This is a genomic window from Streptomyces sp. NPDC005141, assembly GCF_053599975.1.
Genome location: NZ_JBSFYW010000028.1, coordinates 1 through 57,267 on the forward strand (window position 1 = coordinate 1; position 57,267 = coordinate 57,267).

The following is a 57,267-nucleotide window of genomic DNA, read 5'->3' on the forward strand; positions in this document are numbered from 1 at the left end:
CGTGTCGAGCCCGGGGGGCGTGGGGGGGGGGGGGGGCGGGGCGGCGGTGGCGGGGGGGGGGGGGGGGGGGGGGGGCCCCCGCCCCGCCCCCCCCCCCCCCCGCTCCTCTCTTTTCTTTCTACGATGCGGGCATGAAGGAAGAATCGGCGCAGGACCGCTGGGAACGGTGCACCCAGCGGCCCCTGCTCGTTCTCGCGGTGGCGTTCGCCCTCGCGTACGCCGTACCGATCGTGGACAGCGGCGCCGGCCGTTCGGTGACGGACGTCTGCACGGTCGCGGAGTGGGTGGTGTGGGGGGCCTTCGCCGCCGACTACCTCGTCCGGCTCGCCCTCGCCCGGCGGCGGCGGGACTTCTTCCGCACGCACTGGCTGGACCTGTGCGCCGTCATCCTGCCGATCCTTCAGCCGCTGCGGCTGCTGCGTCTGGTCTCCACGCTGATGCTGGTGGGGCGGCGCGCGCGGATGGCCTCGCAGATCCGGCTGACGACGTACGTCGGGGGCGCGGTCATCGGCCTGCTGATGTTCGGCTCGCTCGCCGTGCTGTCGGTGGAACGGGACTCACCGAACGGGAACATCAAGACGCTGGGTGACGCGGTGTGGTGGTCGTTCACGACGATGACCACCGTGGGGTACGGCGATCACGCCCCGACCACGGGGATGGGCCGCGTCCTGGCGGTCGGCCTGATGCTCTCCGGGATCGCCCTGCTCGGTGTGGTCACCGCGAACATCGCCGCCTGGTTCATCTCGCGGTTCGAGAAGGACGACGTGGAGGAGCGGCGGCAGACCGCGGCGATCGAGGCGCTCGCCGCGGAGGTGCGGGCGCTGCGGGCGGAGGTCGCAGCCCTGACGGGCGGCCCGGGAATACTGCCGCATCCGCTGTCGGCGGGGACGGAGGAACACTCCCCCACCTAGGCCCGTGGGCCCGGGCACTCAGGCCTGTGGGCCCGCGCGCCGCTCGGGGCGGCACGCGGGCCCACAGGTCGTGACAGCCGCTCGCTCGGCCGGCGTCAGAGCAGGCCGTTGCCCGCGCCGCCTGCCAGCCAGATGACCGCCAGAAGCGTGTCGATCGCTCCCAGCACCAGGGCTATCAAGGCCGGCACCGGCCCGGAGCCGGTCCAGCGTCGGCCCATCGCGAGCCAGCCGCAGACCATCGCGGCCGGCCCGAGGACGATGCCCAGCGTGAAGAAGCCGGCCACCGCGCACACGACGCCGACGATCCCCAGGGTCGCGCTGTCCGGCCCGGTCCGTGATCCTGTACGGCCACGTGAACGAGGGTGCCTGCGCGTACCGCTTCCGAAGCCCGCCATCATCAACTCCTGAACTCCCGTGACCTCGCGGTCGGTTCGGGTCGATGAGTCGGGTACCCCCGTTCCACGCCGCCAGACCTGCGGGCGCGCGGGTCCCCCTCCGGCAGCGTGCCGCGGAAGCGGTCACCCTCCAGACCCTGCGGAGGACGTGACCCACTGCGACCTGCGGCGCGTCCGAACGGGGGAATCTCCGGCCCGGTCACCCCGATGGGCGAAAACCTCCCAGGGAAAGCCCGGGCCGGCGCGTCCGTCAGATGTGTCCGGCGCCCGCTCCCGCGGCCTCCGCGTTCTCGCCCCGCTTGGTGAGCAGCGCGACGAAGACGGCCACGACGGCGACTCCCGCGGCCACGAGGCAGGCGAGGCTCATGCCGGAGATGAAGGTGTCGTGGGCGACGTCGGTGATCTGCGCGGCGATCGCGGCCGGGGTGTCCTTGGTGACCGGCGCGGCGCCGCCCCGGACCGCCTCGGAGGCCTGGTCCAGCTGGGCCGGGGTGAGCGGCGGCAGCTTGGCGTCGGCCCAGTTGCCCGCGAGGTCGCTGTCGACCTTGGAGGCCATGACGGCACCCAGCACGGCCGTGCCGAGGCTGCCGCCGATCTGCATGGCGGCCTGCTGGAGACCGCCAGCGACACCGGAGAGCTCCATCGGCGCGTTGCCCACGATGACCTCGGTGGCGCCGACCATGACCGGCGCGAGTCCGAGGCCGAGGCCCGCGAACCAGATCGACATGACGAGGCTGCTCGTGTCGGTGGCCAGGGTGGACATGCCGTACATGGAGACCGCGGTGAGCGCCATGCCGCCCGCCAGCGGGATGCGCGGGCCCACCTTGGTGATCAGGACGCCGGCCAGCGGCGAGCCCACGATCATCATTCCGGTGAGCGGCAGCAGGTGCAGACCGGCGTCGACCGGGCTCATCCCGTGCACGTTCTGCAGGTAGAAGGTGACGAAGAACAGTCCGCCGAGGAAGGCGATGGCCATCAGGACCATCAGGACCACACCGGCCGACAGCGGCACGGAGCGGAACAGCGCGAGCGGGATCAGCGGCTCCGCGACCCGCTTCTCCCAGAGGGCGAAGAGCACGAAGCCGAGGATCGAGGCGCCCAGGAAGGACCAGGTCAGAACATCGCCCCAGCCCCAGGCCGGGGCCTTGATGAGCGCCCAGACCAGGCAGAACATGGCGCCGGAGAGCAGCGCGATGCCGAGGAGGTCGAAGGAGCGCGGGGCGTTCGCCGAACGGTGGTCGGTGAGGATCAGCACCCCGAGGACCAGCGCGATGACGCCGACGGGCACGTTGATGAAGAACACCGACTGCCAGCTGACGTGCTGGACGAGCAGACCGCCGAGGATCGGGCCGCCCGCGGTGGAGGCGCCGATGACCATGCCCCAGATGCCGATCGCCATGTTCAGCTTCTCGGCCGGGAAGGTGGCGCGGAGCAGGCCGAGCGCGGCCGGCATCAGCAGCGCGCCGAACAGACCCTGGAACACGCGGAAGGTGACCACCAGGGCGATGCTGTCGGAGAGCCCGATGGCGCCCGAGGCGGCGGCGAAGCCGACGACGCCGATGAGGAAGGTCTGCCGGTGGCCGAACCGGTCGCCGAGCTTGCCCGCGGTGATCAGGGTGACCGCGAGGGCGAGGAAGTAGCCGTTGGTGATCCACTGGGCGTCGGCGAAGCTGGCGCCGAGGTCGTCCTTGATGGCGGGGTTGGCGATGGCCACGATGGTGCCGTCGAGGGCCACCATCATGACCCCGACGGCCACGGTGATGAGGGTGAACCACGGATGGCCGCGCAGGCCCGTGGACGGGGCCTGGTCCAACGGGGAGACCGGAGTCTTGTCCCCCGGGCCCGTCTTGTCGATGGTGGTCTGACTAGTCATTTTTCGAGGCTAGTGACAGCTACTGACAATTGACAAACTGATTCACAAGTCGGTAACTGTCACGTCACTCACAGATAGGCTGAACTGGGCGAACGGTTCACCGAGGAGAGATCGCGAAACGATGACGGACACGGCCGGCACGGCGGAGGCGGCGGCGCCACGCCCCGGGCTGCGCGAGCGCAAGAAGCAGCGCACCCGGGACGCACTGCTGGGGGCCGCCCTCGAACTGTTCACCACCCAGGGGTACGAGCGGACCACCGTCGACGAGATCGCCGACGCGGTCGACGTCTCCCAGCGCACCTTCTTCCGCTACTTCGCGGGCAAGGAGGACGCCGCCCTCTTCCTGCAGCGGCTCGCCGAGTCGCACTTCATCGCCGCGGTGCGCGAACGACCGCCCCACGAAGCCCCCTTGGAGGCCCTGCGCCGGGCGGTCCTGGAGAGCTGGGACACCATCGGCGAGGCGATCGAGGCCGTCGTGCCGATCGAACTGCACATGCGCACCTACCAGTTGATCGAGTCGACACCCGCGCTGCTCGCCGTCCATCTGCGCCGCTCGGAGGAGGTCGAGGAGGAGATCTCCCGGCTGATCGCGGAGCGTGAGGGCCTCGACGTGGACACGGACCCGCGCCCGCGCATCGCGGTCGCCGTGTTCGGCGGGGTGATGCGGGTGACGGGACGCCTGTGGGGCGCCGGCGAGGACACCAGCGTGGAGGCGATCCGCGAGCTGACCGCCACCTATCTCGACCATGTGGGGCCCGCGTTGGCGGAGAAGTGGGGCACCGGGCAGCGGTGACGCACGGTGACGCTCCGTCGCCGCCACCCTTCGACACGCTCGCGCGGACACCCGCGAGCGTCCGCGCGCGGAACCCCGTACGCACTCGCGCACGTTGTACGACTGACGTACGCACAAGATCTCCGCGGAATCCCCGCAAACACACAACACCCCCACGCGGGACGCCACATATCGCACACGCGTCGCAGAGATCCACGTACAGAGCGTCACTATTTATCTCAAACTGAACCCGGTTTGCCCCAATCGCCCCATGGGAAACGTGATCCCAGTCACTCGTTTAACGGGAGGCTCCTCACTTCTCCTAGGGTGTCCTCTCAGTGACTTCCTTCGACACAACCCCCCAACTCAACGTCTGGCGCGCACTGCTCGCGCTGGCCGTGGTGTTCGTGATGCTGGCCACCAGTGGCTGGACCGCGCTCCACAGTCACCGGGCAGCTTCTCCGCTCCAGGCGTCCCGCTCCGCGTGGGAGCACGGCAGCATCGCCGGACAGCGGCTTCCGGACCCGGACTCCGCTCCGGACCGGCTGGCCCGCTTCTTCACCACGCTCGACGCCCAGCAGCTCGCCCGGCTCGCCCACCGCTACCCGCTCGCGGTCGGCAACATGAACGGGGCGCCGGTGACCCTGCGTTACGAGGCGAACCGCCTCGCGCTGAAGCACGAGCGCAAGGTCGAGCACAAGCGCATGCACGACAACCGGCTGTCGTCGCTCGGCCAGCAGGACGCGGGCCGCCGGATGCACCGCTACGAGGCACTGCTGCACAAGGGCCGCAAGATCCTCGCCTTCGACCCCAACGGCTCGGGACGGGTCGCCGAGGTCTTCGGCAACCTCGACAAAGCGGACCGCGTCTCGGTCGTGGTGCCCGGCGTGGACACCGATCTGCTCACCTTCCAGCGCACGTACAAGAAGTACTCGGCGCCCGTCGGCATGGCGAGATCGCTGTACCGGGCGGAGCGCGCGGCCGACCCGCGCGCACGTACGGCCGTGATCGCGTGGGCCGACTACACGGCGCCCAACGGACTGGGCATCGACGCGGCCACCGCCATGCGCGCCGAGGAAGGCGCGGTGCGGCTGAACGCGCTGGTACGGGCGCTGCCGGGGAACACCGAGGTCGCGCTGTACTGCCACAGCTACGGCTCGGTCCTGTGCGGAGTGGCCGCCGACTCACTGCCCTCCCGGGTGTCCGACATAGCGGTGGCGGGCAGCCCCGGCATGCGGGCGGCGAAGGCGGCGAACCTGGGCACCACCGCCCGGGTCTGGGCCATGCGCGACGCGGACGACTGGATCCAGGACGTGCCGCACCTGGAGGTCGGCGGCCTCGGGCACGGCGCGGACCCGGTGTCGAAGGGGTTCGGGGCGCGCATCCTGTCCGCCCACGGGGCGAAGGGGCACGCCGGCTACTTCGAGCCCGGCACGGAGAGTCTCCGCAACTTCGCGGAGATCGGCATTGGCGCGTACCGCGCGGTCCGATGCGCGCACGATGATGACGCGTGCCGGACGGGTTTGTCCGCCGGCGCGTCGGTCTGACGCGCGTAGAGGACGAAAAACTGCGGTCCGCCCGGAGAGGCGACGGAGGCTTGCGTGCCGCATACGATGGCCCGCATGGGTGACGTACTGGCCGGATTTCATGCCGCCTGGGAGTTCGAGTCCGACTCCGTGCTCATCCGCTTCGAACGGGGGATCCGTACGCCGAAGCTGTTCCAGGCGCTCGGCGAACGCCGCATCCCCCTGGAGGCGATCGCGGCGGTGACGCTGACGCCCGGGAAGCGAGGCACGGTCGTTCTGCGTGCGGTGCCGAGGCCCGGCGCCGATCCGCTGATGGAGGCGGCCGCGGGACAGCTCAAGGAAGGGTGCGACCCCTACCGTCTGGTGCTGCCCGCCGAGCGCGAGACGCTCGCCGAGTACTACGCGGACGAGCTGCGCGGACAGCTCACCGCCGACGACGAGCCCGCCGAGCGCTATCTCGTGAGACCGCCCGAGGCGCCCCTGCACTTCAAGGCGTACGACGGGAAGGCCTCCTTCGACGGCAAGGCGGTGTCCTTCAGGTGGTTCTGGACGGGCGCGTCCTCCGCGAAGTGGAAGGCGGGCGACCAGACCTTCCCGGTCTCCGCGCTGTGCGGGGTCGAGTGGCGCTCACCGGAGGTGTTCGAGGGCCATCTGCGACTGCTGCGGAGGGACCCCGCCCCGGCGCAGCCCGCCCAGGCGGACCAGGATCCGGCGGCGGTCGTCTTCGGGCTCGGGTACGGGCCCGTCCACGAGTCGCTGCCGTTCGCGGCGGCCGTGCTCGCCGCCACGCGCTCCGCGAGTCCCGCGCCGTCGGCCGCGTCCTCGGCGCCGCGCCGGGATCCGGCCGACATCGCCGACCGGATCCGGCATCTCGGGGAGCTGCACGAGGCGGGGCTCGTCACGGACGAGGAGTTCTCCGTCAAGAAGGCGGAGCTGCTGGCGCAGCTGTAGCCGCAGGTGCAGGTGCGGCCGCGAGGCGGCGCGGCCCTGGTACCGCTCCCTGGCCGGCGGTCCCGCCGCCCCTCGTCAGGACCTCTCCGACGCGAGGGCGCGTCCCGCGTCCCCGTAGAAGCTGATCTTCCGGTCGAGCACGGCGAGGGTGTCCTGGAGCTCCGCGATCCGGGCCTTGACGTCCAGACGGGTCGCCTCCAGGAGTTCGTAGCGCTCCATGTAGGTGTGGTCGCCCGCGCGCACCATCTCCGCGTAGCGCACCATGTCGGCGACGGGCATCCCGGTGAGCCTGAGCTTGCCGACGAGGCCGAGCCAGTCCAGGTCGCGGTTGCTGTAGCGGCGCTGGCCGGTGTGCGAGCGGTCGATGTGCGGCATCAGCCCGATGCGCTCGTACCAGCGCAGGGTGTGTGCGCTGAGGCCGGTGAAGGCGACGACCTCGCTGATCGTGTAGTTGTCCTGGCCGTCCGGGCGCCGCTCCCTCTCGGGAGGGCCGGCGCAGGTGTCGGCCCCGGTCGCGGTGGCCTCGGTTGTGGTCTCCATCACCGTCATGGCTCCCACGCTAAAACCTTCGAGTGCACTCCAAGCAAGCGGAATCCGTCGAAAAGACGAGGACGTGGCCGGGATGCGGTGACTACCGTGCGGATCATGAGTCTCGTACGCCGTGCCACGCCCGAGGACGCCGGGGAAGTACTGCGCCTGCGCCAGGTGATGATCGATTCGGTCTTCGGCCCCGGCACCTCCACCGAGTGGCACGCCGAGTCGCTGCCCACCGTACGCGGGAAGCTCGCCGATCCCGAGGGGTCCTTCGCGGCCTTCGTCGTCGACCACCCGGACCGCCCGGAGGCTCTCGCGGCCCTTGTCGCCGGGACGATCGAGTACCGGATCGGGCGGGCGGACGATCCGCACGGCGCGGTCGGGCACGTCTTCAGCGTCGCCACCGATCCGGACGCCCGGCGCCGCGGATATGCCCGCGCCTGTATGGAGACCCTGCTCGACTGGTTCCGTGAGCGCGGTGTCGCACAGGTCGACCTCAACGCGTCCGCCGAGGCCGAGCCGCTCTACGCGGCACTGGGGTTCGTCCGCAAGCCGGACCCCTCGATGCGGCTGAGCCTCCGAGGCGCTTAGGCTCGTGAGCATGTCCTTGCAGAGCCTGGCGCTGATCTCGAACTGGCCCGTTCCCACCGCCGCCGCCGCGGTCGTCCGCGCGGACGGCTCGGTGGCCGGCTCGTACGGGCCGGGGCAGCACCGTTTCACGCTCGCCTCCGTCACCAAGCCGCTCACCGCCTACGCCGCGCTCGTCGCGTACGAGGAGGGGGCGATCGAGCTCGACGAACCGGCCGGGCCCACCGGTTCGACGGTCCGTCATCTGCTCGCGCACACCTCCGGTCTGGCCTTCGACGAGCACCGGGCGACCTTCACGCCCGGGGAACGGCGGCTGTACTCCAACGCCGGCTTCGAGGTGCTCGGGGACCACATCGCCAAGGCGGCGGACATGCCCTTCGCGGAGTATCTGCGCCAAGCGGTCCTCGAACCGCTCGGCATGACCTCGACGACGCTGGACGGCTCGCCCGCGAGGGACGGTGTCTCGACGGTCGACGACCTCGTCCGGTTCGCCGCCGAGCTCCAGGCCCCGCGGCTGCTCGACCCGCGTACGGTCGCGGAGGCGATGACCGTCCAGTACCCCGGGACCAAGGGTGTCCTGCCGGGGTACGGCCACCAGAACCCCAACGACTGGGGGCTCGGCTTCGAGATCCGCGACTCCAAGTCGCCCCACTGGACCGGCGGTTCGTCCTCGCCGCGGACCTTCGGCCACTTCGGGCAGTCCGGTACGTTCCTGTGGGTCGACCCGGTCGTGGGCGCCGCCTGCGTCGCGCTGACCGACCGGGCCTTCGGACCCTGGGCGGTCGAGGCGTGGACCCCGTTCACCGACGCGGTCCTGGCCGACCTCACCTCCTGACAACGGCCGGCCGCGCTTCCCGCGCGTTCAGCGGAACGCCGCCGCGTTGCGCCGCGCCCAGGCCCCGAAGGTGCCCGGCGCGCGGCCGAGGACGCGTTCCACGTCGGGGCTGACCCGCCGCTCCTCCTCGGTCGGTTCGCCCAGGACCGCGAGGGTGCCCTCGACCACGGGCGGCGGCATGAAGCGCGCCATCAGGGTGCGCGCCTCCTCACGGGTCTGCTCGCCGAAGCGCACCGGCTCGCCCAGGGCGGCACCGATCGCCGCGGCCCGTTCGCGCGGGGTGATCGGCGCGGGACCGGTCAGGGTGTAGGTGGCCCCGGCGTGCGTGTCCTGGCGCAGGGCGGCCGCCGCGACGGCCGCGACGTCCTCGGGGTCGACGAAGGGCAGGCCGACGTCACCGAACGGCGCGGCGGCCTCGCGCCGGACGCGGATCGACTCGGCCCAGGCGAAGGCGTTGGCGTCCATTCCGCCCGACCTCAGGATCGTCCAGTCCAGTCCGGACTCCCGCACGGCCGCCTCGAAGCGGACCGGGTGCCCGTAGGCCTGGGGGCGGGTCCCCGCGCCCTGCGAGGACAGCAGCACCACCCGGCGGATCCCGGCGGTCTTCGCCGCGTCCAGGACTCCCCGCGGGTCCTCGCCCGCGACCAGCAGGAACAGTGCCTCGGCGCCCTCGAACGCGGGCCCCAGTCCGGCCGGTTCGGCCAGGTCGGCGGCGACCGCCCGGACGCCTTCGGGCACATCGGCCCCGGTGAGCTTCCGGGCCACCGCCGTCACCGGCAGTCCGGCTCCGGTGAGCGTCCGCACCAGCGCGCGTCCGACGTTCCCGGTCGCACCCGTCACCACATACATGGGATCTCCTCGACTGAATTCCCGACCGACTGAGTTAGTCAGTCAACTGACTTACTTCGATGAGCCGGACGCTAGCAACAAGGGAAGCGGGTTGTCTATAGTCAGTCGGGTGACTGACTCAGAGAAGTCCCGGGGACCGCGGGCCAGAGCGGCCGGCAAGCGGCGGCAGCTGACGGCCGCCGCGGCCCGGGTGCTGCACGAGCAGGGCGTGGAACGCACGACGATCGCCGACATCGCCCACGCCGCCGAGGTCCCGGCGGGCAACGTGTACTACTACTTCAAGACCAAGGACGAGCTGGTCGAGGCCGCCCTCGCCGAACACTCCGGCCGGCTCCGGGAACTCACCGACGCACTCGACCGGCTCCCCGACCCGCGGACCCGCCTCAAGGGGCTCATCGAGGCATGGGTCTCCGGGCGGGACACCGCGGCGCGCTACGGCTGCCCCACCGGCACCCTCGCGGCGGAGCTCGGCAAGCGGGAGGAGGGCGGCCTCGACCTCACGGCGGGACGGGTCGTCCGCCAGCTGCTCGACTGGGTCGAACAGCAGTACAGGGAGGCCGGTGCCGCCGATCCCGGGGGGCGCGCGCTGGCGCTCGTCGGCGCCTACCAGGGCATGTCCCTGCTCTCCCACGCCCTGCGCGACCCGGAGATCATGACCCGCGAGGGAGAGCGGCTGATCCGCGAACTCGACGCACCGGCGTAGGGGGACCGAACGGCACCCCCGGCGTCAGCCGACCGCCATCTCCCAGACGAGCAGCTCGGCGGGAGCGCCCGCGACCGCCTCCAGGTCCTTGGCGTCCGTGATGCGGGCCGCGTCGCCCTCCCCCAGCTCCTCGCCGTCCAGGCGGACCTCGCCGCGCACGACATGGACGTAGACGAAGGGCGCGTCGGGGACGGCCGTGCGCTCGCCCGCCGTCAGCCGGCGCACATGGAGCATGGCGCCCGCCTCGGGGACGGCGTACGGGGTGGAGTCGGCGATGCCGTGCACGGTCTCGTACGCGGGGTCGCCGCCCGGTTCCAGCGGGGCCAGCCACATCTGGACGAAGACCAGCGGCAGCTCGCCGTCGTTGCGCTCGGCGTGACGGACGCCGCCCGCGGAGCTCAGCCGCTGGACGTCGCCGTGGCGCAGCACCGACTCGTGTCCGGCCGAGTCGCGATGGGTCAGCTCCCCTTCCACCACCCAGGTGACGATCTCGGTGTGGCTGTGCGGGTGCTCGTCGAAGCCGGCGCCGGGGGCGAGCCGCTCCTCGTTGCAGGCGATCACCGCGCCGAAGCGGAGATTGTCGGGGGCGTAGTGCGGGCCGAAGGAAAAGGCGTGGAGCGAGGAGATCCCGGCCGCCGGGTCCCCTCCGCGGTAGCGCTCGTCGGCGCGGCGGACGTCCATCACATCCACCACCGTAGCCCCGGCCCGGCGACCTTCCCGCCCATACTTGCGACCCGCCGCCGCACGGCTCCGTCCTGATAAGGCAGTCTTGTCCCGTGCCCGAACCCGAATCCAGCAACACCGAGCGCCCAGCGCACGACGTCCACACGCACTCCGCGACCCTCAAGCGGCTGGAGAAGTCGGCCGGCACTCTCGCCGCCCAGGCCATCACGCGGATGGACGAGACGCTGCCGTGGTACCGGGCCATGCCTCCGGAGAACCGGTCGTGGATCGGCCTGGTCGCCCAGGCCGGCATCGCCGCCTTCACCGAGTGGTTCCGGCACCCGGACGCGCCGCAGGCCATCTCCACCGATGTCTTCGGCACCGCGCCACGCGAGCTGACCAGGGCCATCACGCTGCGCCAGACGGTGGAGATGGTGCGGACCACAATCGAGGTCATGGAATCGGCCATCGACGAGGTGGCGGCTCCCGGCGACGAGTCGGTGCTGCGCGAGGCGCTCCTGGTCTACGCCCGCGAGATCGCCTTCGCCACCGCCCAGGTGTACGCGCAGGCGGCGGAGGCACGCGGTGCCTGGGACGCCCGGCTCGAATCGCTCGTCGTGAACGCGGTGCTCTCCGGCGAGGCCGACGAGGGCGCCGTCTCCCGGGCCGCCGCGCTCGGCTGGAACTCGCCCGAACATGTCTGCGTGGTGCTGGGCACGGCACCCGACGGTGACAGCGAACTGACGGTCGAGGCGATCCGGCGGGCCGCCCGGCACGCCAAGCTGCAAGTGCTGACGGGGGTGCTCGGGGACCGGCTGGTCGTCATCGCCGGCGGCAGCGACAACCCCCTCGCCGTCGCCAAGTCACTGATCGGTCCGTACGCCGCCGGATCCGTCGTCGCCGGGCCGATCGTGCCCGACCTGCTCGCCGCGACCCGGTCCGCGCAGGCCGCGGCGGCCGGGCTGAAGGCATGTTTCGCCTGGCAGGACGCCCCGCGCCCGGTCCTGGCGGACGATCTGCTGCCGGAGCGCTCTATCGCCGGAGACCCGTCCGCCCGCGAGCAGCTGGTGGAGGAGATCTACAGACCGCTGGAGGAAGCCGGCTCCGCGCTCCTGGAGACGCTCAGCGTCTATCTGGAGCAGGCGAGCAGCCTCGAAGGCGCCGCCCGGATGCTCTTCGTCCATCCCAACACCGTGCGCTACCGGCTCCGACGTGTGACTGACGTCACCGGCTGGTCGCCCTCGGATGTACGATCCGCGTTCACGCTGCGGATCGCGCTCATCCTGGGGCGTCTGGCCGATGGAGATCCCCAGACCTAGGCTTTTGTCGGGGACCTACAATTCCCCCTCGTGTTCTTCGTCCCTGTCCCCACGGGCGGCCGTGGCCGTCCACAAGAGAGAGTGTGAGAGTGCTCGTACTCGTCGCTCCCGGCCAGGGCGCTCAGACGCCCGGCTTCCTGACTCCTTGGCTCGACCTCCCCGGCGCCGCCGAACGCCTCGCCGCGTGGTCGGACGCCATCGGGCTCGACCTTGCCCACTACGGCACGCAGGCCGACGCGGACGCGATCCGGGACACGGCTGTCGCCCAGCCGCTCCTGGTCGCCGCCGGCCTGCTGTCCGCCGCGGCACTCGGTGACGTGAACCCCGGTGCCGTCGCCGGCCACAGCGTCGGTGAGATCACCGCCGCCGCGTTCGCGGGCGTGCTCGACGACACCGCCGCGCTGACCCTGGTACGCAAGCGCGGCCTGGCGATGGCCGAGGCCGCCGCCGTCACGCGGACCGGAATGTCGGCACTGCTCGGCGGGGACCCCGAGACGACGGTCCCGCACCTGGAGAAGCTCGGGCTGACCCCGGCCAACGTGAACGGCGCGGGCCAGATCGTGGCCGCCGGCACACTGGAGCAGCTGGCCGCCCTGGAGGCGGACAAGCCCGAGGGCGTCCGGCGTGTCGTGGCCCTGAAGGTGGCGGGCGCCTTCCACACCAGCCACATGGCCCCCGCGGTCGAGGCGTTGGCGAAGGCCGCCGCTGACCTGAGCCCGGCGGACCCGCGGATCACGTACGTCTCGAACCGGGACGGCCAGACCGTCGGCTCCGGTGCCGAGGTCGTCTCGCGCCTGGTCGGCCAGGTCGCCAACCCGGTCCGCTGGGACCTGTGCATGGAGACCTTCAAGGAGCTCGGCGCGACCGCGCTGATCGAGGTGTGCCCCGGCGGCACGCTGACCGGTCTGGCCAAGCGCGCGCTGCCCGGCGTCACGACGCTGGCCCTGAAGACACCCGACGACCTCGACGCGGCTCGCGAGCTCATCGCCGAGCACAGCGCGGCCTAAGGAGCCCGAGAGCATGTCGAAGATCAAGGCACCCAAGGGCGCTCCGTTCGCGCGCATCCTAGGCGTCGGCGGCTACCGCCCCGTCCGGGTGGTGCCCAACGAGGTGATCCTGGAGACGATCGACTCGTCCGACGAGTGGATCCGCTCGCGCTCCGGCATCGAGACGCGGCACTGGGCCTCCGACGAGGAGACCGTCGCCGCGATGTCGATCGAGGCGTCCGGCAAGGCGATCGCCGACGCCGGGATCAACGCCGACCAGATCGGCGCCGTGGTGGTCTCCACCGTGTCGCACTTCAGCCAGACCCCGGCCATCGCCACCGAGATCGCCGACAAGCTCGGCACCAACAAGGCCGCGGCCTTCGACATCTCGGCCGGCTGCGCGGGCTTCGGCTACGGCCTGACCCTCGCCAAGGGCATGATCGTCGAGGGTTCGGCCGAGTACGTCCTCGTCATCGGCGTGGAGCGGCTGTCCGACCTCACCGACCTGGAGGACCGCGCGACGGCCTTCCTGTTCGGCGACGGCGCGGGCGCGGTCGTCGTGGGTCCCTCCGAGGAGCCGCACATCGGCCCCACCGTCTGGGGCAGCGAGGGCGACAAGGCAGGCACGATCAAGCAGACCGTGCCGTGGGACCGCTTCAGGATCGGCGACGTCTCCCAGCTTCCGCTCGACTCCAAGGGCGAGATCAAGTTCCCTGCCATCACGCAGGAGGGCCAGGCGGTGTTCCGCTGGGCCGTGTTCGAGATGGCGAAGGTCGCCCAGCAGGCGCTGGACGCGGCCGGGATCAGCCCGGACGACCTGGATGTCTTCATTCCCCACCAGGCCAACGAGCGGATCATCGACTCGATGGTGAAGACGCTGAAACTGCCGGGACACGTCACGGTCGCGCGTGACGTGCGCACCACCGGCAACACCTCGGCCGCCTCGATCCCGCTCGCAATGGAGCGGCTCCTGGCGACCGGTGCGGCGAAGAGCGGCGACACCGCGCTCGTCATCGGCTTCGGGGCGGGTCTCGTGTACGCCGCGACGGTCGTTACCCTCCCCTAGGCACTCCGTACCGGATCACCCGGTCCGTACGGAAAACCGCCACCCCTCTGGAAACACACCGAAGGAGCGCCTGACATGGCCGCCACTCAGGAAGAGATCGTCGAAGGTCTCGCCGAGATCGTCAACGAGATCGCCGGGATCCCCACCGAGGACGTCCAGCTGGACAAGTCCTTCACCGACGACCTGGACGTCGACTCGCTGTCCATGGTCGAGGTCGTCGTCGCCGCCGAAGAGCGCTTCGACGTCAAGATCCCGGACGACGACGTCAAGAACCTCAAGACCGTCGGCGACGCGACCGACTACATCCTCAAGCACCAGGCCTGATCTTCCGGTCACCTGGGCCGACCGCCCGGGTTCGCCCGGGCCCCGTGCCCTGGTTCGCCTGGGCTGATGCCCCGCCACCCGGCGGTGGCGCCGCTGAATCCTCGTATCCGTTGGAGAAAGAATTCCCGTGAGCCCGACCAATCGCACCGTGGTCGTCACCGGTATCGGCGCAACCACACCGCTGGGTGGCGACGCAGCCTCTACCTGGGAGGGCCTGATCGCCGGACGTTCCGGCGTACGCCCCCTGGAGCAGGAGTGGGCCGCCGACCAGGCGGTCCGTATCGCGGCGCAGATCGCCGTGGAGCCGGGCGAGGTCATTCCCCGCCCGCAGGCCCGCCGCCTGGACCGCTCGGCGCAGTTCGCGCTGATCGCGGCCAAGGAGGCCTGGGCGAACGCCGGTTTCACCGACAAGGCGGGCGAGGACCCGAGTGTCGACCCCGACCGGCTGGGCGCTGTCATCGCCTCCGGCATCGGTGGCGTAACGACCCTGCTCGACCAGTACGACGTGCTGAAGGAGAAGGGCGTACGCCGTGTCTCCCCGCACACCGTCCCGATGCTGATGCCGAACGGTCCGTCCGCCAACGTGGGGCTCGCCGTGGGCGCCCGCGCCGGTGTGCACACCCCGGTCTCGGCCTGCGCCTCCGGCGCCGAGGCCATCGGCTACGCCATCGAGATGATCCGCACGGGCCGCGCCGACGTCGTCGTCGCCGGTGGCACCGAGGCGGCCATCCACCCCCTTCCCATCGCCGCGTTCGGCAACATGATGGCGATGTCCAAGAACAACGACGACCCGCAGGGTGCCTCGCGCCCCTACGACGTCGCCCGTGACGGCTTCGTCCTCGGCGAGGGCGCCGGCGTCCTCGTCCTGGAGTCCGCCGAGCACGCCGCCAAGCGCGGTGCCCGGGTGTACGCCGAGGCGGTCGGCCAGGGCATCTCGGCCGACGCGCACGACATCGTGCAGCCGGAGCCCGAGGGCCGCGGGATCTCGCACGCCCTGCAGAACCTGCTCGACAACACCGACCTGGACCCTGCCGAGATCGTGCACGTGAACGCGCACGCCACCTCGACGCCGGCCGGTGACGTGGCCGAGCTGAAGGCGCTGCGCAAGGTGTTCGGCGACGATGCCGACCACTTCGCGGTCTCCGCCACCAAGTCGATGACCGGTCACCTCCTCGGTGGCGCCGGTGGCGTCGAGTCGGTCGCGGTCGTGCTCGCCCTGTACCACCGGATCGCGCCGCCGACCATCAACGTCGAGAACCTCGACCCCGAGGCCGAGGCCGCAGCCGACATCGTCCGCGGCGAGGCGCGCAAGCTGCCCGTCGAGGGCCGGATCGCCGCGCTGAACGACTCGTTCGGCTTCGGCGGGCACAACGTGGTCCTGGCGTTCCGTACCGTCTGACGCCGGCTTCTCCGCGCTGAACGGCGTGTGGCCCGCACCCCCCTTGCCGGGGGTGCGGGCCACACGCCGTTCGCCGTCGGGGTCGGGTGCCCTCCGCGGACCGCTCCCCGCGGGGTGGTCGCGGGATGCTGGTCGCGGGGTGCTGGTCGTCCGGGTCAGACCACCTGGTGCAGCCAGCGGACCGGGGCGCCCTCGCCCGCGTAGCGGAAGGGCTCCAGTTCGTCGTCCCAGGGCTTGCCGAGAAGCTTGGCGAGGTCGGCCTCCAGGTCGCTCTCGCCACGCTGGGAGCGCAGGAGCGCGGCGCGCAGGCGGTCCTCGGGGATGAGGATGTCGCCGTGGATGCCGGTGACCGCGTGGAAGATGCCGAGCTCGGGGGTGCAGCTGTAGCGCTCGCCCTCGGCGGTGGGGCAGGGCTCGGCGGTGACCTCGAAGCGCAGCAGATGCCAGCCGCGCAGCGCGGAGGCGAGCTTGGAGGCGGTGCCGACCTCGCCCTTCCAGGAGAACTCGGATCTCCAGGTGCCCGGCGCGGCGGGCTGCCGGATCCAGTCGAGGTTGACGCGCGTGCCGAGCACCCCCGCGACCGCCCACTCGACGTGTGGGCACAACGCGCGGGGCGCGGAGTGCACGTAGAGAACTCCACGTGTCGTCACTGGGGCCTCCGGACAGAGCGAGACATCTTGTAACTTAGCGGAACGGCAGTGGCAGGGCGGCCACGGGGCGAGGCTACCGTGCGGCGGCGCAAGGAGTGTGACGTACCGTCGGTCCAAGCGCCGTGAACCTCCGAGGTTTCACCCGGCGGGACGCGTCCGGACTCCCTTGCCGGGGGTCCGGGGTTGACCCCCGGGCAGAGCCGGCCGCCCATGGAAACGCGGTGCGACCGGCCGTGTACGACGTGGTGCGACCGACCGCGCGGGACGGGTGCCGACCAACCCTGTACAACGAACGAGGGGACCAGGGGATGCGGAATCGCAGCCACCGTTCACGGGCCGTCCTCGCCTTCGCGGCGGCGACGGCTCTTCTGGGCATCGCCGCCTGCGACGCCACCGGTGGCAATTCCTCCGCGCCCAGAGGCACGGGAGCGCGGCCGTCCCCGAAGCCCACGCCGGCCTGGGACCGCAGCCCGGAGTCCATGGCCGCGGTCGGCGACTCCATCACCCGCGGGTTCGACGCGTGCAGCGTGCTGTCCGACTGCCCCGAAGTGTCGTGGGCGACCGGCAGCGATCCGCAGGTCAACAGTCTCGCCGTACGCCTGCTCGGCACGACCGGGGCGGCCGAGCGCAGTTGGAACTACGCGGTGACCGGCGCGCGGATGGCCGACCTGCCCGGTCAGATGGCGCAGGCGGCGACCCGGAAGCCGGAGCTGGTCACGGTGATGGCGGGCGCCAACGACGCCTGCCGCTCCTCCGCGTCGGCGATGACCTCCGTCGCCGACTTCCGTACCGAGTTCCAGGACGCTCTGGACACCCTGCGCGGCGCGCTGCCCAAGGCCCAGGTGTATGTGTCGAGCGTGCCGGATCTGAAGCGGCTGTGGTCCGAGGGGCGCGGCAATCCGCTGGGCAAGCAGGTCTGGAAGCTGGGCATCTGCCCCTCGATGCTCGGCGACGCGGACTCGCTGGACTCGGCGGCGACGCTGCGACGCGGAAGGGTGCAGGACCGGGTGGAGGCGTACAACCAGGTGCTCCGCGAGGTGTGCGTCAAGGACCGGCGCTGCCGCTTCGACGGGGGCGCGGTGTTCGACTACCGCTTCGGCACGGACCAGTTGAGCCACTGGGACTGGTTCCACCCGAGCAGGAACGGACAGGCGCGACTCGCGGAGATCGCCTACCGGACCGTCACGGCGCGCAATCCGGTGACCTAGGGTTTCCCCCATGAGTGAACTTTTCGGCACACTTTCCGACGGCACCCCGGTCCACCGCTGGACGCTGGAGCGGTCCGGGGTCCGGGTGCGCGTGCTCACGTACGGCGGGGTCGTGCAGTCGGCCGAGGTGCCGGACCGGGACGGGCGGGCCGTGGACGTGACGCTGGGCTTCCCCGATCTGGCGGGCTACACGGCGCATCCGGGGCCGTTTCTCGGGGCACTGGTGGGGCGGTACGCGAACCGGATCGGGGGCGCCCGCTTCTCGCTGGACGGATCGGTCCACCAGCTGGACCCGAACGACGGGCCCAACTCGCTGCACGGCGGCGACGGCGGCTTCGACAAGCGCGTGTGGGACGCCGAGCCGGTCGAACACGGCGTGCGGCTCTCCCGGGTCAGCCCGGACGGCGAGGAGCGCTTCCCCGGCCGTCTGGAGGTCTCGGCGACCTACACGCTCGACGAGCGGGGCGCGCTGCACATCGCCTACGAGGCGGTCACCGACGCGCCGACCGTCCTGAACCTGACGAACCACACGTACTGGAACCTGAGCGGCTCGGGCAGTGCATGGGGGCACGAACTCCGCCTCGACGCCTCGCGGTTGACACGAGTGGGCACGGACCTCATCCCGACCGGGGAGATCGACCCCGTGGAGGGCACGCGCTTCGACTTCCGGGAGGCCCGCAAGACCGGCGCGGGCTACGACCACAACTACGTGCTCGACAAGGGGGTCACCGCTGCTCCCGTGGAGGTCGCCGAGCTGCGTGATCCGGCGTCCGGGCGGGTGCTGACCGTGGCGACCACCGAACCCGGTCTCCAGCTCTACACCGCCGATCACCTGAGCGACCCCTTCGCCCCCAACGACGGCATCGCGCTGGAGACCCAGCACTTCCCCGACTCCCCGAACCGGCCGGAGTTCCCGAGCACGGAGCTGCGACCGGGCGACGTGTTCACGTCGGAGACGGTGTACGGGTTCTCCGTGCGGGACTAGGACCGCGGCCGGGAGCCCGGCACTCGGGCACGGCGTCCTGCCGTCGATACTCGACGGGGTCGGCGATCCGCCCTCGTTCCCCGCGACGCGGGGCGGAGGAGAGAGAACGGCGAGCCCCGGTCCGGAGGTCAGGTTCCGGACCGGGGCTGCTCACAGGGCGTGCGCCGGTCACGCCTCGATGATCGTGCGCAGTCGGCGGTCCCCGAGGGAACGGCCTGCCTGAATCTCGTACGAACCCTTCACAAACGCCCAGGCGTTCGCGGCGGTGTCCCAGATCTCGAAAGCGCGGCGCGGGAGTTCCACGACGGCCTCGACGCTCTCGCCGGGTCCGGCCTCGACCCCCGCGAAACCGGCGAGCACGCGAACGGGCCGCTCGGCGTCGGGTTCCGCCGGGGCGAGGTAGACCTGGACGACCTCACGCCCGGCGCGCTCACCGGAGTTGCGGACGCGGACGGTGACGGTGCCGCCCTCGACCGCGATCGACTCGTAGGCCCACTCGGTGTAGCCGAGGCCGTGGCCGAAGGCGTACGAGGGGGTCCTCCCCGCCTTCTCCCAGGCGCGGTAGCCGATGAAGACGTCCTCGGTGTACGGGAGTTCGCCGTCGGCGGGGAGCACCTGGGTGACCGGCGCGTCGGCGAGGGAGCCCCAGGTGGTGGGGAGGCGGCCACCCGGCTCGTGGGCACCGGTGAGGACGTCGGCGAGGGCGGCGCCGCCCTCCTGGCCCGGGAACCAGCTCAGAAGCACGGCGGCGACCTCGTCACACCAGGGGAGTTCCACCGGGGAGCCGGAGTTGACGACCACGACGGTGTTCGGGTTGGCCGCGGCGACGGCGTGCACCAGCTCGTCCTGCCGGCCCGGGAGCCGGAGGTCCGCCCGGTCGAAGCCCTCGGACTCGACCCGGTCGGTGGTGGCGACCACGACGACGGCGGTGTCGGCGGCGCGGGCCGCCTCGACGGCCTCGGCGATCAGCTCGTCCGCCTCGCGCACGGGCTCCTGGTGCGCGAGCGAGAAGCCGACGACCTTCATCGGGATGCCCTCGGGGAGCGCGACCACATGCGTGAGGGAGACCTCGACCTGTTCGCCCGCGGTGAGTTCGGCCTGGCCGCGGGGTACCGGGGCGCCGAAGAACGTCACGAAGGGGTCGTCCTTGTCGGTGCCCTGGACGTCGTCGAAGTACGTCGTGCCGTCGACGATGAGGGTGAAGGCGCCGAGGCCCTTGATCCCGAAGGTGTGCGGGCCGCTGTCGCGCGGGGTGAAGGTGCCGGTGAGCTCGACGGTGTGGAGGGTGTCGTGGGTGACCCCCTCGGGCAGGTCGTCGCCCATCCACTGGATCTGACCGCTCGGGGCCGAACCGCTGCCGATGATCTCGCCGGCCGTGTCACGGCAGACGGCGCGCAGCTCGAACCCCTTCTCGGCGACGGGGAGTTCCACCGTCGGGTCGGCGCCGACGGCGTAGCTGAGACTGCCTTCGGGGAGGGCGGCGGTGAGTCCGTCGAGGGGCGAGACGATCCGGGCGGGGAAGACGGTGGCGGAGCCGCCGCCGAGGACGCGGGCGTCGCGTGCGGCGGCGCCGATGAGTGCCACCCGGTGCCCCTCCGCCAGTGGCAGGGCGCCTTCGTTGCGGACGAGGACGAAGCCGCGGCGGGCGATCTCGCGGGCGAGCGCCTCCCCGTCGAGGGTCGCGGGCGGCTCGGTCACGACGGGCTCGGCGCCCTCCAGGATGCCCACGCGGGCGGCGAGGCGCAGCACATTGCGGACGGCCGCGTCGACCGTGGCCTCCGCCACCTCGCCCGCGCGGACGGCGGCGGCGAGCGGTGCGCCGTAGACGGTCGTCGGGCCGGGCATGGCGACGTCGAGGCCGCCCTCGATGGCGGCCTTGGTGGCGCGGCCGGCCATCCAGTCGGAGACGTTGAAGCCGTCGAAGCCCCATTCGCCGCGCAGGATCTCGTTCACGAGATAGCGGTGCTCGGACATCGTCGTGCCGTTGACCGAGTTGTAGGCGGTCATGATGCCCCAGGGGTGGGCGTTCTCGACGATGGTCTCGAAGGGAGCCAGGTACAGCTCGCGCAGGGCGCGTTCGGAGACGAGATTGTTCACCGTGAAGCGGTCGGTCTCGGCGTCGTTGGCCACGAAGTGCTTGACGGTGGTGCCGACGCCACCGGACTGCACGCCCCGGACGTAGCCGCTGCCGATCGCGCCGGTCAGGAGCGGATCCTCGCTGTAGGCCTCGAAGTGGCGGCCGCCGAGCGGCGAGCGGTGCAGGTTGACGGTCGGGGCGAGCAGGACGTGGACGCCCTTGCGGCGGGCCTCCTGGGCGAGGAGCGTGCCCGCGCGGTGGGCCAGTTCCGGGTCCCAGGTGGCGGCCAGCGCGGTGGGCGACGGGAGCGCGACGGACGGGTCGTCGGCGGTCCAGTGGACGCCCCGGACCCCGATCGGGCCGTCGGACATGACGAGGGACTTCAGCCCGATCCCGGGGAGCGCGGGCAGCGTCCACATGTCCTGGCCGGACAGCAGCCGGGCCTTCGCGTCCAGGCCGAGCCGGCCGAGGGCCGCCTCGACCACGGCCTCACGGGCCGCGTCCTGGCGGTCCTTCGCCGTATCCACCGCTGTCTCCGCCATCGCGGCACCTCCTCGTTGAAAGCCGTCGGCCCATCCTGCAACGGTTACCTGTAGAGCGGTAGGTTTCGTTATGCTGCCGTTATTATTGGTGTGATCGGATGCCGTACGGTGACGCCATGACGACCAGGACCAGGAGTGAGGAGCGACGCGCGGAGATCGTGCGCGCGGCGCTGGAGGTGATCGCCGAGCGCGGCTACCGGGGCGCGAGCCTCTCCGCGGTCGCCGAGCGCGTGGGTCTCACCCAGCAGGGCCTGCTCCATCACTTCCCGACCAAAGAGGCCCTGCTCGTCGCCGTGCTCAAGGAGCGGGACCAGTGGGACGCCGTGCCGGACACCACCTGGCGGGCCGATCTGCTCGTCTCGCTGGTCGAGTACAACGCCATGCGGCCCGGGATCATCCAGACCTTCTCGGCGCTGCTGGGCGAGAGCGTCACGGAGGGGCACCCGGCGCGCGAGTTCTTCACGAAGCGCTACACGGCGGTGCGCGCCAACATGGCCTCGGTGCTGCGCGCCGAGTACGGGGAGCGGCTGCCGAGCGGCCTCACCCCGGAGCGGGCCGCCCCCCTGCTCGTCGCCGTGATGGACGGGCTCCAGTACCAATGGCTGCTGGACCCGGAGGCGGTGGACATGCCGGCCGCGTTCCGGGACTTCCTCACGCTGCTGGGCGAGCGCTGACCGACCTCAGTCCTGCGGACGGGCGCCGACCGCCGCGACGACCTCGACCTCCACGAGGGCGTCCGGCTTGAACAGGCGCGAGACCGATGTGGGTGACGGCTCGCGCGATGTCCGCACCGGCCACGGCGGGGTCCTCGGCGGCGCGCCGGTAGTGCTCCAGCACCGCCTCCATGGCGGGGAGTCGGGCCGACTTCGCGCTGCGGGAATCGGCGGCGAGGACACCCGTCTGACCACCGGACGCAAGCCTCCGGACGAAGCCGCCCGCCGGGGACCGGGGCATCTCCCTTCCGTCCCGCGCGACGACCCACGCCCTTCGGCCACTTACGCCTCGCACCATGGTGAACGCCCCGCCCGTCACGGGATACTGCCGCCGTCCGGCAGCACCCCCACGCGACGGAAGGCACGAACTCCCTTGACTCGGTTACGCGTTCGGATCGGCATACTCGGGCTGACGCTGCTGGCGGGACTCGCCGCGACGCCCGCCCCGTCGGCGACGGCCGCCGAGACCTCCACGGCCGAGGAGCGGCGGCTCGACGGTGCGGCACCCCAGGAGATCCTGCGGCGCTCCGGATTCGGCACGGTGGCACCGGAGTTCGTCCGGGCACTGGGCCGGGCCGAGTCGTACGCGCAGGCCGAGCGGATCGTGCAGCGGCAGGGTGCGCGGCTGTGGCGGCGGGCGGTCGACCGGGCACAGGGCCGGGGCCCGGCGGGCGGGGACCTGAGCCGGGACGACGACCGGCCGTTGTACTGGGCGCGGCTCGGCATGACGCGCGAAGTACGCGGCTGGGAACCCGGGTTCGCGCTCACCGATGCCCGGCGCGCCCGTCTGCTGGACGACCTGGAGCGGAGCTCCCGCGGCCAGGACGCCGTGCGCTACCCGTCGCGCAAGGGGGTGAAGCGCATCCTGGTCACCGGGTTCGACCCGTTCACACTCGACCGGGACATCCGGATCTCCAACCCGTCCGGGGCGACCGCGCTCGCCCTCGACGGCACGACGATCCGGACGGCGGACGGTCCGGCGCGCGTGGAGACCGTCGTGTTCCCGGTCCGCTGGCGGGACTTCGCCGGGGACGCCTCCCGCGCAACCGGTTCCGGGGAGGGGACGGTGGAGCGGACCCTTCGGCCGTACCTCCCGCACGTGGACCTTTTCGCGACGGTCAGCCAGGGCCGTGTCGGCCGGTTCGACGTGGAGCGGACCAACGGGGCCTGGCGGGGTGGCTTTCCGGACAACGAGAACGTCTCCCGGACGGAGACCGTCCCGGTCACCGACCCGGCCTCGCAGCCCGAGTGGACGTCGACGACGCTCCCGTACGCGCAGATCGTCGCCGCGCACACGGGCCGCTTCCCGGTCTACGACCACACCTCGGTGACCGAGATCCCGGCGGGAGGGACCGAGGCCGTCGTGCGCCCCGAGGGACCGACTCCGGGTTCGCGGGCCCGCGCGGGCGGCGGCGGGGACTATCTGTCGAACGAGATCGCCTACCGGGCGACGCTGCTGCGCGACCGGCTCGGCCTCGGTGCGCGTCTGCCCGGCGGCCATGTCCACACGCCCGTCCTGCAGTTCGGCACGGGCAACACGGACCCGGCGACCGGGACGGTGACGGACCCCGAGTTCGTACGCAACCGTCTCGACATCATCGATCAGGTGCGGGCGATCCTGACAGTGGCCGCGGACGCGGCCGTCCCGGCCGTCAGTGGGACGGGGCGAACGCGAGGGTGATGCCGGGTCCGGCCGGGACGGTGGTGACGGCGAGGATCTCCGTCAAGGGGTGGCCCTCTCCCCCTTGGCGGCTGCCTCAGGGTCTCCGTCGGCTGCTGCCTCGGGGTCCTCGCCGGCACCCTCGCCGATCTCCTCGCCGAGCAGGTCGCGGGCCATCAGGGTGGCGCCCGCGACGGCTCCCGGCATCAGGAAGACCGCGACGAACGGAACGAAGAAGGCGAGGGCCAGCGGGGTGCCGAAGCCCCAGACCAGCGTCTTGCGGGCGCGGAGCAGGGCGAGGCGCGCCCGGAGGTCGACGCGGCGGCGTTGCAGGGCGACGGCGACGAGTTCCTCGGTGAGGAAGAAGCCGGTGACGATGAAGCCGAGCGCCGGGACGACGGTCTGGCCGATGAACGGGACGAAACCGAGCGCGAAGAGAAGGACTCCCCAGACAAGGGCCCGCACGAGGATGCGGAGGCTGTCCCGCCCGGAGATCCACAGCTCACGCCAGAGCGGCAGCCCCGACTCGGGGGCCGTGCCGTCCGGGGAGACGTCGCGGTCGACCCGCTCCGAGAGGCTCTCGTAGAAGGGCTGTCCTATGAGCAGGGTGACCGCGGTGAAGGTGAGGACCGCGAGGAGAAGGGCGAGCGCGAAGAGCACGGCGGTGAGGAAGCCGCGGAACAGGCCCGACCAGGGACTGGTCCAGTCGTCCGCGAACGGGGTCGCCCAGGTGACGAAGTCCTCCCCGTAGACGCCGAGGCCGACCAGCGCCGCCGCGTAGAGCACCAGCGTGATGAGCCCCGGCAACAGCCCGAACCCATAGCTCTTCCCGTGCCGGGCCACCCATCGCTGGCCTCGCAGCAAGTAACCGAAGCCCACCCCAAGATCGCGCATGGGGAAACTTTATCGGGGTCCCGCGGGAGACCGCACCGGACGGTGGTGACGGTCTGGGCACGGGACGGACGGTGACGGCCCCGGCACCGGGCAGTGGTGGCCGCCTCGGCGCCGCGGGTCGGCCCCGGCACCGGGGCGCGGTGACCGCCCCCCTGGGTGGTGACGGCCCGGGTAACGGCCCGCACAGCGGGGACGGGCCCGGCGCCGGGCCCCGGGGTGACCGTCCACGCGGTCGTGGCGGTCAGGCGACCACCACTCCCTGGTCCGCCGCGGGCGCCATCGCGGCGGTGACGCGGACCGCGGCGGCCCGGGCGACGCGGCCTGCGCGCCGGGCGGAGCCCAGCATCACGGGCTGGAGCTGTTCGAGGCCGGCGACGAGGAGCTCCTCGCTCGCGACGAGAAGCGGGCGCGCCGCCGTCGCGGCGGCGGCAGCGGCCTCCGCGAGGTCGGCGAGCGGGGGAAGTCCGGCCCGGACGACACCGGCCCCCGCGGTGGCCGCCCGCTCGGCCAGGGCCACCTGGAGAGGCAGCAGTGGAGCCAGCGCGGCCGTCAACGCGTCGGCGACGCGCTGGAGTTCGGGTGCGGAGTCACGCAGCACACCCGCCGCCGCCCGGAGCACCGGAGTGAGCGCGAGCAGCGCCCCCGCCGCCACGCCGGCCGCCGCGGGCAGCAGCGGCGAGGTGGCCTCGACGAGTTCGCCGAGCGCGACGACGGCCTCCTGGACCGCGGGTTCCACCGCGTCGAGGACGGGCAGCAGGCTGTCGCCGATCGCGGCGAGCAGTGCCTGGGCGGGTTCGCTCACCGGGTGCACGGCGAGCGGGGCCCCGCTGGTGCCGAGCCGGGTCAGCGTGTCGACGATCTTGTAGAAGGCCTCCTGCGCCTGCGGGGAGGCGCTCGCCTCGGCCAGTTCGGCCGTCGTCTCGCGCAGGACGCGCAGCGCCTCGGTCCCGGAGCCGTCCCGGGGGTCGAGGGTGTTGACGGCGATTCTGGTGATGTTCCCCGCCGTGTCGAGGAGTTGGCCGGTGATCTCGGTCGTGGTGCGCACCATGCGCAGCACGTCCCCCCTGCTGGGGAGCGACGGAATCGGGGACATGGGCTCTCCTCGCCACACGTGTCGCCGCCGGGACCTGTCCGGCGGATCGGGCCGGGTGCCGCACTCAGCATGCCCGCTCCGGCCCCCCGGTGATGCGCCGTCCGGGGCATCCATGACGGCCGTCGGGACGGACGTGAGAGCTGTTGTGACGGGAAAGCGCTCTTGTTGCGCGAGAGTCGAACAGGTACACCTCGCCGTACCGACCCGACCGGTCCGCGCAGGCCTCGGACCGTCCTCGGGAAGCCGCCGGCACACCCTCAGGAAGCCCCTGCCCCGGAGGTACGACGCATGCGCTTGCCGAAGCCTCGCCGACCCCTGCCGAGACCCGCCCTGCTCGCCGCCGTCGCCGCGGTCGCGGCCGGCTCGCTGGTGCTCGCCCCGACCAGCGCCACCGCGGACCGCAGGCCACCGGTCCGTGACGGCGCCGCCGCGGCCGACGGCGCGGCGCGGGCGCCCGCGAGCGCCGCCCGCGCCGCGCTCACCGCACCCGTCACCGACCTCTCGGCGAGCACCCGCGGTTACCCCCGCCAACAGGTCCTCACCCCCGACCCGGTGAACCTCGCCGACAAGTCCATCAAGCTCGGCCTCACCCCGTACCACGCCATCGCGCCGAAACTGAACGCCCTGCAGCGGCTGGGCGACCGGGTGAGCGTCGAGGTCGCGGGGCGGTCCGCGGGCGGCCACCGCCTCTTCCTCGTCACGGTCACCGCCCCGGAGTCCGCCGCCCGGACCCGCGCCCAGGAGCGGATGCGCGAGCTCATCGAGAACGCGCCCGGCGCCGCCGCCAAGGACCCCGGGGTCAAGAGCGGTTACAAGACGCCGGTCTTCCTCAACAGCAACATCCACGGCAACGAGTGGGAGGGAACGGACGCCGCCCTCTCGCTCATCGAGCACCTCGCCACGGACACGGACGCGAGGACCGAGGACCTCCTCGCCCACAGCCGGCTCTACTTCAACATCACCGCGAACCCGGACGGCCGGATCGCGGGCACCCGCGCCAACGCGAACGGTTTCGACCTGAACCGGGACTTCATCACCGCCTCGCAGCCCGAGGCGCGCGCGATGCGGCAGATCGCGATCGACAAGCAGCCGGCCGTCATGCTCGATCTGCACGGCTACGTCAACGGCACGCTCATCGAGCCGACGACCCCGCCGCACGGCGAGAACTACGAGTACGACCTCTTTCTCAAGAACACCTACGCCAACGCCCTCGGCATGGAGGCCGCCGTCAACGGTCTCGGGTACACCCCCGCCGCCGACGGTGTGGAGCCCGCCCAGATCCCGTTCCGCGACCAGCAGGAGGGCTGGGACGACTGGCCGCCGATCTTCACCCCGCAGTACGCGGCCTTCCACGGCGCGGTCGCCGCGCACACCGTCGAGATCCCGATGACGGTGAACGGCACGGCGTACGACACCCTGCCGGTGGCCGAGCTGAGGCGCCGCTCGGCGATCAACGTCGATGTCGCGGTCGCCGCCCTGCGCGCCACGCTCGACTTCGCCCGGTCGCACCGGACTTCGCTCATCGCCGACCAGATCGAGGTCTTCCGGCGGGGCGCGACAGGTGCCGCGCAGGTACCGGTCTCCCCCGAAACGGTCCCCGGCGTCCCGGGCATCGGCCCCGAGGACGTCTACACGACCGACTTCCCCGCCGCGTACGTCATTCCGGCGGGCGCGGCCCAGCGTTCGAGCGCCGCCGCCGCGCGCCTGGTGGCCCACCTGATCGCCGACGACGTGCGCGTCACCCGCGCCACACGCGGTTTCCGGCTCGCGGGACGCTCGTACCCGAAGGGCTCCTTCGTCGTCGATCTGCGTCAGCCCAAGCGCGGCCTGGCCAATGTCATGCTCGCGGACGGGCGCGACATCAGCGACAAGGTGTCGACGATGTACGACATCTCGGGCTGGAGCCTCGGCCGTCTGTGGGGCGCGACGGTCGAACGGGTGGAGAGCGGGGGGCTGGCGGCTCTCCCGCTGCGCGCGGTCGACGCCGCGCCGCACGCCGGACGGGTCGCCCCGCAAGGCGACCTGCGGCTCCGGCTCGGCACACCGCAGGAGGTCGCCGCTCTCAACTCCCTTCTGAAGCAGGGTGTTCCGGTACGGCAGGACGGCGACGGCGGGGTGGTCGTGCCGGCGTCGGCCCGTGCGAAGGCGGTCGAGGCCGCCCGGGCGCACGACGTCTCCTTCGACGCGGCGAAGGCGGCGCACGATGTCTCCCTCGACACCGCGAGAGCGGCGCGGGGCGTCCCGCTGCGGCGTGTCCGCGTCGCCGCGGCCGTCACGCCCGGCGAGCTCTTCGCGCTCCGCGAGATGAACTTCGACGTGGTCCCGGTGTCGACGGCGATCCTCGACGCGGGCTTCGACTGGTCGGCGGCGGACGTGCTGTTCGTGTCCTCGGGGCTGGACCGCGCGGCCCTCACGCCGGCCGCGCGGTCCGCTCTCGACACCTTCCTGGGCACGCACGGACTCGTCGGACGCGGTGCCACGGGTGCTGCGCTCAACACGGCCGCCGGACTGCTCGACGTGCGGCCGGTGGAAGGCAACCAGGACGCCAACGGCGTGGTGAGAGTGGTGAATTCGGGTGGCTCCGTGACGGCGGGCGCCCCCGACCACAGCTTCGTCTACGCGCCCGTATGGTTCACCGACCCGGGCCCCGGAGTCCGCGTCGAGCAGGCGTACGCGACCGGCGATCCGCTGGTCTCCGGGCACTGGCGGCCGCTGGAGGACGGATCGGGCGGGCCGACGGCGGCCGGCGGCCGGGCCTCGGTGGTCTCCGGGCCGCACGCCGTGCTGTTCGGTACCGAACCGCTCTTCCGCGATCATCCGAAGGGAGAGTTCCCGCAGGTGGCGAAGGCGCTCCTGACGGTGTCCTGAGAGCCCGGAGGGAAAGGCGGAGGCCGCAACCCCACGTCCCGGGGTGCGGCCTCCGCCGTGTGCAACGAGCGCCGTCAGGCAAGCGTCACGGTGATGTCGCCGCGGGTCGCCTTCGAGTACGGGCAGACCTGGTGGGCCTTCTCCAGGAGCGCGCGGGCGGTGGCGGCGTCGACGTTCGGGATCGCCGCGGAGATCTCGACGACGAGCCCGAAGCCGTCGTCGTTCCTGCCTATGCCGACCTTCGCGGTGACCGTCGAGCCGGAGACGTCGGCGTTCTCCTGGCGCGCGACGACGCCGAGGGCGCCCTGGAAGCAGGCGCTGTACCCGGCGGCGAAGAGCTGCTCCGGATTGGTTCCGGCGCCGCTTCCACCCATCTCCTCGGGCGGGTTGACGACGACGTCGAGCCTGCCGTCGTCGGTGGCTACCCGGCCGTCGCGGCCGTTCTCGGCGGTGGCGACGGCGGTGTACAGGACGTCGGTCTGCTGGATGGACATACGGTGCGTTCCTCCTTGGTCCGCCGCGACTCGCGCCCACGATCGCGACGACTTCGGAAAGAAGTTACCGTATGCCGGAAGTCCAGCGACAGATCAGAGCTTGACGATCATCTTTCCGATGTTGTCGCCGCGCAGGACGCCGAAGAAGGCCTCCAGGTTGTTCTCGATGCCCTCCACGACCGTCTCGGCGTACTTCAGCTCACCGGAGCGGACCCAGGCGCCGACTTCCTGGACGAACTCCCCCTGGAGGTCGTACTGGTCGCCGACGAGGAAGCCCTGGATGCGGCCGCGCGTCTGGATCAGCCGGGCCAGGTTCTTCGGGCCGGGGACGGGCTCGGTGCTGTTGTAGACGGAGATCATGCCGCAGATCGCGATGCGGCCGTCCCGGTTCAGCGAGCCGATGGCCGCCTCCAGGTGGTCACCGCCCACGTTGTCGAAGTAGACGTCGACGCCGTCGGGGGCGGCCTCGCGCAACTGCTGGGCGACCGGGCCGTTCTTGTAGTTGAAGGCGGCGTCGAAGCCGTACTCCTCGACGAGCAGCTTGACCTTCTCGTCGGACCCGGCGGAGCCGATGACGCGCGAGGCGCCCTTGAGCCGGGCGATCTGGCCCACCTGGCTGCCGACGGCACCCGCGGCGCCGGACACGAAGACGGAGTCGCCCTCCTTGAAGGAGGCGGTGCGCAGGAGGCCGGCATAGGCGGTGAGGCCGGTCATACCGAGGACGCCGAGGTACGTCGACAGCGGCGCGGCCTCCGGGTCCACCTTGACGGCCTGCTTGGCGTCGACGACGGCGTACTCGCGCCAGCCGAAGAAGTGCAGCAGGTGGTCGCCGACCTCGACGCCCTCGGCGTTCGAGGCGATGACCTCGCCGACGGCGCCGCCCTGCATGGTCTTGCCGAGCTCGAAGGGGGCGACGTAGGACTTGGCGGCGCTCATGCGGCCGCGCATGTACGGGTCGACGGACACGTAGCTGTTCCGCACCAGGACCTCGCCCGGACCCGGCTGCCGGACCTCGGCCTCGACCAGGGCGAAGTCCGCGGGCTCGGGCCAGCCGACCGGACGGCTGACGAGGTGCCATGCGCGGCCGACGGAGGGAAGCTGGGGGGTCTCGGACATGAGGTGCGCCTTTCACGGTGCGAGCGGCTCTAATACTTCAGTACCTGAAACAACCATGCGCCTGAATATTTCATGATGTCAAGTAACGCGGTACGCTCGGAGCCATGGCCACCCAAAAGAGACCCCGGATCGACCCTTTGACCATGGAGGTCGTCGAGCTGATCGGCACGGTCGTGGCCCGCTACCACGACGAGTACGAGGACGCCGCCGCCGAGCACGCCCTCACCGGCGCTCAGGCGCGACTGCTGAGCCTGCTCTCGCTGGAGCCGCTGCCGATGCGGCGCCTGGCCCAGCAGCTTAAGTGCGAGCCGTCGAACGTCACGGGGATCGTGGACCGGCTGGAGGCGCGGGGCCTGGTGGAGCGCCGCCCCGACCCGGCGGACCGCCGGGTGAAACTGGCCGCGGCGACGGCCGAGGGGCGCGGCGTCGCCCGGGGGCTGCGCGACTCACTGAACTTCGCCCGCGAACCCCTCGCGGAACTCTCGGACGAGGAGCGGCTGAACTTGCGCGATCTGCTGCGCCGCATGCTGGGCACGGAGAGCGCGGAGGGCTGAGGGTCCCTGCGGCGGCGCGACGCGGCGCAGGACCGGCGGTGCGGCACCCCGGGTGGGCCGGAGGACCGGCACCCCGGGTGGGCCGGAGGACCGGCACCCCGGGTGGGCCGGAGGACCGGCACCCCGGGTGGGCCGGAGGACAGGAACGCGTCACCGCGCGGGAAGCGGAACGGATCGCGGCGCGGGAAGCGGAACATCTCGGGGCGCGGTGGCGTACGGCGGCTCACGGATGCGGGGCGGTGGCCCGCAGGGCGGGCGAGGTCCGTCGGAGTCCGCAGATGTCCGTCGGAGCCCGGGGATGGCCGTCGCGGTCCGTCGATGCCCGTCGGAGTCCGCAGATGTCCGTCGGAGCCTGGGGATGTCCGTCGGAGCCTGGGGAGTTCGTCGGAGCCCGGGGATGGCCGTCGCGGTCCGTCGATGGCTGTCCGGCGGAATCGCCGAGGATGTCCCGGAACGGAGAGGGTCGCGCGACCGCCGCGGGAGCCCGACGTCGCCCCGCCGTTGCCGTGCCGGGGTCGGGGCGCGGGCCCCGGTGTACGACGGCGAGCGTCAGTCGCACCACCACAGGAAGCGGTTGCACGTCTCCGACGGCGAGGGGTCCGATCCGGGGCCCGAGGTCGTCGGTGCCGCCGTGGCGGGTGTCGACGTCCTGGGGGGCGGAGAGACCGCGGGGGCCGAGGTGAAGCGGCCGGGGAGCGTGCCCGCGGTCGCCGACTGTTCGCCGCCGGCGCCCTTCTCGCTCGTCGCCGAGGCGGACGCGGAGGGGGACGCGGAGGCCGAACCGGAGGACGACGCCGAGGCGTCGGGCGTACTGGTGGCCGAGGCGCTGCCGCGGCCGGACGGGTCGCTCTTCGCGTGGGAGGTCGCCGCCGCGGCCGAACCGTCCGGCGACTCGCCTCCGGCCACCGTGGGCCCGGGGCCCAACCCGGGGGCGTCGACGCCGAGTTCGGCGAGACTCAGACCGGCGGCCGCGAGCACGAAGCCCACCGCGATGAACAGGGTGCGGCGGCGGCGCCGGCGGTGCGCGGCGGCCTTGCGGTCGCGCCGGCTGGTGCCGGCAGGAGCGTCCGGGCCCCGCGGGCCGCTCGGGCTCCCGGCGTCCCGGCCGCGGCTCCGGCCACGCCGCCGGGCGGCGGCCCGCCCGGAGCGCTCCGCGTCGTAGTCCTCGGCGTCGTCGTCCTCGCCGTCGTACCCGTCGGCGCCCCCCTCGGGGCGCGCGTCGGGGCGCGCGTCGGGGCGCGCGTCGGTGTCCTCCGCCTCCGCGTCGAGTTCTTCGACCGGAGTGCCGCACCCAGGACAGGCGAGGGCGCCGTTGAGGTGCCTGCGGCACACGTGGCAGTAGTCCATGACGCGGGAAGACTAAGTTCGCCGTGGGTAACGTTCCTAGGCGCAGTTGTGAAAGTTCTGCACGGAACCCAGGATTCCGCTATGGCAGATGGAGACACCTCCGAACATTCCCCGCCATCCTGCACCCATCTCGTCGAAACCGTTATGCGCCCGACCCATTGACACCCCCGGGCCCGCGTCCTTACTGTCACGCCAGCATTTCGAACGTGTGACGAAATTTCGAACAGAGCTGAAGCTGAAGCACAGGGGGCATCTGCCGTGCGCATCACGGGAATCACCACACACGTGGTCGGGACACCCTGGCGGAACCTGACCTACGTCCAGGTGCACACCGACGAGGGCATCACCGGAGTCGGCGAGACTCGCATGCTGGGCCACACCGACGCGCTGCTCGGCTATCTGCACGAGGCGCAGGCCAACCATATTCTCGGCTCGGACCCGTTCGCTGTCGAGGACCTGGTCCGCCGGATGAAGTACGGCGACTACGGGCGCGCCGGCGAGATCGTGATGTCCGGCATCGCGGTCATCGAGATGGCCTGCTGGGACATCAAGGGCAAGGCGCTCGGGGTGCCGGTCTGGCAGCTTCTCGGCGGCAAGGTGACCGACAAGGTCAAGGCGTACGCCAACGGGTGGTACACCACCGAACGGACGCCGGAGGCCTATCACAAGGCCGCGCAGGAGGTCGTCGCGCGGGGCTACAAGGCCCTCAAGATCGACCCCTTCGGCACCGGTCACTTCGAGCTGGACCACGAGGCCACCCTCTACTCGGTGTCGCTCATCGAGGCGGTGCGCGACGCGATCGGGCCCGACACCGAGCTGATGCTGGAGATGCACGGCCGCTTCTCGCCGTCCACCGCCGTCCGGCTGGCCCACGAGCTCGCGCCCTTCAAGCCCGCGTGGCTGGAGGAGCCGGTGCCGCCGGAGAACCTCAAGGCGCTGGAGAAGGTGGCCGCCAAGGTCGACATCCCGGTCGCCACGGGTGAGCGGATCCACGACCGCATCGAGTTCCGCGAGCTCTTCGAGAGCCAGGCCGTCGACATCATCCAGCCCGACGTCGGCCACATCGGCGGCATCTGGGAGACCCGGAAGCTCGCGGCCACCGCCGAGGCCCACTACGTCCTGGTCGCCCCGCACAACGTCGGCGGCCCGGTCCTGACCGCCGCCTCCCTCCAGGTCGGATTCACCTCGCCGAACTTCAAGATCCTGGAGCACTTCAACGACTTCGCGGACGCGGAGATCAAGAAGGTCGTGAAGGGCGCCCCGCAGGTCGTCGACGGCTACTTCCAGCTGTCCCACGAGCCCGGTCTCGGCGTCGAGCTGGACGTCGACGCGGCGGCCGAGTTCCCGCAGCAGCAGGCACGGTTCGACCTGTGGGCCGACGGCTGGGAGCAGCGCAAGCCCAAGGAGGCGCAGTGAGCACCGCGGTCGTCGTCGAGGGGCCGGGCGAGCACCGGCTGACCCCGCACGAGCCACGGCGGCCGTCGGCGGGCGAGGCGCTCGTGCGGGTGCACGCGGTCGGCATCTGCGGCAGCGACCGCGAGGTCTACCAGGGCAACCGGCCCGACGGGTACGTCCGCTACCCCCTCACCCCGGGTCACGAGTGGTCCGGGACCGTCGAGGAGGTCGGCGCCGGTGTCCCCGGGACGCTGGTCGGCCGCAAGGTCGTCGGTGAGGGATTCCGCAACTGCCAGGTCTGCGACCGTTGCCACGCGGGCGAGACAACGTTGTGCACGGCCGGGTACGAGGAGACCGGCTTCACCCAGCCCGGCGCGATGGCGAGCACGCTGACCCTCCCGGCGCGGCTGCTCCACGTCCTGCCCGACGACGCCGATCTGACCGCCGCCGCCCTGCTCGAACCGGCGGCCTGCATCGCGGCCGCCGCGCTCAAGGCGAACGCGCGGCCCGGTGAGCGCGTGGCCGTGGTGGGCACCGGAACGCTCGGGATGTTCGCCGTGCAGTTCCTGAAGGCGGGTTCCCCGGCCGAGCTGCTCGTGGTGGGCACCCGTCCGGACCGGGCCGCGCTGTCGAAGGACTTCGGCGCCACCGAGTTCCGTACCAGGGACCAGCAGCTCCCCGACGACTTCGACGTCGTCATCGAGACCGCCGGGTCCGCGTCCGCCGCGCGCACCGCCGCCTCCCTGCTGCGGCGCGGCGGACGCCTGGTCCTGACGGGGATCCCGGCGCCGGGTGCCGAGGGGCTCGATCCGACCGATCTCGTCGTACGGCAGCTGGAGGTGCACACCGTGTTCGGGGCGCCGCCGGAGGCCTGGGCGCACACGGTGCGGGTGTTCGGCGCCGGTCTGCTGAATCCGTCGCCGCTGGTGACGCACGAGCTGCCGCTCGCCGCCTTCCCGGAGGCCATCGAGCTGGTGGGGTCCGGTGACCCCAAGGTCGGAAAGGTCCTGCTGAAGCCGTGACCACCACCTGAGCCGTACGCCGGTACGGAGATTCCTGACGGCTCCGTACCGGCGTACTCCGGGCCCCGCACACCCAAAGACGCGAACCTCGCCCGAAATATCGAACATGAAGGACAGCTCGTGACCGACGCCTCCCCTACGGCAGCCCGTCGACCCGGTGAGCAGGCACTCGCCGCGCTCGGCCTGGGCGCGCCCGCCCTCTCCCCCGCCGACGCCTCGCCGCACACCTTCCCCGGAGGCGGTCGCTGGCGCACCGAGGTTCCCTCCGTGGAGGGGCCCGAGGCGCTCGCCGTGGTCCTCAAGGAGTCCTCGCGGCTCGACGTGCCGATCCACCGGATCAGTCAGGGCAGCGGTGTCTGGATGCTGACCGACGCCGAGATCACCGAGATGGTCGAGGCCACCGGTGAACGCGACATCGAGCTCTGCCTGTTCACCGGCCCGCGTGGCACCTGGGACATCGGCGCCTCGGTCCGTACGGACTCGCGCGGCGGCGGGCTGCGCGCCCGCGGCCACGACGCGGTGGCCGGCTGTGTCGAAGACGCCGTCCGGGCGACGGAGCTGGGTGTCAAGTGCCTGCTCGTCGCCGACGAGGGCGTGCTGTGGACGCTGCACCGCGCACGCGTCGCCGGGATCATCCCGGCCGACACCACCCTCAAGGTCTCGGCGCTGATCGGTCCGGTCAACCCGGCCTCGTACGCCGTGTACGAGAGCCTCGGCGCCGACTCGGTGAACGTGCCGAGCGACCTGACCCTCGGTCACCTCACCGAGATCCGGCGGGTCTCCGCCGCCCCCATGGACATGTACATCGAGGCCCCCGACGATCTCGGCGGGTACGTGCGGATGTACGAGGTCGCCGAGCTGATCAGGCGCGGCGCACCGCTCTATCTGAAGTTCGGGCTGTCCAAGACCCCCGGGATATACCCGTACGGACACCATCTGCGGGACCTGACCCTGAGCACGGCCCGGGAGCGAGTGCGGCGCGGCCGGCTCGCCCTGGATCTCCTCGCACGGCACGGAGCGGACAGCGACATGGCGCCGCTCGGCACCCGCCTGCCCGGCGCGCTCACACGGTTCGACACTCCCTCATAACGTTCGCACAAACCCCCTTCACACAAGCCGACACAGTCGCGCACAATCCAACACACCTTCTCGGCCTTCCTCTCCACCTCCCGGAGCGTTCGAGTTCCGCGAGACCCAGCCCGGTCCAAGACATCAAGGATGATGATCATGCGTAACCGCAGAGCCGCCCTCACCGCCATAGCCGGAGCAGCCTCCCTGGCCCTCGCCCTGACCGCCTGCGGCCAGAACAGCGACGGCGGCAGCGAGGACACCAAGGGAGACACCAAGGGCGCCACGATCGGCATCTCGATGCCGACGAAGTCCTCCGAGCGCTGGATCGGCGACGGCAACAACGTGGTCAAGGACCTTGAGGCCAAGGGCTACAAGACCAAGCTCGCCTTCGGTGAGGACGACCCGGACCAGCAGGTCTCGCAGATCGAGAACATGATCACGCAGGGCGTGAAGGCCCTGATCATCGCGGCCATCGACAACAAGTCGATGAACAACGTGCTCCAGCAGGCCGCCGACGCGAAGATCCCGGTGATCTCCTACGACCGCCTGATCCTCGGCACCAAGAACGTCGACTACTACGCGTCCTTCGACAACTCGAAGGTCGGCGAGCTCCAGGGCAACTACATCCTGCAGAAGCTCGGTCTCGCGGACGGCTCCAAGAAGGGCCCGTTCAACGTCGAGCTCTTCGCCGGCTCGAACGACGACAACAACACGAAGTACTTCTTCGGCGGCGCGATGAAGGTCCTGCAGCCGTACATCGACAAGAAGCAGCTCGTCGTCAAGTCCGGCCAGACCGCGCTGAACCAGGTCACCACCCTGCGCTGGGACGGCGGCACCGCCCAGAAGCGCATGGACGACATCCTCACCTCGTCGTACAAGAGCGCCCGGGTCGACGCGGTGCTCTCGCCCTACGACGGCATCTCCATCGGCATCCTGTCCGCGCTGAAGTCGGACGACTACGGCTCCAAGAGCAAGCCGCTGCCGGTCGTCACCGGCCAGGACGCCGAGCTCGCCTCGGTGAAGTCGATCATCGCGGACGAGCAGACGATGACCGTCTACAAGGACACCCGCCAGCTGGCGAAGGTGGCCGGGAACATGGTCGACGCGGCGCTCAAGGGCAAGAAGCCCGAGGTCAACGACGACAAGACGTACGACAACGGCACCAAGGTGGTCCCCGCCTACCTGCTGCAGCCGGTCAGCGTCGACAAGAGCAACTACGAGAAGGAGCTCGTCGCCACGGGCTACTACAAGGACAGCGACCTCAAGTAACCGCCACCTCCTAGTGATTGGAAGGCACGACCATGGCGGGACCCGTCCTGGAAATGCGCTCGATCGTCAAGACCTTTCCCGGCGTCAAGGCGCTGTCGGACGTCACTCTGACCGTCCAGCAGGGCGAGGTCCACGCCATCTGCGGGGAGAACGGCGCCGGCAAGTCGACCCTCATGAAGGTCCTCTCCGGCGTTCACCCGAGCGGCAGTTACGAAGGGGACATCCTCTTCGAGGGGGAGGTCTGCTCCTTCAAGGACATCAGGGCCAGTGAGCACCACGGCATCGTGATCATCCACCAGGAACTGGCCCTGGTGCCCTACCTCTCCATCGCGGAGAACATCTTCCTCGGCAACGAGCACGCCACGCGCGGGCTCATCAGCTGGACCGACACGCTGCGGCACGCCTCCGAGCTGCTGCGGCGGGTCGGGCTCGACGAGAACCCGCAGACCCGCGTCGCCGACATCGGCGTGGGCAAGCAGCAGCTCGTGGAGATCGCGAAGGCGCTGTCGAAGAAGGTGAAGCTGCTCATCCTGGATGAGCCGACGGCCGCCCTGAACGACGAGGACAGCGGCAAACTCCTCGATCTCATCCTGGAGTTGAAGGCTCAGGGCATCACCTCGATCATCATCTCCCACAAGCTGAACGAGATCGAGCGGGTCGCGGACTCGGTGACCATCCTGCGCGACGGGCGGACGATCGAGACGCTCGACGTGAAGGCCCCGGAGACCACCGAGGACCGGATCATCAGCGGCATGGTCGGCCGCGACCTCGAGCACCGCTTCCCGGAGCGGACGCCGCACGAGCCGGAGGCGGGCGCCGCGCCCGCCCTGGAGGTCCGCGACTGGACCGTGTTCCACCCGATCGACCAGCAGCGCAAGGTGGTCGACGATGTGTCGATCTCCGTGCGACGCGGCGAGATCGTCGGCATCGCGGGGCTCATGGGCGCCGGCCGCACCGAACTGGCGATGAGCGTATTCGGGCGCTCCTACGGCCGGTACGCGAGCGGCACGGTGGTCAGGGACGGCCGGGAGATCCGTACGAAGACCGTCTCCGAAGCGGTCAAGCACGGGATCGCGTACGTCACCGAGGACCGCAAGCACTACGGGCTCAACCTCATCGACACCATCAACCGCAACATCACGCTCAGCGCCCTGGGCAAGGTCGCGAAGCACGGTGTGGTCGACGAGCACGAGGAACGGCAGGTCTCCGAGGGCTTCCGCGCCTCCATGAACATCAAGGCGCCGACCGTCTTCGAGCCGGTGGGCAAGCTGTCCGGCGGCAATCAGCAGAAGGTCGTCCTCAGCAAGTGGATCTTCGCGGGGCCCGAGGTGCTGATCCTCGACGAGCCGACCCGCGGGATCGACGTGGGCGCCAAGTTCGAGATCTACACGGTCATCGACAAGCTGGCGGCCGAGGGCAAGGCGGTCGTCTTCATCTCCTCCGAGCTGCCGGAGCTGCTCGGTATGTGCGACCGCATCTACACGATGGCCGCGGGGCGGCTGACGGGTGAGTTCTCGCGGGCGGAGGCCTCGCAGGAAACGCTGATGCGCCAGATGACGAAGGACAAAGAGGTAACCCGATGAGCACGGATGTGACCGCCAAGACGCCGGCCCCGGCGCCGGCCGGCAAGAGCGGCTCGGACACGGGAGAGAGCCTGATCCAGCTGATGCTGGACGGCATGCGCCGCAACATGCGGCAGTACGGCATGCTGTTCGCCCTCGGCCTGATCGTGGTCCTGTTCGCCGTGTGGACCAACGGTGACCTGCTGCTGCCGCGCAACGTCTCCAACCTGGTGCTGCAGAACAGCTACATCCTGATCCTCGCGATCGGCATGATGCTCGTCATCATCGCGGGCCACATCGACCTGTCGGTCGGCTCGCTGACGGCGTTCGTGGGCGCGGTGGGAGCCGTGCTGATGGTCAACCACGACATACCCTGGCCCATCGCCCTGGTGCTGTGCCTGGCCATGGGCGCGGCGGCGGGCGCCGCGCAGGGCTTCCTCATCGCCTATCTCGGCATACCGTCGTTCATCGTGACCCTGGCGGGCATGCTGACCTTCCGCGGTCTGACCGAGATCTTCCTCAAGGGCCAGACGATCGGCCCGTTCCCCGAGGGTCTGCAGAAGGTCGCCAACAGCTTCCTGCCCGAGGTCGGACCCAACACGAACTACCACAACCTCACGCTGCTGCTCGGCATCGGCCTGATCGCTTTCGTGGTGTTCCAGGAGATCCGCGACCGCAAGCGCCAGCAGGAGTTCTCGCTCGACGTCCTGCCCAGGAACCTCTTCCTGCTCAAGCTCGTCGCGCTGATCGCCGCCGTGCTCACCGTCACCATGCTGCTCGCCAGCTACAAGGGTGCTCCGGTGGTCCTGCTGATCCTCGGCGTCCTGGTCGCCGGCTTCGGCTACCTGATGCGCAACGCGGTCATCGGCCGGCACATCTACGCGATCGGCGGCAACCTTCCGGCGGCCAAGCTGTCGGGTGTGAAGGACAAGAAGGTCACCTTCCTGGTCTTCCTCAACATGGGCATGCTCGCCGCACTCGCGGGCCTGGTCTTCGCGGCCCGCTTCAACGCGGCCTCGCCGAAGGCGGGTCTGAACTTCGAACTCGAAGCCATCGCGGCCTCCTTCATCGGCGGCGCGTCGATGAGCGGCGGCGTGGGCACGATCCTCGGCGCGATCATCGGTGGTCTCGTCCTGGGCGTGCTGAACAACGGAATGAACCTCGTCGGCGTCGGCAGCGACTGGCAGCTGGTCATCAAGGGCCTGGTACTGCTGGCCGCGGTCGGCTTCGACGTGTGGAACAAGCGCAAGGTCGGTTCGTAAGTCAGCCGGAGCCCCGTCAGAAGGCGGGGCTCCCTCCATTGGGCAGGAGCCGCAAAATGGAAACGAGCAGACGTACGGTCATCGCAGCAGCGGCGGCGGCGGGATTAACCGCGGCCACCATCGGCACGGCGCACGCCTCGGGCGGCAGGAAGCCCGTGAAGGAGCTCTTCGGCAAGCTCGCCGACGGGACCAAGGTCCACCGGTGGTCGCTGGAGAACGGCGGGACACGGCTCAAGGTCCTGTCGTACGGCGGAATCGTCCAGTCCCTGGAGATCCCCGACCGGCACGGCAGGTACAAGAACGTCTCGCTGGGCTTCGGCACCATCGACGACTACGTGGCCGGCAGCCCGTACTTCGGTGCCCTGATCGGCCGGTACGGCAACCGCATCGCCAAGGGACAGTTCACCCTGGACGGCAAGAGCCACCAGCTCTCCGTCAACGACGGCGTCAACAGCCTGCACGGCGGCACGAAGGGCTTCGACAAGCACGTCTGGGACGTGGAGGGCTTCACGTCCGGCTCCGACGTCGGACTCGTCCTGCACTACACGAGCATCGACGGCGAGATGGGCTACCCCGGCACGCTCAGGGTGAAGGTCACCTACACCCTGACCAGGCACGGCGACTGGCGCGTCGACTACGAGGCCACCACCGACAAGGCCACCGTCGTCAACCTCACCAGCCACGTCTACTGGAACCTCGCCGGTGAGGGCAGCGGCTCGATCTACGACCACGAGCTGGAGATCGCGGCCGCCCGCTACACCCCCGTCGACTCGGGTCTGATCCCGACCGGTGAACTGGCCAAGGTCGCGGGCACCCCCTTCGACTTCCGCCGGACGAAGACCGTGGGCCGGGACATCCGGGTGGCCCACCAGCAGCTTCTGTACGGCAAGGGCATCGACCACAACTGGGCCCTCGACAAGGGCATCACGGCGAAGCCCCGGCATGTGGCGACGCTCCGCGACCCCTCCTCCGGCCGCACCCTGAGCATCGCGACGACCGAACCGGGCCTGCAGTTCTACTCGGGCAACTTCCTGGACGGCACCCTGGTCGGCACCGGCGGTCACATCTACCGCCAGGGCGACGCCCTCTGCCTGGAGACCCAGCACTTCCCGGACTCCCCGAACCATCCGTCGTTCCCCTCGACGGTGCTGCGGCCAGGACAGACGTACCGGACCAGCACGGTGCACTCGTTCGGTGCGTGACCGGACTCGTTCGGTGCGTGACCGGACTTCACAGCCGGTTCACAAAGTCCGCACGATTTCGCAGCGGTTGAACAGCGCCACATCCGTATCCGTATGAAAGGGCGGCCCGTGCTCCCCCGCACGGGCCACCCAAAGACGGAGGGCCCGTCCTCCCCAGCGGGCCCGCCCATACGGAGGTTCCATGGCCGGCAATGTCACCTCGCTCTTTCGCGGCACCGCGGCGCACAGCCCGTCGATGGCCGCACTGACGCGGGAGGGCGACGGAGCCGGGCCCGTGGATTTCTGTATTCCGTGCAACCCGTACTTCCCCACCCCCGCGATGTTCGACGAACTCGCGAGCCGGCTGCGCGAGATCATCACCTACTACCCGAGCAGCGCCGACACGATCACCAGTGAGCTGTGCTCGCTGCTGCAACTTCCGCCGCAGTGCGTCGCGATGGGCAACGGCTCCACCGAACTGATCACATGGATCGATCACTTGCTGGTCCGTGAGTCCCTCGCGATACCCGTCCCCACGTTCGGCCGCTGGACCGACCAGCCGATGGAGACCGGCAAGCGGGTCGACATGTTCCCGCTCCAGGAGTCCACCGGCTTCGCACTCGACCTGGCCGCGTACGCCAAGTTCATCCGCGCTCGCGGCACCAAGGTCGCCGTCATCTGCAACCCGAACAACCCCGACGGCGGCTTCCTGCCGCGCCAGTCCGTCATCCAGTTCATGGACGCGATGGCCGACCTGGACCTGATCATCATCGACGAGTCGTTCCTGGAGTTCGCCGACGCCGAGTCCGAGCCGAGCGTGGTCGAGGACGCGGTGATGCGGCCCAACGTCATCGTGCTGCGCAGCCTCGGCAAGAACTTCGGCCTGCACGGCATCCGCTTCGGCTATCTCGTGGCCAACCCCGCCCTGGCCGGCAAGGTCCGCTCGATGCTGCCGAAGTGGAACCTCAACTCCTTCGCGGAGACCGTGGTGTTCATGCTCAAGAACCACGGCGCCGAATACATGGAGAGCCTGCACATGGTCCGCCGCGACCGGCTCGACATGGCCCGCCAGCTCTCCGCGCTGCCCGGCCTGACGATCTACCCCTCGCAGGGCAACTTCCTGTTCGTACGCCTCCCCGTCGGCGCCGAAGGCACCGTGGTCCGGGACCGGCTGCTCACCGAGCACCGCATCCTGGTCCGCGAGTGCGGCAACAAAGTCGGTTCGTCCAGCCGCTTCCTGAGACTCGTGGTGCGCCCCCAGACGGACGTGCGTCGCCTGGTGTCCGGCCTGGAGCAGGTGCTCTACGGGTCCAGGAGGGGAACCGCCGTACCCGAGCTGAGCACAGGGCCTGGCTACAGCTCGGGTACGGCGGCGGTGGACCGGCTCGTCGGCGCGACCAACGGAGCGGGTATGCAGGGACTGGCCGCCCAGGCCAACGCCTGGCCCGGTCAGCCCGCGCCGGTGCAGGCCGCGCCCGCCCCGCAGCCCATCATGCCGCCCGCCCAGCCCGCCGCGGCCGCGAACTACCCCGCTCAGCAGCCCGTGGCGGCCGCGAACTACTCCGCCCCGCAGCCCGTGGCGGCCCCTGGCTACCCCGCCCCGCCGCAGGCCACCGCCTGGCCCGCCGCGGCCCAGGGCCCGGGTGCGATGCCCGCGCAGATGCCCCCGGCGGCCATGCCCGCCCCGGCCCAGTCGGCGGGTCTCCAGCCGGCCGCCCAGACGGGGATGCCCGGCATGGCCAACGCCGCCTCCCTGGGCGCGCAGGGCGGCCTGACGGCGGCCCAGGTCAGGGGCAGGACCCAGCCGGAGCCACCGCCGCAACCCCAGTCGGACGGCGGCTGGGGAGCCGTGGGCGCGATGCTGTACAACCAGGCCGGTTAGGACCTGTCCGGCCGGTCATGCCGGTCATTGCCGCAGCCGCGGGGTCCGGTACGCACACCTGCGGCGTTGTCGCCTTCCCGGGACTCGACCGGCCGGACAGGTCCTCAAGCCACTCACATCAGCGGGCGGACACCCGACGACCGGCCACGGGCCGACCGCCGGGAACCACCCGTGTCCGACGGAATCGAGGCACGGACGCGTTCGCGGTTCACGCGTCCCCTCCTCCCGTCCTGCGTCACGGCCCGGTGATGTCGCGCCACCGCCGACACACCGCCGGAACCAAAACGCAACCGTCGCGGCCCTGTGCGCCGCCCGCCGCCCGGCCTAGGATCGACGCTCTTCGTCTACGCGCGTCGAGAAGGCTGGAACAGGGGTGATGGCCGTGCGTCGCAGTGCTCGGATCATGATGACGATGGTCGCCGCGTTCGGGCTCACCGCGGGCGCGGCCGGCTGCGGCGCGGGATCGGGGACGAAGGACGCGAAGACCACCACCCTGACCGTCGTCGCGACCAACTACGGCGACAGCGTCCACAAGAACTCGCAGGGCTACTGGGACCGGGTCGGGCTCGACTTCCAGGCCGCCCATCCGGGCGTGCGGGTGGTGACGACGGTCTACCCGGCCGACGCCGTGGACGCGAAGGTCGCGGCGCTGGTGAAGCAGGGCAAGGCGCCCGACGTCGTGCAGACCGGCAGCTTCGCCGAGTACGCGGCCGCCGGGCAGCTGTACTCGGCCGAGGAACTGCTCTCGATCCCCGTCCAGGCCGGGTTCGTACGGAGCCTCGCCCAGGCGGGCGAGGTGGCGGGCACCCAGTACGGGCTGCCGTTCACCGCGAGCACCCGGCTGCTCTACTACAACAAGGACCTGTTCCGGCAGGCCGGCCTCGAACCGCCGGCCACCTGGCAGGAACTCCTGGTCGACGCGCGGGTGCTGAAGACCCGGGGCGTGAAGTACCCGATCGCGCTTCCGCTGGGGCCCGAGGAGGCGGAAGCGGAAACCCTGGGGTGGCTGCTGGCAGGAGAGGGCGGGTACACCAACAGCAGCGGCAGTTACGACCTCGCCTCCGACGCCAACGTCTCGACCCTCACCTGGCTCAGGTCGAACCTCGTCGAGCCGGGCCTCACGGGCCCGGTCGCGCCCGGCAGGCTCAACCGCGGCGCGGCACTGAGCGCCTTCATCGACGGCGAGGCCGCCATGGTGAACGCCCCGCTCTCCCTGATGCGGCAGATCGAGGACTCCTCGACGCATGTGTCCTACGGCACCGTCGCCCTGCCGAGCAGGACCGGCAAGACCGTGCCGACCATGGGCACCGCCGACTGGATCACCGCCTTCAAGCAGGGCGGCCACCGCGAACTGACGGGCGCGTTCCTCGACTTCCTGTACGGCGACAAGTACGTCGGCGAGCAGGCCGCCGAGTACCAGTTGCTCCCGGTCACCGAGTCGGTGAGCTCCCGCATGCGCGCCGACGGCCGCCACCGCAAGCTCTGGAAGGGCCTCGACGCCCTGGGCAACATGAGCCTGTATCCGCTCTCCGAGACGAGCTGGTCGCGGGTGGCGGCCGCGATCCGGTCGAAGATCGGCGCGTCCGTCGCACCGGGCGGCGATCCGGGGGCGGTCCTGACGTCGATCGCGAAGACGACACGCTGAACCGGGGACGACCGCGCAACCTGTCCAACAAGGAACTTGACGGGCTGTCACTTTACGGAACTGACAGCCGACCGACAGCATCCACTTCTACGGTGCCGTGTTCATGACAGATTCCCCCTCGAAAGACATGTCAGAGGCGCCTGTCGGGCGCCGCACCGTACTGATCGCCACGGGCGCCACGGCCGCGGCACTGGCCGTGGGCGCCGCCGCACCCGCCGCACCCGGCACCGGCGCGGCGGACGCGACCCCCGCCGCCGCGGCGGCCGTCTGCACCCTCACCAAGGAGATGACCGAAGGCCCCTACTACCTCGACGGACAGCTCGTCCGCGCCGACGTCACCGAAGGCAAGGCGGGCGCCCCGCTCAAGCTGGCGCTCACCGTCGTCGACGACGACACCTGCGCGCCGATCGCGGGCGCCCTCGTGGAGATCTGGCACTCCGACGCGCTCGGCGAGTACTCCGGCTTCGTCGGCAACAACGGCCACAGCGAACCCGACGACGGCACGTTCCTGCGCGGCGGCGTCCTGACGAACACGTCCGGCGTCGCGAACATCACCTCGATCTACCCCGGCTGGTACCGCGGCCGCTGCGTGCACATCCACGTCAAGGTGCACACCGGCGTCACCCTCACCTCCGACGGCTCCTTCACCGGCGGCAGGGAACTCCACACCGGCCAGCTCTTCTTCAACGAGACGGTCACCACGGCGATGGCCAAGGTGTCCCCCTACTCCACCAACAAGGTCACCCGCACCACCCTCGCCCAGGACTCCATCTACGACGACGCCGGCGCCTCCTCCGGCCTCCTCACCCTGACGGCCCTCGGCAGCACCGCCTCCGCCGGATACACCGGCACCCTGACGCTCGGCGTCGAGTCGAGCTGACCCGCCCCTTCCCCCACGGAAGCCGGGGGCGGCCCGCGACCGCGCGGGCCGCCCCCGGCCGCGACCGGTGCCTGCCGCACCGCCACGGCCGGCGTCCCGCCGCGCCACGACCTCCGGTGCCGCCCGCACCACGCGAACCGCCCATACCGCGTAATCCGCCCGCGCCGAGATCCTTATATGACCATCAAATGACCCGACCGTGTGGACAATGGCCGCACCTTCCCCCGGGTTCTCGGACTCGGTCCGAGCAGGGGGAATCCCCATCGCCGTCCACGGGAGGACCCGCATGGTGTTGAGCAGACGTACCTTCAGCGCACTCGCCGGAACCGCCGCGCTCGGCATCTCGCTGAGCGGCAGCGGGAGCATCGAGGCGTGCGCGGCCGGAAGGGCGCCCCTCGCACCCACCGGGCCCCCGCCCGCACCACCCACCGCCGACGGCAGGGCGCACACGGTCGGCTTCGACCGCTACTCGATGCTGATCGACGGCAAGCGCCTGGTGATCTGGTCCGGGGAGATCCACCCCTTCCGGCTGCCGAGCCCGTCCCTGTGGCGGGACGTCCTGCAGAAGGTGCGCGCCCACGGCTACAACGCGATCAGCATCTACGTCGCCTGGAACTACCACTCCCCCGCCCCCGGGCAGTTCGACTTCACCGGGGTCCGCGACCTCGACCTCTTCCTGCGGACCGCCGCCGAGACCGGGCTGTACGTCATCCTGCGCCCCGGCCCGTACATCAACGCCGAGGTCGACGCGGGCGGCTTCCCCGGCTGGCTGACCGTCACCCGGGGGACGGCCCGCACCTCCGACCCGACCTATCTGGAGCACGTCGACGCGTGGCTGACCGCCATCGACCGCATCGCCGCCCGCCACCTCTACACCGACGGCGGCGGCACGATCGTCCTCTACCAACTGGAGAACGAGTACGACAACCATGTGACCGAGCCCGCGGGCCGCGACTACATGGCGCACCTCTACGCCAAGGTGCGGGCCGACGGCATCGACGTGCCGCTCTTCCACAACGACAAGGGCAGGAACGGCCACTGGGCCCCCGGCACCTTCGACACGGGCGGCGAGCGGGGGCGTTACCTCTACGGCTTCGACGGCTACCCCTCACCCTTCAAGACCCCGCCGGACTGGGGCCACTTCGGCACCGGCGGCACGAAGGGCGGCTCGACCGCCAGCCCGGACACCCCGGGCTTCATCTCCGAGTTCGGGGGCGGCTGGTTCGACCCGTGGGGCGGAGCCGAGTTCGACGGCAAGGGGTACGCGGAGTCGCGCCGCACCCGGGACGCGGCCTACGAGCGGCGCTTCTACCTCACCAACCTCGCCAACGGCATCACGGTCCACAACGTCTACATGACCTTCGGCGGCACGTCCTGGGGCTGGCTGCCCGCGCCGATCGTCTACACCTCGTACGACTACGGGGCCGCCCTCGACGAGGCCCGGCAGCCGACCGAGAAGCTCGTCCCGATGCACCAGATCGGGCAACTGCTGCACTCGGTGCCCGACTTGGCGAAGCTGGAAAGGGCCGAGGTGATCCCCGCCGACGACACCGGTGCCGACCTCGGTGCCGACCTCGGCATCAAGGCCTACCATCTGGTCAACCCGGACACGAAGGCGCACTTCCACGTGCTGCGCAACGACTCCTCCACCGAGGCCGTCGCCTCCGTCCCGCTCGGGGGGACGACCGTCGCGGTGCCGGTGCCCGGCCTCGACGCCCGGCTGCTCGCCGCCGGCATCACTCTCGGGCGGCGCACGCTCCGGTACTCCACCGCCCAGCCGATGCTGCGGCTGACCGCCGGGCGGCAGGACATCGCGGTGTTCACGGGCCGGACGGGCGAGTCGACGCGCACCTGTCTGGAGTCCGCGAGCGAGCCGACGGTCACCGTGCTGGAGGGGAACGCCGGGCACACCTACCAGGACGGGGTCCTGCGGATCGACGCCCGGCTCGGCGGCATCACCCGGGTGCTGGTGGAGGGCGGCGGCATCGCCGCCCCCCTCCTGCTGCTGCTCGCCGACGACGAGAGCTCCCGCCTGCTGTGGCGGTACGACACCCCGTCGGGTCCGGTGCTGGTGCGCGGCCCGGCGCTGCTGCGCACGGCCGCCGTGCGCGGTACGACCGTCCATCTCACCGGGGACACGGTGCGGGCGGCGGACCTGGAGGTGTGGGGGCCGCGCGGGATGTGCGAACTCGTCTGGAACCACGGCACCTTGAAGGCCCGAGCCACCACGTCCGGGAGTCTGCGGGCCGAGCAGCCGCTGGCCGGTGTGCCTCAGGTGCGGCTGCCCGCCCTGGCCAACTGGCTCCGGTCCGAGGGGAATCCCGAGTCGGCCACCGATCACGACGACACGGCGTGGCGGGTCGCCGACAAGAAGTCCTCGTACAGCGTCACGCCCGTGCCCGCCGGGCAGCCCGTCCTCTTCGCCGACGACTACGGCTTCCACTACGGCGACGTCTGGTACCGGGGGCACTTCGCGGACGCGGGCGACGCGAAGTCGGTGTCCCTCTCCTATGTCGCGGGAGCGCAGGGGCTGTTGATGGCCTGGCTGGACGGGGAGCCGCTGGGCACGCACCGGATGCCGGTGCCGGACAAGAAGACCGTACGGAAGGGGACCTGGGCGGCCACCGCCGCCTTCCCCGTCCGGCCGCGGGCCGGGCACCCCCATGTGCTGTCCGTCCTGGTCCGGCGTATGCAGCACGACCAGGACGGACAGGCCGACGACTCCCACAAGGTGGCCCGGGGCCTCACGGACGTCACCTTCACCGGGGCGGCCCCCGCGGTCGACTGGCGCGTCCAGGGGGCCACGGCCCCCGATCCGGTGCGTGGACCGCTCAACACCGGAGGTCTGCACGGGGAGCGGCACGGCTGGCATCTGCCGGGGTTCGCGGACGACGGCTGGGAGGTGGTCGACTTCCCGCGGGCCGAGCGTCGGCAGGGGGTCACCTGGTACCGCACCGGCTTCCGGCTCGCCGTCGACAGCGGTGTGGACGCCTCGATCGGCCTCACCCTGACCGACGACCCGGCCCGCGCCTATCGCGTCCAGATCTTCCTGAACGGCTGGAACATGGGTCAGTACATCAACGACGTAGGGCCCCAGCACACCTTCGTCCTTCCGAACGGGGTGCTGCGCACACGGGGGCTGAACACGCTGGCCCTCGCCGTGCTGTCCGACGGGACCACACTCGCGGGCCCCGGCCGGGTGGAGCTGACGCTGCTGGGCAGCGCGGCCGGAGGAGTACCGGTGACCCCGGTGGACTCCCCCGGCCCCACGACCGCCCGGGGCGGGAACTAGACCAGCCTGATCATGTTCCAGGACAGCGGCTCCAGGACGGCGTTCAGCGTGCCGTCCCGGAGCGTGGTCCCCTCGACCGGGTGCGGAGTGACCCGCTCCTGGTCGTGCAGGGTGTTGGTGGCGTCCGGGTCGGTGTCGGCGAGCGCGCTGTGCTCGACGACCGACGTCAACCCCATCCGATGCAGGGCGACTTCGAGCGGGAGCGGCTCGGTCTGACTGCGGTTGACGGCGAAGACGGTGACCGAGCCGTCCTCGGCGCGCACCGCGGTGGCGTGCAGCAGATCCGCCCGGCCGTACTTGCGGGTGGTGTACGTCGGTGAGTCCACCCGGACGTCGAGGACCCGCCCGCGCCCGTGCGCCGAGGCCTGCGCGAACGGATGGAACGTCGTCTGGCGCCAGGCCGGGCCGCCCGGTTCGGTCATGATCGGCGCGATGACGTTGACGAGCTGGGCGAGGCAGGCGACCGTCACCCGGTCCGCGTGCCGCAGCAGCGCGATGAGCAGCGAGCCGAACACGACCGCGTCCGTGACGGAGTAGACGTCCTCCAGCAGGCGCGGGGCCTCCTGCCAGTCCTCGACCGGATGCGGGTCGGGCCGGCTCTGGTACCAGACGTTCCACTCGTCGAAGGAGAGGTTGATCCTCTTCGCCGACTTCAGGCGGGCGCCCACGTGGTCACAGGTCGCCACCACGTTCTCGATGAACGACTCGGTGTCGACGGCGGAGGCGAGGAAGGAGTCCCGGTCGCCGTCGGTCTCCTCGTAGTAGGCGTGCAGGGAGATGTGGTCGACGAGGTCGTACGTCTCCTCCAGGACCGTCGACTCCCATGCGGCGAAGGTGGGCATCCCCTGCCCGGAGGAGCCGCACGCGACGAGTTCGAGGTCCGGGTCCATCTGCCGCATCGCACGGGCGGTCTCGGCGGCGAGCCGGCCGTACTCCTCGGCGGTCTTGTGGCCGGTCTGCCAGGGGCCGTCCATCTCGTTGCCTAGGCACCACAGCCTGATGCCGAACGGGTCCTTGTCGCCGTGCGCGATCCGCAGGTCGGAACGGGCGGTCCCGGAGGGGTGGTTGGCGTACTCCTGGAGTTCCAGGGCTTCGGCGACCCCCCGGGTGCCGAGGTTGAGGGCCATCATCGGCTCGGCCTGCGGGCCGATCTTCTTGAGGAAGTCGATGTACTCGCTGAGCCCGAAGCGGTTGGACTCGGTGGAGCGCCAGGCGAGGTCCAGCCGGCGGGGCCGCTCCTCGGCGGGGCCGACCGAGTCCTCCCAGTTGTAGCCGGAGACGAAGTTGCCGCCGGGGTAGCGGACGGCTGTGACACCGAGTTCACGGACCAGCTCCAGCACGTCCGTACGCAGGCCTTCGGCGTCCGCGGCCGGGTGGCCGGGTTCGAAGATGCCGGTGTGGACGCAGCGGCCTAGATGCTCGACGAAGGAACCGAAGAGACGGGGGTTGACCTCGCCGATGGTGAAGGCGGGGTCGAGGGCGAAGCGGGCGGTGCGCATGGTGTCCTCTCGGGGGCGCCTTGAGTGGGGGTGGCTTGTGTTCCGTGGGCGTGTGCGGGTCTGCCGTGGCCGGTCGCGCCCACGCGGCGGTGCCACGGTTCCGATGGGGTCCCGCGCGCCCGACCGGCGACGGGCCGGCCGCTCTTCGTCCAGTTCAGCCGGTTCAAGCGCGGCTTGTGGGTGCCCCGAGTCGTCGGCGTCGCAGAAGGGGTCCTCAGACCGCGCCCGTGCGCTCGCGCCGGAAGCGAGCGCGTCCGCACCGGTGCCGGTGCCGGTGCCGAGCGCGGCGAAGCCGAGACTGCCCGCGGCCGTCAACCCGCCCACGGAGAAGAGGAGTTGCCCCCGGCTCGGGCCAGGTCGTTCCATTCCTCGCCCCCGCTGTTCGAAATGTCGACAATCGATCGCAACTCCGAACGGGACCGTAGACAGGAAGCGCTTACTCGTCAATGGTCTGCGCAAAAATCGAAAGTCCCCGCCCAGTGACCGACAACCGGGCGGGGACGTACGCGCGTCGGCTATCCGGCGAACGCCGGCTGCGGCAGGCCCTTGCCCACGCCCGGGACGACAAGCAGGGAGCCGGACATCGGGTGCGGTGCCGCGAGGCCCGTACGGGCGGTGGTGATGTAGAGGTCGGTGAGGTCGGCCCCGCCGAACGCGCAGGAGGTCGGGCGGCGGACCGGCAGCTCGACGACCCGGTCCAACGCGCCGTCCGGCGTGTAGCGGCGGACCGCTCCGCCGTCCCACAGGGCCACCCAGACGCAGCCGTCGGCGTCCACGGTCAGACCGTCGGGGAAACCGTCCTCCACGGTCGCGAACGGGCGCCTGCCGACGGGGAGCCGGTCGTCGCCGATGTCGAAGACATCGACGCGGCGGGTCGGCGAGTCGATGTAGTAGACACGGCGGCCGTCGGGGCTCCAGCCCGTGCCGTTGCTGACGGCGACGTCGTCGAGGATCGGGCGGACCGTGCCGTCGGGGGCGATCCGCGACAGCGTGCCCCCGCCCGGCGCCTCGTCGTAGCGCATGGTGCCGCACCACAGCGAGCCGTCGGGGGCGACGGCCGCGTCGTTGGCCCGGCGGCCGGGCACGGGCTCCCGGTGCAGCCAGCGGAACGCGCCGGATCCCGCCGGACCGTAGAGGCCCACGCCGTCGCGGAGGTTGACCACCAGGCCGCCGCCCGCGCGGGGCTTGGCGGCGCCCACGTGCTGCTCGGTGGCGAGCACCGTGCGGCGGCCGGAGGCGGGGTCGTAGGTGTGGATCCGGGAGCCGAGGACGTCGACCCAGATGAGCCGGCGCTCGACGGGGTCCCAGGTCGGCCCCTCGCCGAGGGCCGCGTGCGCGGGGACCGCGACCTCGACGGCCGTCATCCCACGCTCCGGTGGCCGAGCCGCTCGGACAGTTCCGCGGCACCCTTCGCGGCGAGCTGCTCGAGCTCGACACGGCGGTCGTCGCTCCAGCGGATCATCGGTACGGAGATGGAGAGCGCGGCGACGACCTGTCCCGCGCGGTCACGCACCGGGGCGGCGACACAGCTGACGTCCGGGTTGGACTCACGGCTCTCCACGGCGATCCCGCGACGGCGGATCTCGGCGAGGGCCTCGCGCAGGGCGCCCGGCTCGGTGATGCTGTTCGGGGTCATCGCGACGAGGTCGGCGTCGTCGGGGACGCGCGAGGTCAGCTCCGGCTCGGAGAGGGAGGCGAGCAGCATCTTGCCGACGGAGGTGCAGTGCGCGGGAAGACGGCGGCCGGCCGCCGAGACCATCCGGACGGCGTGCGTGGAGTCGACCTTCGCGATGTAGATGACGTCGGTGCCCTCGAGGATCGCCACGTGCACGGTCTCGTCGCAGGTCTCGGCGACGGAGCGGGCGACCTGCTGACCCTCGGCCGCGAGGTCGAGCTGCTCGGCGTAACGGCTGCCGAGCTGGTACGGGCGCACGCCGAGCCGGTAGCGTCCCGGCTGGCCGGGCACCTGCACGATGTACGAGCGGGCGGCGAGGGTGGTCACCAGTTCGTGCACGGTCGTGCGCGGCAGCTGGAGTCTGCGCACGATGTCGGGGGCGGAGAGAGTCCCGTCCCCGTCGAGGAAGAGTTCCAGTATGTCCAGAGCTCGGGTCACGGCAGGTACGAGGCGTCCCACAACCGGCCCCCTCCCTTATGTTCGAAATTTCAACAGACGATCGGGATGACGAACACAGGCTAGTCATATTGGGCTTGGCCGGGCAATGGGTTGAGGCATGGTGTCGGCCCGGAGGGTCCGCGGCGAGGCCCGCGTCGGGCCTCCCCACCCGGCACGGCGGACGGACGGGAGAGGCCGTGGGCGCCGGCCGGCGCCGGCGGCCCGGTCAGCGGCGCGGGCGGGGATCTCCCAGTTCGCCCCGCAGGCGTTGCGCGCGCAGAACCAGCTCCAGCTCGAACCGCCGGTCGGGGTCGTCGATCTCGTCGCCCCACAGCTCTCTGATCTGGCGGAGGCGATAACGGACCGTCTGCGGATGGACACCGAGACGGGCCGCGACCTCGGGGGCGCCGCCCCGTGTCTCCAGCCAGGCCAGCAGCGTCTCCGCGAGCCTCCGGCCGTGGGTGGGCCCGCAGTGGGCGAGTGGTTCCAGACAGCGCAGGGCGAGATCGTCGATCAGCTCCTCGGGCTGGAGCAGGACCAGCGCCTCGGTGTGCTCCGTACAGTGCAGGACCTCGCCGGCGGGGAGCAGCCCGCGCTCCATGAGGCGCACGGCGGCCTCCGCCCAGCGCAGCGACTTCGCGGCGTCGGCCAGCGGCACCGGCGGTCCGATCGCCCCCGACCATCCGGTCAGCGCCCGGTGCAGCAGCTCAGGGCGGCCCGCGGCGGCCGGCTCGGGCACGACCATGCGCGGCTGCTCGTACTCCATGTCGAGCAGCACGCTCGGTCCGACGGCGGGCGCGACGGCTTCCCGGGCCGGGCGCAGCAGCACTCCGACGGCCAGCCGGCCGGGCAGCGGCCAGCCGATCCGGGCGGCCCGTTCGACGAGCGCCTCGGCGAGGTCGCCCCGGGTGTGGTCCTCGGAGAGCAGGAGCTCCATCAGACGCCGCTGGAGGCGCAGCCGCTCCCCGGCCTGCCGGGCGGCCGCCTCGGCGTAGCCGCGTACGGACTGGTCGACGAGCCCGTCCAGGTACTCGTATCCCGCGTCGACGAGCTCGTACATCGCCGGGGGCGGGATGTCGACGCGCAGCCCGATCTCCGCGAACCGCCGCCAGGCGAGTCTGACCCCCAGCCGGTAGATCGCCTGGAGCGAGTCGAGGGTGCGGCCGTGCATGCCCTCGCCCCGGCCGAATTCCTGGAAGACCTCGGGGTGCACGCGCGGGCGGCCCTCCGCCGTCTCCAGGTGCTGCACGAAGACCTCGATGGCGCGGCGTATGCCGACCAGGGCCATGGGCTCGCCGGAGTCGTCGAGGACGAGGGGCAGGTGCGGGTACTCGCGGCGGATCTCGCGCAGGATCTCCTCGGCGAGCACCGGCGCCTCGGCCATGGCGATCGTCGCGAACTGGCGCACTTTGAGGCGCGGAACGTCGTGCCAGGCCGAGCGCGTGCCGGTGGCTCCCGAGCGGCTCTGCGCCGTTCGGTCCGGGTCCGGGGCGTCGCAGCCGTCGCCGGGAGGGCGACCGCGTCCGGGCCCCGCTTCGCCGGGGTCTCCGCGCGCCCCCGGGATCTCCGCCCCGTCCGGCCGGGCGGGACCTTCGTCCTCGCGCGACAGCGCCGGCCGTGCGCCTCCGCGGCTCGACACGGTCAGCGCTCCTGGCCGGCATTCTCGTAGGTGATCAGCGGGGTGTTCGGCTGGTCGGGGGTCGCGTCGAGCAGCGCCACGATGTCGAGTGCGGCGCCCACGGCGAGTGCGGCGGCGGCGACGACGGTGAGTACGGCGGCGAGCAGTCTGGACATCGCAGGGTCAGCCTCTCGGTCGGAGGTCGTCCCCACCCCAAGGCCGTGCGGCCACCGGTCGAGTGGTCCCACGGACACAGCCCCTGCCGGCCCCGCCCGGCAGGAGCCAGTCTCGACAATGCATTGACACTCCGTCAAGGGTGCGCCTACGGTTCCCGGCCCATACCGCACGTGCACTTTCTCCCTCGGTGTCGACGCATCCGTATCACCTCGTACCACCAGATATCACTCGTGCGTCGAGCCTCCTCACGCCCCTGGAGTGCCCGGATGCGCCGGAAGTTCTCACCCGTCTCCCTGATCCTCGTCGGCCTCGGCACCTTTCTCCTCGTGCTGGCCCCGATGCTCGTCTGGTACGTGGAGCCACGTGCCGCCGTGAACCCGATCGACATCGACACGACCGCCGTCTACACCGGCACCGGCAGCGTCTTCGACGTCGAGAAGGTCGAGACCGTGCCCGGCCAGAACATCACCGTCACCCAGGTGGTGCGGGGAGACGTCGCCGACAGCGAGCGCAGCGGGAAGGCCGTCTGGGACGTGACGACGACGGTCGACACGGACGGCTCGCTGCCCGCGGCCGACCCGCACGACGCCCTGGAGTTCACGCCGGGCCGCTGGGTCACCGACCGGAGGTCCAACCAGCCGGCGCACTGCTGCCAGGAGAGCCCGTACTACGAGGGCGAGGCCTACCTGAAGTTCCCCTTCGACGTGCAAAAACGCGCGTACCGCTGGTGGGACAACTCCCTCGGCGCGCCCGTCACCCTGCACTACAAGGGCATCAAAAAGATCCGGGGGTACGAGGGGTACCGGTTCACCGGAACCGTCCCCGCCACCCGGACCGGGACGCGGCTGGTGCCGGGCGCGATCGTCGGGGAGCCGCAGCGCAGCCAGGTGCTCGCCGAGGAGTGGTACGCCAACCACCTCATCGACCTCGTCGTGGACCAGCGCACCGGACGGGTGATCTACGCGCAGGTCGGCCCGCGCAGGACGCTGCGCGCACCGGGCGTCGAGAAGGACGCGGCGGTGCTCCTGGACAGCCGGAAGCTGGCCTTCACCGCGGCGACCCAGCGGGACCAGGTCGAGCAGGCGAAGACCGAGAGCGGCCAACTGCGCCTCCTGGGGGAGACGTTGCCGATCGGTGCCGGTGTGCTGGGATTCGTACTGGCTCTGGTGGGTGCCGTTTTGATGGTACGTGGGCGGCGTGATCCCGGTTCGCCCGAGTCGCCCCCTACTTCCCTCACGATGTGATGTGCCGTCAGCTCCACAAAGCCCCGAAATTGTCACTCCGGTGAGTAGCCGACGCGAACGGCTCGGCGAAAACTGTCCAACCCCACCCGAACACAGCACGTCCACAGCCCCGTTACAGCAACCGCCCGCACCCCACCACCGGGCGGCCCCCCGGCATCACCCACGGAAAGCGTCCCAGACCGCACGAACACCGATGATCCGCGCCGCGTCCCGCCCCCCACACTGAGTTCCGCACCCCGAGACGAGTTGGAGCACCCATGCCCCAGCACGTGCCGTCCCCGCTGCGCACCGCGTCCCCGCGCTCCGCGCAGTACCCTCAGGCGCTCCCCCCACACCCGCGCCGCATCGTCTTCCTCGCCCGCCGTGATCTCGGCAATCCCGCGGCGGGCGGCTCCGAGATCCTCGTCGACCGGCTGGCCGAAGGACTGACCCGGCTCGGCCACCAGGTCACCCTGCTGTGCGGTGGCCCCGCGTCCTTCCGCGACTACCGGGTCGTCTCGGCGGGCGGCGACCTGGGCCACTTCCTGCGCGCCCGCCCCGCCTTCCACCGTCAGGTCGGCGACTGCGACCTGCTCGTCGAGGTGTGCAACGGGCTGCCGTATCTGACACCCCTGTGGCATCACGGTCCCACGCTCTGCCTGGTCAACCATGTGCACACGGATCTGTGGACGATGCGGTTCGGCGGACCGCTCGCGCCCGCCGCCCGGCTCGGCCGAAGACTCGAGCACTGGGCACTGGCCGGCGCGCAGCGCGGCAATCTGCTGGTCGCCGTCTCTCCGTCGACGGCGCACGCCCTGCACACGATCGGGGTCGAGCGGGACCGTATCCGGGTCGTGCACAACGGGGTCGAGGAGCCGGGGCCGCGCGCCGCGCGCTCGCGCGAGCCGCTGTTCGTGGCGGTGGGGCGGCTCGTCGAGTACAAGCGGATCGATCTGCTGCTGCGGCTGTGGAAGCGGGTCCGCCCGGTCACCGGCGGCCGGCTGGTCATCGTCGGGGACGGTCCCGAGCGGGCACGCCTCGCACAACTCGCCGGCCCCGGAGTCGAGTTCACCGGCCATGTGTCCGAGGCCGAGAAGCACCGGCTGCTCTGCGCCGCCTGGCTGCTGCTGCACCCGTCGGCGGTCGAGGGCTGGGGCCTGGTGGTCACCGAGGCTGGCGCGCGCGAGACCCCGGCGATCGCCTTCGACGTACCCGGGCTGCGGGACTCCGTCGTGGACGGCGAGACGGGGGTGCTGGCCCGCGGCGAGTCCTCCTTCGCGGCGGCCTGGTGCACCCTGGCCCTGTCCGCCGACCGCCGCACCCTGATGGGCCGGGCGGCCCGCGACCGCGCGGCCCGCTACCGCTGGAACCACACGGTCCGCCGGTTCGAAGCGGTGGCCGCGGAGGCGGTGAGGGGCTGGACGCCATGACGCCCGCCGGGCCCACCGGTGGAGACGGCCGGACCGACGCCGGGCCGACCGGTGCCGGCCCCATGTCGGCCGGCGGGCGGGCGGGCGGCGGCAAGCGGAAACGTTCCGGTGCCGGTGCCGGTGCCGGTGCCGGCCTCAAGGACCCCTCCGTACGTCGTTCCCTCGCCCTCTTCCGCGCCTTCCTGCATGAACAGGACGACCCGGCGGCCTGCTACGCGCTGCTCGCCCGGGACGCCGCCGACCAGGTCGAGGCGGCGTACGGAGCCGTCGAGGGCCGCACCGTCGTGGACATCGGGGGCGGCGGCGGCTACTTCACCGAGGAGTTCCGGCGACGCGGCGCCCACGCCTATCTCTTCGAGCCGGACATGCGGGAACTCGGCCCGAAGCCCCCCGAGTCGGCCGTGGTCGCGGACGGATATCTGCTGCCGCTCGCGGACGGTGTGGCGGACGTCTGCTTCTCCTCCAACGTCCTCGAGCACGTGGCCGATCCGCAGACCTTCCTCAGCGAAATGGTCCGGGTGACCCGCCCGGGCGGGCTCATCTACGTGTCCTTCACCAACTGGCTGTCCCCGTGGGGCGGTCACGAGTGGGCCCCCTGGCACTACTTCGGCGCCGAGCGGGCTCGCGCCCGCTACCGGCGCCGAACCGGCAGACCCGCGAAGCACACCCTCGGCGAGAACCTCTTCGCCGTGCACATCGGCACCACCCTGCGGCAGGTGCGCGCCCGCGACGACATCACGGTCGTCTCGGCCCGTTCCCGCTACTGGCCCTTCCTCGCGGAGGCCGTCGCCAAGGCGCCGGGGCTGCGCGAGTTCGCCACCTGGAACCTCCTCCTCATCCTCCGGCGGTGT

At 71.4% G+C, this 57,267-nt stretch carries 49 protein-coding genes (1 of these 49 only partly in view); 32 read left to right on the forward strand and 17 right to left on the reverse strand.

The features are described from left to right. Window positions 1–131 precede the first annotated feature (131 nt). Window positions 132–911, forward strand: a complete 780-nt coding sequence (locus ACWD68_RS22225; RefSeq protein WP_451808166.1) for a potassium channel family protein — start codon at window positions 132–134, stop codon at window positions 909–911. A gap of 95 nt (window positions 912–1,006) precedes the next feature. Here ACWD68_RS22225 and ACWD68_RS22230 read toward each other — a convergent pair whose 3' ends face one another. Then, window positions 1,007–1,309 (reverse strand): small hydrophobic protein, encoded by a 303-nt coding sequence (locus tag ACWD68_RS22230; RefSeq protein ID WP_451808167.1) that lies wholly within the window; start codon window positions 1,307–1,309, stop codon window positions 1,007–1,009. Window positions 1,310–1,556: 247 nt separating this feature from the next. Beyond that, window positions 1,557–3,179 (reverse strand): MFS transporter, encoded by a 1,623-nt coding sequence (locus tag ACWD68_RS22235; protein ID WP_451808168.1) that lies wholly within the window; start codon window positions 3,177–3,179, stop codon window positions 1,557–1,559. Window positions 3,180–3,300: 121 nt separating this feature from the next. Between ACWD68_RS22235 and ACWD68_RS22240 the strand changes: the two genes are divergently transcribed. The 3 genes from ACWD68_RS22240 (at window position 3,301) to ACWD68_RS22250 (ending at window position 6,428) form a co-directional block, all read left to right on the forward strand. Beyond that, on the forward strand, window positions 3,301–3,972 hold the full coding sequence (locus ACWD68_RS22240) for a TetR family transcriptional regulator (RefSeq protein ID WP_451808169.1): 672 nt from the start codon (window positions 3,301–3,303) through the stop codon (window positions 3,970–3,972). 317 nt (window positions 3,973–4,289) lie between these two features. Further along, window positions 4,290–5,498, forward strand: coding sequence for an alpha/beta hydrolase (locus ACWD68_RS22245; RefSeq protein WP_451808170.1), 1,209 nt, complete (start codon window positions 4,290–4,292; stop codon window positions 5,496–5,498). A 75-nt stretch (window positions 5,499–5,573) separates the two neighbouring features. Further along, a complete protein-coding gene (locus tag ACWD68_RS22250; protein ID WP_451808171.1) occupies window positions 5,574–6,428 on the forward strand; it encodes a DUF4429 domain-containing protein in 855 nt (284 codons plus the stop codon). A 75-nt stretch (window positions 6,429–6,503) separates the two neighbouring features. Here the strand turns inward: ACWD68_RS22250 and ACWD68_RS22255 are convergent, their stop codons facing one another. Then, entirely contained in the window at window positions 6,504–6,977 is a 474-nt protein-coding gene (locus ACWD68_RS22255; protein WP_451808172.1) for a MerR family transcriptional regulator, read from the reverse strand. 96 nt (window positions 6,978–7,073) lie between these two features. On the opposite strand from ACWD68_RS22255, the gene ACWD68_RS22260 reads away from it, so the two are divergent. Both ACWD68_RS22260 and ACWD68_RS22265 read left to right on the forward strand, forming a co-directional pair. Then, on the forward strand, window positions 7,074–7,553 hold the full coding sequence (locus tag ACWD68_RS22260; RefSeq protein WP_451808173.1) for a GNAT family N-acetyltransferase: 480 nt from the start codon (window positions 7,074–7,076) through the stop codon (window positions 7,551–7,553). 10 nt (window positions 7,554–7,563) lie between these two features. Beyond that, window positions 7,564–8,385, forward strand: coding sequence for a serine hydrolase domain-containing protein (locus ACWD68_RS22265; protein ID WP_451808174.1), 822 nt, complete (start codon window positions 7,564–7,566; stop codon window positions 8,383–8,385). A 27-nt stretch (window positions 8,386–8,412) separates the two neighbouring features. Here ACWD68_RS22265 and ACWD68_RS22270 read toward each other — a convergent pair whose 3' ends face one another. Further along, the gene (locus tag ACWD68_RS22270) at window positions 8,413–9,234 is read right to left on the reverse strand and encodes an NAD(P)H-binding protein (RefSeq protein WP_451808175.1); all 822 of its coding nucleotides are present in this window, start codon (window positions 9,232–9,234) and stop codon (window positions 8,413–8,415) included. A gap of 109 nt (window positions 9,235–9,343) precedes the next feature. On the opposite strand from ACWD68_RS22270, the gene ACWD68_RS22275 reads away from it, so the two are divergent. Continuing rightward, window positions 9,344–9,937, forward strand: a complete 594-nt coding sequence (locus tag ACWD68_RS22275) for a TetR/AcrR family transcriptional regulator (RefSeq protein WP_451808176.1) — start codon at window positions 9,344–9,346, stop codon at window positions 9,935–9,937. A gap of 24 nt (window positions 9,938–9,961) precedes the next feature. Here the strand turns inward: ACWD68_RS22275 and ACWD68_RS22280 are convergent, their stop codons facing one another. After that, entirely contained in the window at window positions 9,962–10,618 is a 657-nt protein-coding gene (locus ACWD68_RS22280) for a pirin family protein (protein ID WP_451808241.1), read from the reverse strand. Window positions 10,619–10,713: 95 nt separating this feature from the next. Here ACWD68_RS22280 and ACWD68_RS22285 point away from each other — a divergent pair, with 95 nt between their 5' ends. The 5 genes from ACWD68_RS22285 to fabF all read left to right on the forward strand — a co-directional run bounded on the left by ACWD68_RS22285 (window position 10,714) and on the right by fabF (window position 15,694). Beyond that, a complete protein-coding gene (locus ACWD68_RS22285) occupies window positions 10,714–11,919 on the forward strand; it encodes a PucR family transcriptional regulator (protein ID WP_451808177.1) in 1,206 nt (401 codons plus the stop codon). Window positions 11,920–12,008: 89 nt separating this feature from the next. Next, a complete protein-coding gene (locus tag ACWD68_RS22290; protein WP_451808178.1) occupies window positions 12,009–12,926 on the forward strand; it encodes an ACP S-malonyltransferase in 918 nt (305 codons plus the stop codon). A gap of 13 nt (window positions 12,927–12,939) precedes the next feature. Then, window positions 12,940–13,971, forward strand: a complete 1,032-nt coding sequence (locus ACWD68_RS22295; protein WP_451808179.1) for a beta-ketoacyl-ACP synthase 3 — start codon at window positions 12,940–12,942, stop codon at window positions 13,969–13,971. Window positions 13,972–14,046: 75 nt separating this feature from the next. Continuing rightward, window positions 14,047–14,295 (forward strand): acyl carrier protein, encoded by a 249-nt coding sequence (locus tag ACWD68_RS22300; protein ID WP_028800941.1) that lies wholly within the window; start codon window positions 14,047–14,049, stop codon window positions 14,293–14,295. Window positions 14,296–14,422: 127 nt separating this feature from the next. Then, the gene (fabF, locus tag ACWD68_RS22305) at window positions 14,423–15,694 is read left to right on the forward strand and encodes a beta-ketoacyl-ACP synthase II (RefSeq protein ID WP_451808180.1); all 1,272 of its coding nucleotides are present in this window, start codon (window positions 14,423–14,425) and stop codon (window positions 15,692–15,694) included. Window positions 15,695–15,849: 155 nt separating this feature from the next. Here the strand turns inward: fabF and ACWD68_RS22310 are convergent, their stop codons facing one another. Continuing rightward, entirely contained in the window at window positions 15,850–16,344 is a 495-nt protein-coding gene (locus ACWD68_RS22310; protein WP_261702513.1) for a DUF3145 domain-containing protein, read from the reverse strand. A 308-nt stretch (window positions 16,345–16,652) separates the two neighbouring features. Here ACWD68_RS22310 and ACWD68_RS22315 point away from each other — a divergent pair, with 308 nt between their 5' ends. Then, window positions 16,653–17,552, forward strand: a complete 900-nt coding sequence (locus tag ACWD68_RS22315; RefSeq protein ID WP_451808181.1) for an SGNH/GDSL hydrolase family protein — start codon at window positions 16,653–16,655, stop codon at window positions 17,550–17,552. A 10-nt stretch (window positions 17,553–17,562) separates the two neighbouring features. Then, window positions 17,563–18,537, forward strand: coding sequence for an aldose epimerase family protein (locus tag ACWD68_RS22320; RefSeq protein WP_451808182.1), 975 nt, complete (start codon window positions 17,563–17,565; stop codon window positions 18,535–18,537). A 168-nt stretch (window positions 18,538–18,705) separates the two neighbouring features. On the opposite strand, the gene ACWD68_RS22325 is transcribed toward ACWD68_RS22320, so the two are convergent. Beyond that, window positions 18,706–21,156, reverse strand: coding sequence for a beta-glucosidase (locus ACWD68_RS22325; RefSeq protein WP_451808183.1), 2,451 nt, complete (start codon window positions 21,154–21,156; stop codon window positions 18,706–18,708). Between the two features lie 98 nt (window positions 21,157–21,254). Between ACWD68_RS22325 and ACWD68_RS22330 the strand changes: the two genes are divergently transcribed. Next, window positions 21,255–21,830 (forward strand): TetR/AcrR family transcriptional regulator, encoded by a 576-nt coding sequence (locus ACWD68_RS22330; protein ID WP_451808184.1) that lies wholly within the window; start codon window positions 21,255–21,257, stop codon window positions 21,828–21,830. 412 nt (window positions 21,831–22,242) lie between these two features. Further along, window positions 22,243–23,550 carry a pyroglutamyl peptidase gene (locus ACWD68_RS22335; RefSeq protein WP_451808185.1) on the forward strand — a complete coding sequence of 436 codons (1,308 nt, stop codon included), beginning with the start codon at window positions 22,243–22,245 and terminating at the stop codon, window positions 23,548–23,550. A gap of 42 nt (window positions 23,551–23,592) precedes the next feature. Here the strand turns inward: ACWD68_RS22335 and ACWD68_RS22340 are convergent, their stop codons facing one another. Together ACWD68_RS22340 and ACWD68_RS22345 are read right to left on the reverse strand one after the other, a co-directional pair. Continuing rightward, window positions 23,593–24,423 carry an EI24 domain-containing protein gene (locus tag ACWD68_RS22340; RefSeq protein ID WP_451808186.1) on the reverse strand — a complete coding sequence of 277 codons (831 nt, stop codon included), beginning with the start codon at window positions 24,421–24,423 and terminating at the stop codon, window positions 23,593–23,595. Window positions 24,424–24,664: 241 nt separating this feature from the next. After that, window positions 24,665–25,516, reverse strand: coding sequence for a hypothetical protein (locus ACWD68_RS22345; protein WP_451808187.1), 852 nt, complete (start codon window positions 25,514–25,516; stop codon window positions 24,665–24,667). 288 nt (window positions 25,517–25,804) lie between these two features. Between ACWD68_RS22345 and ACWD68_RS22350 the strand changes: the two genes are divergently transcribed. After that, complete coding sequence (locus ACWD68_RS22350) at window positions 25,805–28,384, forward strand: M14 family zinc carboxypeptidase (protein WP_451808188.1); 2,580 nt, start codon at window positions 25,805–25,807, stop codon at window positions 28,382–28,384. A 74-nt stretch (window positions 28,385–28,458) separates the two neighbouring features. On the opposite strand, the gene ACWD68_RS22355 is transcribed toward ACWD68_RS22350, so the two are convergent. Both ACWD68_RS22355 and ACWD68_RS22360 read right to left on the reverse strand, forming a co-directional pair. Beyond that, on the reverse strand, window positions 28,459–28,878 hold the full coding sequence (locus tag ACWD68_RS22355) for an organic hydroperoxide resistance protein (protein ID WP_451808189.1): 420 nt from the start codon (window positions 28,876–28,878) through the stop codon (window positions 28,459–28,461). Between the two features lie 93 nt (window positions 28,879–28,971). Further along, window positions 28,972–29,994 (reverse strand): NADP-dependent oxidoreductase, encoded by a 1,023-nt coding sequence (locus ACWD68_RS22360; protein WP_451808190.1) that lies wholly within the window; start codon window positions 29,992–29,994, stop codon window positions 28,972–28,974. A gap of 104 nt (window positions 29,995–30,098) precedes the next feature. On the opposite strand from ACWD68_RS22360, the gene ACWD68_RS22365 reads away from it, so the two are divergent. Further along, window positions 30,099–30,548: a MarR family winged helix-turn-helix transcriptional regulator gene (locus ACWD68_RS22365; RefSeq protein WP_451808191.1), complete on the forward strand. Its 450-nt coding sequence runs from the start codon at window positions 30,099–30,101 to the stop codon at window positions 30,546–30,548. A gap of 549 nt (window positions 30,549–31,097) precedes the next feature. Here ACWD68_RS22365 and ACWD68_RS22370 read toward each other — a convergent pair. Next, a complete protein-coding gene (locus ACWD68_RS22370; protein ID WP_451808192.1) occupies window positions 31,098–31,895 on the reverse strand; it encodes an SCO2400 family protein in 798 nt (265 codons plus the stop codon). 258 nt (window positions 31,896–32,153) lie between these two features. Here ACWD68_RS22370 and ACWD68_RS22375 point away from each other — a divergent pair, with 258 nt between their 5' ends. The 11 genes from ACWD68_RS22375 to ACWD68_RS22425 all read left to right on the forward strand — a co-directional run bounded on the left by ACWD68_RS22375 (window position 32,154) and on the right by ACWD68_RS22425 (window position 48,356). Beyond that, complete coding sequence (locus tag ACWD68_RS22375) at window positions 32,154–33,311, forward strand: mandelate racemase/muconate lactonizing enzyme family protein (protein WP_451808193.1); 1,158 nt, start codon at window positions 32,154–32,156, stop codon at window positions 33,309–33,311. Next, window positions 33,308–34,312 (forward strand): zinc-dependent alcohol dehydrogenase, encoded by a 1,005-nt coding sequence (locus tag ACWD68_RS22380; RefSeq protein ID WP_451808194.1) that lies wholly within the window; start codon window positions 33,308–33,310, stop codon window positions 34,310–34,312. The genes ACWD68_RS22375 and ACWD68_RS22380 overlap by 4 nt, the downstream gene beginning before the upstream one ends. A 120-nt stretch (window positions 34,313–34,432) precedes the next feature. Further along, window positions 34,433–35,401 (forward strand): hypothetical protein, encoded by a 969-nt coding sequence (locus ACWD68_RS22385; RefSeq protein WP_451808195.1) that lies wholly within the window; start codon window positions 34,433–34,435, stop codon window positions 35,399–35,401. A gap of 138 nt (window positions 35,402–35,539) precedes the next feature. After that, a complete protein-coding gene (gene chvE / locus ACWD68_RS22390) occupies window positions 35,540–36,652 on the forward strand; it encodes a multiple monosaccharide ABC transporter substrate-binding protein (RefSeq protein WP_451808196.1) in 1,113 nt (370 codons plus the stop codon). 32 nt (window positions 36,653–36,684) lie between these two features. Beyond that, on the forward strand, window positions 36,685–38,235 hold the full coding sequence (gene mmsA, locus ACWD68_RS22395) for a multiple monosaccharide ABC transporter ATP-binding protein (protein ID WP_451808197.1): 1,551 nt from the start codon (window positions 36,685–36,687) through the stop codon (window positions 38,233–38,235). Then, window positions 38,232–39,476: a multiple monosaccharide ABC transporter permease gene (gene mmsB / locus ACWD68_RS22400; RefSeq protein ID WP_451808198.1), complete on the forward strand. Its 1,245-nt coding sequence runs from the start codon at window positions 38,232–38,234 to the stop codon at window positions 39,474–39,476. The genes mmsA and mmsB overlap by 4 nt, the downstream gene beginning before the upstream one ends. A 56-nt stretch (window positions 39,477–39,532) precedes the next feature. Then, window positions 39,533–40,678, forward strand: coding sequence for an aldose epimerase family protein (locus tag ACWD68_RS22405; protein ID WP_451808199.1), 1,146 nt, complete (start codon window positions 39,533–39,535; stop codon window positions 40,676–40,678). 181 nt (window positions 40,679–40,859) lie between these two features. Continuing rightward, window positions 40,860–42,539 (forward strand): pyridoxal phosphate-dependent aminotransferase, encoded by a 1,680-nt coding sequence (locus ACWD68_RS22410; RefSeq protein WP_451808200.1) that lies wholly within the window; start codon window positions 40,860–40,862, stop codon window positions 42,537–42,539. Between the two features lie 376 nt (window positions 42,540–42,915). Beyond that, window positions 42,916–44,184 carry an extracellular solute-binding protein gene (locus ACWD68_RS22415; RefSeq protein WP_451808201.1) on the forward strand — a complete coding sequence of 423 codons (1,269 nt, stop codon included), beginning with the start codon at window positions 42,916–42,918 and terminating at the stop codon, window positions 44,182–44,184. Window positions 44,185–44,311: 127 nt separating this feature from the next. Then, on the forward strand, window positions 44,312–45,064 hold the full coding sequence (locus tag ACWD68_RS22420) for an intradiol ring-cleavage dioxygenase (protein WP_451808202.1): 753 nt from the start codon (window positions 44,312–44,314) through the stop codon (window positions 45,062–45,064). 286 nt (window positions 45,065–45,350) lie between these two features. Continuing rightward, window positions 45,351–48,356: a beta-galactosidase gene (locus ACWD68_RS22425; protein ID WP_451808203.1), complete on the forward strand. Its 3,006-nt coding sequence runs from the start codon at window positions 45,351–45,353 to the stop codon at window positions 48,354–48,356. Here ACWD68_RS22425 and arfA read toward each other — a convergent pair. The 5 genes from arfA to ACWD68_RS22450 all read right to left on the reverse strand — a co-directional run bounded on the left by arfA (window position 48,353) and on the right by ACWD68_RS22450 (window position 53,762). Continuing rightward, window positions 48,353–49,855, reverse strand: a complete 1,503-nt coding sequence (gene arfA, locus ACWD68_RS22430; RefSeq protein WP_451808204.1) for an arabinosylfuranosidase ArfA — start codon at window positions 49,853–49,855, stop codon at window positions 48,353–48,355. The genes ACWD68_RS22425 and arfA overlap by 4 nt on opposite strands. A gap of 515 nt (window positions 49,856–50,370) precedes the next feature. Then, entirely contained in the window at window positions 50,371–51,219 is an 849-nt protein-coding gene (locus tag ACWD68_RS22435; RefSeq protein WP_451808205.1) for an SMP-30/gluconolactonase/LRE family protein, read from the reverse strand. Beyond that, window positions 51,216–51,989: an IclR family transcriptional regulator gene (locus ACWD68_RS22440; RefSeq protein ID WP_451808206.1), complete on the reverse strand. Its 774-nt coding sequence runs from the start codon at window positions 51,987–51,989 to the stop codon at window positions 51,216–51,218. The genes ACWD68_RS22435 and ACWD68_RS22440 overlap by 4 nt, the downstream gene beginning before the upstream one ends. Window positions 51,990–52,194: 205 nt before the next feature. Beyond that, window positions 52,195–53,376, reverse strand: a complete 1,182-nt coding sequence (locus ACWD68_RS22445) for a PucR family transcriptional regulator (RefSeq protein ID WP_451808242.1) — start codon at window positions 53,374–53,376, stop codon at window positions 52,195–52,197. Window positions 53,377–53,609: 233 nt separating this feature from the next. Then, window positions 53,610–53,762, reverse strand: a complete 153-nt coding sequence (locus tag ACWD68_RS22450; RefSeq protein WP_451808207.1) for a hypothetical protein — start codon at window positions 53,760–53,762, stop codon at window positions 53,610–53,612. Window positions 53,763–54,029: 267 nt separating this feature from the next. Between ACWD68_RS22450 and ACWD68_RS22455 the strand changes: the two genes are divergently transcribed. The 3 genes from ACWD68_RS22455 to ACWD68_RS22465 form a co-directional block, all read left to right on the forward strand. Beyond that, the gene (locus ACWD68_RS22455) at window positions 54,030–55,007 is read left to right on the forward strand and encodes a DUF3068 domain-containing protein (protein ID WP_451808208.1); all 978 of its coding nucleotides are present in this window, start codon (window positions 54,030–54,032) and stop codon (window positions 55,005–55,007) included. Between the two features lie 257 nt (window positions 55,008–55,264). After that, window positions 55,265–56,416, forward strand: a complete 1,152-nt coding sequence (locus ACWD68_RS22460) for a glycosyltransferase family 4 protein (RefSeq protein ID WP_451808209.1) — start codon at window positions 55,265–55,267, stop codon at window positions 56,414–56,416. A gap of 62 nt (window positions 56,417–56,478) precedes the next feature. Beyond that, on the forward strand, window positions 56,479–57,267 hold the 5' portion of the coding sequence (locus ACWD68_RS22465; protein ID WP_451808243.1) for a class I SAM-dependent methyltransferase. 9 nt of this gene lie beyond the right edge of the window; only the first 789 of its 798 coding nucleotides appear in the window; the start codon lies at window positions 56,479–56,481; its stop codon lies off the right edge, out of view.

What these genes read in the sequence shown, in the direction of transcription:
- ACWD68_RS22370 (WP_451808192.1), bottom strand. Translation starts at nt 31,895, where the DNA reads ATGGACTACTGCCACGTGTGCCGCAGGCACCTCAACGGCGCCCTCGCC.
- ACWD68_RS22435 (WP_451808205.1), bottom strand. Translation starts at nt 51,219, where the DNA reads ATGACGGCCGTCGAGGTCGCGGTCCCCGCGCACGCGGCCCTCGGCGAG.
- ACWD68_RS22315 (WP_451808181.1), top strand. Translation starts at nt 16,653, where the DNA reads ATGCGGAATCGCAGCCACCGTTCACGGGCCGTCCTCGCCTTCGCGGCG.
- chvE (WP_451808196.1), top strand. Translation starts at nt 35,540, where the DNA reads ATGCGTAACCGCAGAGCCGCCCTCACCGCCATAGCCGGAGCAGCCTCC.
- ACWD68_RS22240 (WP_451808169.1), top strand. Translation starts at nt 3,301, where the DNA reads ATGACGGACACGGCCGGCACGGCGGAGGCGGCGGCGCCACGCCCCGGG.
- ACWD68_RS22280 (WP_451808241.1), bottom strand. Translation starts at nt 10,618, where the DNA reads ATGGACGTCCGCCGCGCCGACGAGCGCTACCGCGGAGGGGACCCGGCG.
- ACWD68_RS22340 (WP_451808186.1), bottom strand. Translation starts at nt 24,423, where the DNA reads ATGCGCGATCTTGGGGTGGGCTTCGGTTACTTGCTGCGAGGCCAGCGA.
- ACWD68_RS22425 (WP_451808203.1), top strand. Translation starts at nt 45,351, where the DNA reads ATGGTGTTGAGCAGACGTACCTTCAGCGCACTCGCCGGAACCGCCGCG.
- ACWD68_RS22300 (WP_028800941.1), top strand. Translation starts at nt 14,047, where the DNA reads ATGGCCGCCACTCAGGAAGAGATCGTCGAAGGTCTCGCCGAGATCGTC.
- ACWD68_RS22345 (WP_451808187.1), bottom strand. Translation starts at nt 25,516, where the DNA reads ATGTCCCCGATTCCGTCGCTCCCCAGCAGGGGGGACGTGCTGCGCATG.
- mmsB (WP_451808198.1), top strand. Translation starts at nt 38,232, where the DNA reads ATGAGCACGGATGTGACCGCCAAGACGCCGGCCCCGGCGCCGGCCGGC.
- ACWD68_RS22230 (WP_451808167.1), bottom strand. Translation starts at nt 1,309, where the DNA reads ATGATGGCGGGCTTCGGAAGCGGTACGCGCAGGCACCCTCGTTCACGT.
- ACWD68_RS22420 (WP_451808202.1), top strand. Translation starts at nt 44,312, where the DNA reads ATGTCAGAGGCGCCTGTCGGGCGCCGCACCGTACTGATCGCCACGGGC.
- ACWD68_RS22330 (WP_451808184.1), top strand. Translation starts at nt 21,255, where the DNA reads ATGCCGTACGGTGACGCCATGACGACCAGGACCAGGAGTGAGGAGCGA.
- ACWD68_RS22325 (WP_451808183.1), bottom strand. Translation starts at nt 21,156, where the DNA reads ATGGCGGAGACAGCGGTGGATACGGCGAAGGACCGCCAGGACGCGGCC.
- ACWD68_RS22255 (WP_451808172.1), bottom strand. Translation starts at nt 6,977, where the DNA reads ATGACGGTGATGGAGACCACAACCGAGGCCACCGCGACCGGGGCCGAC.
- mmsA (WP_451808197.1), top strand. Translation starts at nt 36,685, where the DNA reads ATGGCGGGACCCGTCCTGGAAATGCGCTCGATCGTCAAGACCTTTCCC.
- arfA (WP_451808204.1), bottom strand. Translation starts at nt 49,855, where the DNA reads ATGCGCACCGCCCGCTTCGCCCTCGACCCCGCCTTCACCATCGGCGAG.
- ACWD68_RS22355 (WP_451808189.1), bottom strand. Translation starts at nt 28,878, where the DNA reads ATGTCCATCCAGCAGACCGACGTCCTGTACACCGCCGTCGCCACCGCC.
- ACWD68_RS22260 (WP_451808173.1), top strand. Translation starts at nt 7,074, where the DNA reads ATGAGTCTCGTACGCCGTGCCACGCCCGAGGACGCCGGGGAAGTACTG.
- ACWD68_RS22360 (WP_451808190.1), bottom strand. Translation starts at nt 29,994, where the DNA reads ATGTCCGAGACCCCCCAGCTTCCCTCCGTCGGCCGCGCATGGCACCTC.
- ACWD68_RS22270 (WP_451808175.1), bottom strand. Translation starts at nt 9,234, where the DNA reads ATGTATGTGGTGACGGGTGCGACCGGGAACGTCGGACGCGCGCTGGTG.
- ACWD68_RS22415 (WP_451808201.1), top strand. Translation starts at nt 42,916, where the DNA reads ATGGCCGTGCGTCGCAGTGCTCGGATCATGATGACGATGGTCGCCGCG.
- ACWD68_RS22365 (WP_451808191.1), top strand. Translation starts at nt 30,099, where the DNA reads ATGGCCACCCAAAAGAGACCCCGGATCGACCCTTTGACCATGGAGGTC.
- ACWD68_RS22460 (WP_451808209.1), top strand. Translation starts at nt 55,265, where the DNA reads ATGCCCCAGCACGTGCCGTCCCCGCTGCGCACCGCGTCCCCGCGCTCC.
- ACWD68_RS22295 (WP_451808179.1), top strand. Translation starts at nt 12,940, where the DNA reads ATGTCGAAGATCAAGGCACCCAAGGGCGCTCCGTTCGCGCGCATCCTA.
- ACWD68_RS22350 (WP_451808188.1), top strand. Translation starts at nt 25,805, where the DNA reads ATGCGCTTGCCGAAGCCTCGCCGACCCCTGCCGAGACCCGCCCTGCTC.
- ACWD68_RS22410 (WP_451808200.1), top strand. Translation starts at nt 40,860, where the DNA reads ATGGCCGGCAATGTCACCTCGCTCTTTCGCGGCACCGCGGCGCACAGC.
- ACWD68_RS22225 (WP_451808166.1), top strand. Translation starts at nt 132, where the DNA reads ATGAAGGAAGAATCGGCGCAGGACCGCTGGGAACGGTGCACCCAGCGG.
- ACWD68_RS22405 (WP_451808199.1), top strand. Translation starts at nt 39,533, where the DNA reads ATGGAAACGAGCAGACGTACGGTCATCGCAGCAGCGGCGGCGGCGGGA.
- ACWD68_RS22235 (WP_451808168.1), bottom strand. Translation starts at nt 3,179, where the DNA reads ATGACTAGTCAGACCACCATCGACAAGACGGGCCCGGGGGACAAGACT.
- ACWD68_RS22455 (WP_451808208.1), top strand. Translation starts at nt 54,030, where the DNA reads ATGCGCCGGAAGTTCTCACCCGTCTCCCTGATCCTCGTCGGCCTCGGC.
- ACWD68_RS22265 (WP_451808174.1), top strand. Translation starts at nt 7,564, where the DNA reads ATGTCCTTGCAGAGCCTGGCGCTGATCTCGAACTGGCCCGTTCCCACC.
- ACWD68_RS22320 (WP_451808182.1), top strand. Translation starts at nt 17,563, where the DNA reads ATGAGTGAACTTTTCGGCACACTTTCCGACGGCACCCCGGTCCACCGC.
- ACWD68_RS22250 (WP_451808171.1), top strand. Translation starts at nt 5,574, where the DNA reads ATGGGTGACGTACTGGCCGGATTTCATGCCGCCTGGGAGTTCGAGTCC.
- ACWD68_RS22450 (WP_451808207.1), bottom strand. Translation starts at nt 53,762, where the DNA reads ATGTCCAGACTGCTCGCCGCCGTACTCACCGTCGTCGCCGCCGCCGCA.